A 57,671-nucleotide genomic window follows, 5' to 3' on the forward strand; every position below is an offset into this window, starting at 1 on the left:
TGAACCCGCCGAGCAGGGCGAGCGGCCGGTGCCGCCGCCCGCTACCGATCCGTGGAAGGGCTTCCGCGGGGTGATGGCGGGCACTCTGGTGCTCGAAGCGATCGTCGTGCTGCTCGCGCTGCCGGTGGTGGCCGATGTCGGAGGCGGGGTGACCTGGCTGTCCGGCACTTACCTCGTGGTCCTCGCGGTGGTGATGTTCCTGGGCGCCGGGTTGCAGCGGCGGCCGTGGGCGCTGCCGTTCAACCTCGCGCTGCAAGTCTTCGTTCTGCTCGGCGCGTTGATACACCTGTCCATCGGCATCATCGGCGTGGTGTTCGCCGTGGTCTGGGGCTTCATCCTGGTGCTGCGCGCCGACGTGCGGGGGCGGATGGAGAAGGGCTTGCTGCCGAGTCAGCGCATCCGGCGCGACTAGCTGTCATCGCGGCGATCGGCTCGGCGCGCCAAGGTGCCTACTGCGGGCCGCTCGGCTGCGTGCCGTACTGCGGTGCCGTGCGGGTCTGTTACAGGGCCGGGAAGGGCACACCCGTGCGAGGCAGCGTCGTAGGGTGGCAGGGCCGTGCAAGGACAGGTCCGGACCCGGCCAGCGCGACCGCTGGTGTGGCGCCCGGAAGGTTGCCCGTTAGGCGTACCTCCGCCTTCGCTCCGGCCGTGCGCGGGCTGAGGACGGACTGCGTCCGACTGCGTCCTTTATGCTGTGCGCCGTGACTGAGCAGACGTTGGTACTCATCAAGCCGGACGGTGTGGCCCGTGGCCTTGTCGGCGAGGTGCTGGCACGTATCGAGCGCAAGGGGCTGAAGATCGTCGCCCTCGAGCTGAAGCAGGTGTCCGAGGAACTGGCCAAGGGCCACTACGCCGAGCACGCCGAGAAGCCGTTCTTCGGTTCCCTGATCGAGTTCATCACCTCGGGTCCGGTGGTCGCGGCCATTCTGGAGGGCCCGCGCGCCATCGCGGCGTTCCGGCAGATCGCCGGAGGTACCGATCCGGTCGAGAAGGCCGCGCCCGGCAGCATTCGCGGAGACTTCGCTCTGGAGACGCAGGAGAACCTGGTGCACGGGTCCGATTCGCCCGAATCGGCCAAGCGTGAGATCGCCCTCTGGTTCCCGGAACTGCCCGCCTGATCGGGTCTCGACCGTCGTGCCCGCGCCCTGCCGGCGCGGGGCGAACGCGTCGCGGGCGCGGCGGTGCCGAGCGCCGATGGCGAACGCCCGGCGCGCGATGTGGGATACTGGCATCGGCTGCATTCGACGCCGACTGTTCGTGCAGGTGCGCGAACAAGACGTGACGAGCGCAGCCGGATGACACCGCGGTTCGATGCCGATCATCGCTGCCACGGACAAACGGCCTGGTAATCGGGGCTCGCTGTTCGCGTCGGCACGCTGGATGAGCGCTCGACCCACGGAGTTCAGCCATACTGCCAGGCGCCGCGTGACCAGTTAGCCCGAACGACGAACGACCGAGGAGATAACCGGGCACGCGGGGCGAGACCACTTGACCTCGCGCCCACCGGGTGCGAGTCGAACGAACAGCGCCCCCGCGTCGGCCGCGTCACTCCCGCCGGGAGGGACGCGCCCGGGGGCCCCGAGGAGACTTCGTGGCCGATCAAGAGCCGCTGGAAACAACATCACAGGATGCCGAACAATTGCCGGAGCGAATCCGAGTTCACGCACTTGCCAAGCTGCTGGGGGTAACGAGCAAGCGCATCCTGGCCAAGCTGACCGAGATGGGGGCGGACGCGCGCAGCGCGCAATCGAACGTCGACCGAGCCGTCGCGGAGTCCGTCCGCGACGCCTTGGCGCCGGTCGAGACGGACGCCGCGCCCGAACAGGAAGAGTCCCCGCCGCAGGGGACGGCCGCACCGGCGGACGCGGGCACCGCGCGGGCCGCCGAGAGTGCGCCCGCGACCGGCGAACCACCGGTAGCCGCGTCGCAACCGGAAGTCGCGACGCCGTTCGGGGCCGGGAGTGTCATCTTCTCCGCGCCGGACGCGCCGAACCCCGTACAGCACACGCCGACCGGCGACGCGGCACACCAGCCGACGCAGTTGTTCACCCACGTGGTGCGACAGGAGCCGGAGCCGGTCGCCCCGGTGGTGTTCGAATCGGCCGCCGTCGTGCAGGCGCCGCTGTTCCTGCCGCCGGACGCCTCGGCCGCCGAGGAGGCGCGCAGGCGGCGTCGCGCGGAACGAGAGGCCAGGCGCGCCGAGGAGCGTGTCGAGGAGACGGCGCCGAAGCCCGCCCCCGCCGAAGACGAGACCGAGGTCGCCGAGGACGAGCGCGAGTCGTCCGATCAGCAGGGTGACGAGGGCCAGCCGCGGCGCAGGCGTCGTGGCCGCCGAGGCCGTGGACGCGGACGCGGCGAACAGCAGTCCGACGCCGACAACGAGGGCGAGGACACCGAGTCCGACACCGAGGACGAGTCGGCCGCCGAGACCACCGAGTCCGCCGAAGCGGCGGAGCCCGCCGAGACCACCACCGCCGCCGAGGCCGAGGACGAGGAGGGCGTGCCGGAGGGTTCCAGCCGTCGCCGCCGTCGTCGCCGTCGCCGCAAGGTGGCCGGCGAATCCGGTGAGGCCGAGTCCGCCGACGACGATCCGCCGAACACGGTCGTGCACGAGCGCGAGCCGCGCAACAAGAGCCGCGCCCGCGTCACGGTGGACGAGGTCCAGGGCATCACCGGCTCCACCCGGCTGGAAGCCAAGCGGCAGCGCCGCCGGGACGGCCGGGAAGCGGGCCGCCGCCGTCCGCCGATCCTGACCGAGTCGGAGTTCCTGGCCCGGCGCGAGGCGGTGGACCGGGTCATGGTGGTGCGCGAGAAGTCCTTCCCGGACCATCCGACCGCGACGCAGGTCGCGGTGCTGGAAGACAACGTCCTGGTCGAGCACTTCGTCACCAGCACCGGTTCCGCGTCCATGGTGGGCAACGTCTACCTGGGCAAGGTGCAGAACGTGCTGCCCAGCATGGAGGCGGCGTTCGTCGACATCGGCCGCGGCCGCAACGGCGTGCTCTACGCCGGTGAGGTGAACTGGGAGGCCGCCGGGCTCGGCGGCAAGGAGCGCAAGATCGAGCAGGCGCTCAAGCCGGGCGACCAGGTGCTCGTCCAGGTGAGCAAGGACCCGGTCGGTCACAAGGGCGCCCGCCTGACCACCCAGATCAGCCTGGCCGGTCGCTTCCTGGTGTACGTGCCGGGCGGCACCTCCACCGGGATCAGTCGCAAGCTGCCCGACACCGAGCGCAAGCGCCTGAAGGAGATCCTGCGCGAGATCGTGCCCGCCGACGCCGGTGTGATCATCCGCACGGCCTCCGAGGGCGTCAGCGAGGCCGAGCTGGCCCGGGACGTGGAACGGCTGCAGGCCACCTGGCGCACCATCCAGGAGCAGACCGGCAAGGACAACAACGCGCCCAAGACGCTGTACGAGGAGCCCGACCTCCTGGTCAAGGTCATCCGTGACCTGTTCAACGAGGACTTCTCCAAACTGGTCATCGAAGGCGACCGGGCCTGGAGCACGGTGGAGAAGTACATCGGCACCGTCGCGCCGGACCTGCTCGCCCGGGTCGCCCGGCACGAGAACAACGGCGTCGACGTGTTCGAGGCCTACCGGATCGACGAGCAGCTGGCCAAGGCGCTGGATCGCAAGGTGTGGCTGCCCTCCGGCGGCACCCTGGTGATCGACCGCACCGAGGCCATGACGGTGATCGACGTGAACACCGGCAAGTTCACCGGCTCCGGCGGCAGCAACCTGGAGGAGACGGTCACCAGGAACAACCTGGAGGCGGCCGAGGAGATCGTGCGCCAGATGCGGCTGCGCGATATCGGCGGCATGATCGTCGTCGACTTCATCGACATGGTCCTCGAGTCCAACCGCGACCTGGTGCTGCGCCGCCTCACCGAGGCGCTGGGCCGGGACCGCACCCGGCACCAGGTCTCCGAGGTCACCTCGCTCGGCCTGGTCCAGATGACCCGCAAGAAGCTGGGTACGGGCCTGGTCGAGGCATTCTCCACCACCTGCGAGCACTGCCATGGCCGCGGCATCCTGGTGCACACCTACCCGGTGGAGCCCGGTTCGGGCGAGGAAGCCGCCGGGCGGACCAGGGAAGGCGGTTCGCGCAGGCGGCGCGGCCGGGACAAGGGCGCGGCCGCGCAGGCCCAGCCGGCCAACGGGGCCGGTCCCGCGACCGACCACACCGAGGAGGACGCCGCCGTCAAGCGGGCGCATCCGGTGGCGCTGGCGATGGCCGCGCACCACTCCGAGGACGCCGACCACGAGAAGCCCGGCGACAAAGTCGGTGCCGTGGCGTCGGCGGTCGGCACAGCGCAGGCCCGGACGGCCGAGGCTGTCGAGCCCGCGGTCGTCGACGAATCGGCCACGGCCGTCGAAGAAGGCGCCGCCGAGTCGCTGGCCGCGGAGACCGTGCACGCCGCCGTGGCGGTGCCCGCGGAGGAGCCCGAAACCGAGCCCGCCGAAATCGTCGAGGTCGTCGAGCAGGTCGAGACCGGCGAGCCCGTGGGCGCCGAACAAGCCGAAGCGGTTGCCGAGCCCGCGCAGGCCGCTGGCGTTGCCGAGGCTGTCGGCGCGGTGGCGGCTGTTCGCGGTGCTGAGCACGTGGAGGCCGCGGAGCCCGAGCAGGCTGCCGAGCCCGCTCCCGGCGCGGAGTCGGCGCAAGCCGCACAGGCGCAGCAGGCGCAGCAGCCCGCCCGGGCCGCAGAGCCCGAGCAGGCTGCGGCGCCCGCATCGGCGGTCGAGGCGGCCAGTGCCGCGGTGACCGCCAACGGTGTGGCCGAACCGGGGCAGGGCCGCCCGGCTCGGCGCCGGAGGGTCGCTCGTTCCGCCGCCGCACCGGCCGCGGACAGCTCGGGCGCGGTGTTCGTGCTGCCCACCGGTGAGCAGGCGCCCGCGCCCGCCATCGACTACTCCCAGCCGGAGCCGGTCGAATTGCCGCAGCGCAACCGGCCGCGCAGGCGGGCGGTCGGGCGACCGGCAGGCGCGCCGGAGTCGACGGACTGAGTCGTCTCGCACGTTCCGTGGCCCTCGTCGGTGCGACCGGCGGGGGCCACGTGCGTGTCGGCGGCGAACCGGTGGCGTAGGCGCGGTGTGCGCATGGACGCCGGTTTGGTCGTGGCGGTGGCCGTCCTGTAATCTTGGACAGTCGCTGCCCGGTGACAACATGTTTTGTCTTCGTGGCCCGGTTCTCGCCAGTTCGATACCGAGAGCCACCAGGCGCCGAGGCGGCGGCGATTACCAGACCAGTCGTGTGGCGGTTTCCGGTGGAATCAGACCCGGGGAGCGCCGCGTGAGCAAGTGCCGAGCACTATAGGAAGAAGGGCAGCCGACCGATGGCAACGTACGCGATCGTCAAGACCGGCGGAAAGCAGTACAAGGTCGCGGTCGGTGACCTGGTGAAGGTCGAGAAGATCGAGGGTGCGCCGGGCACCGCCGTGGCGCTGGATCCGGTCCTGGTCGTCGATGGCGCCGAGCTGACCACCGATGCCGCGAAGCTGGCCAAGGTCTCCGTGGCCGCCGAGGTGGTCGAGCAGACCAAGGGCCCGAAGATCCGCATCCACAAGTTCAAGAACAAGACCGGCTACCACAAGCGCCAGGGTCACCGTCAGCCGCTGACGGTCCTGAAGGTCACCGGCATCAAGTAAGACATCCCGAGGAGAATCAGCTATGGCACACAAGAAGGGCGCGTCCAGCTCCCGGAACGGACGCGATTCCAACGCCCAGCGACTCGGCGTCAAGCGCTTCGGCGGCCAGTCGGTCAAGGCGGGCGAGATCCTGGTGCGTCAGCGTGGCACCCACTTCCACCCCGGCGTGAACGTCGGCCGTGGTGGTGACGACACCCTGTTCGCCCTCGCGGCGGGCGCGGTCGAGTTCGGCACCAAGCGTGGACGCAAGACCGTCAACATCGTCGTCCCGGAGCCGGTTCAGGCCTGACCGCCGAACCACTTCCGGACATAGCGAGCGGGTCAGGGTCTCGAAACCCTGGCCCGTTTTTCGTGTTCCCACTCCGACCAGCCCTGAGTACGACCCGTCCAGAAGGAGGATGATTCGGCGTATGTCCAAGTTCATCGACCGTGTCGTACTGCATGTGCGTGCGGGAAAGGGTGGCCACGGTTGCGCCTCGGTGCACCGGGAGAAGTTCAAGCCGCTCGGCGGACCCGACGGCGGCAACGGCGGCAACGGCGGAGACGTGATCCTCGAGGTCGACTCCAATGTGCACACCCTGCTGGACTTCCACTTCCACCCGCACGCCAAGGCGGGCAACGGCAAGCCGGGCGAGGGCGGCCACCGCGACGGCAAGCAGGGCGCCGACCTGGTGCTGAAGGTGCCCGACGGCACCATGGTGCTCGACGACGACGGCAAGGTGCTCGTCGACCTGGTCGGTAGCGGCAACCGCTTCATCGTCGCCCGCGGCGGACGCGGCGGGCTGGGCAACGCCGCGCTGGCCTCGAAGGCGCGCAAGGCGCCCGGCTTCGCGCTGCTCGGCGAGGACGGCGAAGAGCTCGATCTGGTGCTGGAGCTGAAGTCGGTCGCCGACGTCGGACTCGTCGGCTTCCCGTCAGCGGGCAAATCGTCGCTGGTCTCGGTGCTGTCGGCGGCCAAGCCGAAGATCGCCGACTACCCGTTCACGACCCTTGTCCCCAACCTCGGTGTAGTCGCCAGCGGCGACACCACGTTCACCGTCGCGGACGTGCCCGGCCTGATTCCCGGCGCCAGCGAGGGCCGTGGCCTCGGCCTGGACTTCTTGCGGCATCTGGAGCGCTGCGCGGTGCTCGCGCACGTGGTGGATTGCGCCACGCTGGAGCCGGGACGCGACCCGGTGTCCGACGTGGACGCGCTCGAGGCCGAACTCGCCGCCTATCGACCGGCGCTGAGCGCCGACGCCGGGCTCGGCGATCTGGCCGACCGGCCGCGCGTGGTGATCCTGAACAAGATCGACGTGCCGGATGCCGCCGAGCTCGCGGACATGGTGACCCCGGAGTTCACCGAGCGGGGCTGGCCGGTGTTCGAGATCTCCGCGGTGAGCCGTGCGGGCCTGCGCCCCTTGACCTTCGCCCTCGCCGACCTGGTGCGCAAGTACCGCGAGGAGCATCCGAAGGCGGCGCCCAAGCGCCCGGTCATCCGGCCCATCGCGGTGGACGAGAGCGGGTTCAGCGTGGTCGCGGACCCGGAGGAGCCGGGCGGCTTCATCGTGCGCGGCACCCGGCCGGAGCGCTGGGTGCACCAAACCCAGTTCGACAACGACGAGGCCGTGGGCTACCTGGCCGACCGCCTCGCCCGCCTCGGCGTCGAGGACGAGCTGGTGCGCTTGGGCGCCGAGCCGGGGGCGCCGGTGACCATCGGCGACGTGACCTTCGAGTGGGAGCCGCAGATCTCGGCGGGCATCGACATGGTGCCCACCGGCCGCGGCACCGATATCCGGTTGGAGCAGACCGACCGGGTGAGCGCGGCCGAGCGCAAGCACGCGTCCCGGGTGCGGCGCGGGTTGGTGCGAGAAGACGAGGAGTAGGACGTGGACGGTCGAGTCGCGGTGTCGTCGCGGTGCGCGACCGGCTCGATCCTTCACGGGTGGGGGCGAACCGTGGCCCCCGCCAGGACTACCGTGGATTCGATTGTGGCGCAGGGAGTTCGGTGGCGATGCAGGTGACTTCGGTGACCGCCGAGACGGATTCGTCGGGCCTGAGCGAGGTTCGGCTGGCGATCGCGTCGGCGCGGCGCGTGGTGGTGAAGATCGGTTCGTCCGCGCTGACCAGCCTGAAAGGCGGTCTGGACACCGCGCGGCTGGATCGGCTCGCGGACGCGGTCGAGGCCAGGATGCGCGCGGGATCCGACGTGGTCGTGGTGTCCTCCGGCGCGATCGGCGCCGGTATCGCGCCGCTCGGGCTGACCAGTCGTCCGCGTGATCTGGCCACCAAGCAGGCGGCCGCGAGCGTCGGACAGCTCGCGCTCGCCCACGCGTGGGGCACGTCGTTCGCCCGCTACGGCCGCACGGTCGGCCAGGTGCTGTTGAGCGCCGACGACTTCGCCCGCCGCGAGCACCATCGCAACGCGCAGCGCACCCTGGATCGTCTGCGTTCGCTCGGTGCGGTCGCGGTGGTGAACGAAAACGACACCGTCGCCACCGAAGAGATCCGTTTCGGCGACAACGACCGGCTTGCCGCGTTGGTCGCGCACCTGGTCGGCGCGGACGCGCTCGTGCTGCTGTCCGACGTGGAGGGCCTGTACGACGGCGACCCCCGCAAGGGCGCGGCCACTTTCATCCCCGAGGTCCGCAGCAGCGCCGACCTGGACGGCGTCATCGCGGGCAGCGGGGGCGCGCTCGGCACCGGCGGCATGGCCTCCAAGCTGTCCGCGGCCCGGCTGGCCGCCGACGCGGGCGTGCCCGTCCTGCTGGCCGCCGCTTCCTCCGCCGCGACCGCGCTCACCACCGGCACCGTCGGCACCGCGTTCGCCGCCCGCCCGGTGCGCTTGTCCGCGCGCAAGTTCTGGGTCCGGCACGCCGCCGACAGCCGCGGCGCGCTGCTCATCGACGACGGCGCGGTCCAAGCGGTGGCGTTCCGCCGTCGATCACTGCTCGCCGCGGGCATCGTCGGCGTCCGCGGCCGCTTCTACGGCGGCGACGTGGTCGACCTGGTGGCCCCCGACAACCGCGTCGTCGCCCGCGGCGTCGTCGCATACGACAGCACCGAACTGACCGGCATGCTCGGCCGCTCCACCGACGAACTCCCCGACACCATGCAACGCCCCGTCATCCACGCCGACGACCTGGTGAAGGTGTAATCCGCGGGCATCAACCAGCCGTGGCCGCGCACTACTCGAGCAACGCAGCGGTGCACCGTTCGGAGGCCCTCTTCATCCCAGCACTCCTCGACGGCGACCTGTCGTTGGAGCCGTTGACCAGGCCGCTTACCCCGACCTGCCACTCGGTGCCGTGGGTGCATCGGTCATCGCTGTTGCAGAACGTCGCGGGGCGCGAGCCGTCGCGACCTTGGACGTAGAGCACTTCCTCGTCGTAAAACCGAGGCGTACCGGCATTCGATCTGCTGCCGACGCGTTGGCGCGGAGGCGCGCTGGCGGCGATCAGGACGGGACGACGCCGGGTTGGTTGGTGGTGGGTATGTGTCCTTGGTTGCCCTCCACCGGGCCGGTGACGCCGGGCTGGCCGCCTGGGTCGGGCAGCTCGACCTGGGGCCTGGCCGGGCCGGGAACCGCGGGCTGCGCGGGTGGCGGCGGTGCCTGGGGTGGGCTCGGTGGTTGGGCGGGTTCCGGGGTCTGCGGCGGGGGCGGGGGTGCTGACGAGCTCGGCGGCTGCGCCGGTTCCGGGACTTGTTGCGGGGGAGGGGGAGTCGGCAGCGGCGGCTGGGTCGGCGGTGCCGACGAGCTGGGTGGTTGCGTGGGCTCCGGGGTTTGCGGTGCGGGACTCGGCGGTGCCTGAGTTGTGGGTGGCGTCTGCGGCGCTGGCTCGGGTGACGGTGCCTGCGGTGGGGACGGGGGTGCTGACGAGCTGGGTGGCTGTGTGGGCTCCGGGGTTTGCGGTGCGGGACTCGGCGGTGCCTGAGTTGTGGGTGGCGTCTGCGGCGCTGGCTCGGGTGACGGTGTCGGTGCCTGGGTGGACGGGGATTGCTGCGGCGGAGCCTGCTGAGTGGGCGGCGCGGAAGGAATCTGCTCCGGTTTCGGCGGCACCGGATTGTGCGATGGCTCGGACGATTCCGGTGCGGAAGGCGCGGATTGCGTTGCGCCCTGCGGTGATCGGTTGTCCTGCGGCACCTGCTCGGGCGTCGCGTATCTCGGCGTGCCGGGGGAGCCCGCCCGCGGTGTGGACGGTGCGGCGGGGATGGCGGGTGGTTCGGGCAGCGCGGGCACGGCGGTACCCGCCGCGGAGTAGGCGGGCTTGTACACCATGTTCATCGCGAGCACGGCCTCCTGGCGCAGTGCTTCCTGCGCCATCTGCGCGTCGATGACGCGAGCCGCCTCCAGAGCTCTCGCGATCGCGCCGACCGGTCCGGATTCGCCGGGCGGCACCACCGCGAGCTTCACCGCCTCGGCGGCGGCGGCGACCCCGCCGAGTCGGGCGCCGACCTGTCCCAGCACCGCCGCCAGTTCGTCGGCGGACGCCGCGAAACTACGTGCGCTGGCCTGGGCCGCGTCCGCGGCGGCGCCTTTCCACTCGACGGAGTCCATCACGCGGTCCACGCCGCCGTGCGTGAGCGGGAACGACGTGCTGAGCGCGCCGGCCACCTCCAGCCAGGTGGTCGAGGCGCGCAGCACCTGCGCGGCATCGATCTGCTGGGCCTTGGCGTAGATCTCCTCGTGCCGCATCGACTCGAAATGCTCCATCGAGTTGATGTAGGTGGGATCGGAGCCGCTCATCGCGGGAGCCTCGGCTCGATGGCGCGCAGCGCGGCGGCGTGCGCGGCGTCGGCCTCCTCGAACAGACCGCCGCTGATCAGAAACGCTTCCTTCATCCGGTAGGCCGCCTCGATGTAGTGGTCGAGCAGGGCCGCGGCGTCCCGCGCCTTGTGGCTGAAACCGGCCTGCAACTGCTGCGCGGAGACGAAACCACCGAATCCGCCGAGTTCCGCGGCGGATTCGAGGCGCTGCTGTAGGTGGAGCAGCCGATCGGCCTGCCGGTCGTACATCTCGGCGCACTGCCGCGCCGCCGCCGGATCGAACTGAACGGTCCCGGCCTGTGCCGCCTCCTTGAATCGGGCGATATCGGCTCGGCTGGTCTCGATCGTCATCGCTCACCCCTGAGATCGGTCGTCCGCCCCAGATTAACCGGAAGCCGGTCCCGGGTCAGCAAAGTCGTCGGCCTCGGCCGCCGAAACGAGCTATGCCGGAATGCGTTTCTGCAGTTGCGCGGCGATCTGCTCGGATGACGCCGGGGTGATGCGCACCTCGTCGCCCGCCTTGATCAGGTACCGCCCGTCGTTCCGCACGTCGATCCAGGTGTAGTGGGTCGGCGGCGGCGGAGCCGGACGATCCAGCCGCGGTTCGATTCTGATGTGCCCCTCGGCGGTGTGCGGCTCGAGCAGCAGCTTGCGGATCCGCGGCGCGGCCGATCGGCGCGCTGGCACGGTCTCCTGATCCCGCACCGCGTCGCCGGACGCGACGCGAGGAGGTTCCTTGCCCGGCGGCGTCTTCGGCAGCAGCGCCGCGATCCGCTGGCCCAGCTTCGAGCTGTGTCCGATCGAAACCCGCACCCGGCCGCCGAAATCCGGACTCGACCCGGGTTCCTGCACCGCCAGCACGGCGCGGTCGTAGATCGCGGCGGCCAGTAGCCGCAGTTCGCTGCCCGGCCGGTGCGCGCCGCCGATCGCGACGATCCTGGTGTGCGGTTCGGCCAGAATGCGCAGGCACGCCGACAGATCGGGGTTCGAGCCGAGCGGCAGCCGTTCGGCGATGGCGCTGCGCAGCTTCTCCGCCTCGTCCTCGGTACGCGGCGTTTCCAGGATGCGCAGCGGATACGGGTGGCGATCCAGATCGGTTTCCCGCCAGATATGGGCGAACTCGTCCGGAGTGAAGGTCCAATCCACGGCCGAATCACATCCTCACTCGAACCCGTCGACGCTGTCCGTAGCCTAGCGGTCCCATTCCGGACCGGAGTGTCATGTGCGCGACCAGGACTCGCGGCACGACGCCTCGTCGCATTCCCGGAGCATGACTCCAGGCGGTTCGGCACGTTCTGTTCCGGGTGTCGCAGCGCTGGGCCCCGGGATGGCGTTCGAGAGAAGCGCTCTGTGCAGGTCTCGCCGCGACACCACGGAGATTCCGCTTCGGCCACCCGGAGCCGCGTCGGCGTCGGCAGTGTCGGTATCGAGTCCCCGGATCGAGCCTCCGACGGTCTCGACAACTTCGTCCGCTGCCGAATCGGTGGTGACGGATCTCACATCGACAACGATGCCCGAGGCCTTTCATCCAGGCGGTATGGATTCCTTTGCGGCGGCGCGGATTGTCGGCGCGGCGGCCCGGGCGGCCCTTCGGGAACCAGCGTACGTCCGCCGCCGTATACCGCGATTTCGCCGCGATCGTTCCGCACTGGTGTCGCACTCGACCGGTCCGCCCGATTCTGCTGAAATTAGCGGGGAAGAGCAGGCATGCGAGGCGATGGGGCAGCCCCGCGCAGCAAAACCAGGATTGGCCGAGATCTGCCGAGGAGGTATTGCGGGTGCACACCATGATGCGGCGAGCAGGCGGGGCAATCGGTCTGCTGGCCTTCGGGGTTGGTTTCGTCGTCATCGGCGCCGGGTCGGCCGGGGCCGAGCCGACCGGCTGCTATGTCGACCGCGGCGTCACCGACGCGGCCGCCCTGTGCCACAGCGGTGAGGGGGCGGCGGTCTTGGAGGCCGAGTGCCTCGGTTTCCACGTGCCGCCAGGGCATTCCGGTCCGGTCTTCGGCTACTACAGCGGCTTCGAGTCGCAGCAGACGAACGTCGGCAAGCCGATGCGCGCCACGTGCGTGTCGGATGACTCCATCGGCGTCGCGACCCTCGCGTTCGTCGTTCCCGCGACGCGGTAGCGGAACGCTCCGGTTTTCAGCTCGGCCGCGCTTCCAGCACATTGTCGGGCGAGACGGTCGGCACGCACCGGACGAGCGTGAACCCGTGGCGGGCAAGGAATTCCCGGTACTCGGCCTCGGTCCGTTCCCGGCCGCCCGCGTTGACCAGCATCTCCAGGTCGATGAACTTGCTCGGGTGCGGGCCGGTGTGTTCCGGAACCACGAGTTCGATGATCAGCAGCCGCGCATCGGGCTCCATCGCCGCCCGCAGTGCGCCCAGGATGCGGCCGGCGTCCGGCTCGGCCCAGTCGTGCAGGATGTGTTTGAGGATGTAGGCGTCGCCACCCTTGGGGACGCTGTCGAAGAACGATCCGCTCTCGACGGCGCAGCGTTCGGCCAAGCCGAGTTCGGCGAGCCGGGCGGGCGCGGCGGCCACCACCTCGGGGAGATCGAACAGGATGCCGCGCGACCGCGGCGAGCGACGCAGGATTTCGGTGAGCAGTGTTCCTTCGCCACCGCCGACGTCGACGAGGGTTTCGTAGCGGCCGAAGTCGTAGGCCGCCAGCAGCGGTTCCATCGCCAGGGTGCTGATGCTGGTCATCGCGCGGTCGAACAGCTCGCCGAGTTCGCGATCGCGCTGCACGTAGTCGAAGAACGGCATCCCGTTCAGTTGCTCGCCGACGGGCCGTCCGGTCCGCACGGCGTCGACGAGGTGCGACCAGTGGTTGCGGTGGGTGGCGGAACCGAAGAACAGCACCGCGTCGCGCAATGACACGTCCGCGTCGCGGCGCAGCGCCCGTGCCATCGACGTGAGCGCGTAGCGTCCGTCGCGGTGCTGCGTGAAGATGCCGTAGCTGATCAGCAGCCGCAGCAGGCGCCGCAACGCGTCCTCGTCGGCGCCGACCGCCGCGGCGAGCTCCGCGCTCGAGCGCGGCCCTTTCGCGAGCTCGTCGGCCACCCCGAGCGCCGCGGCGGCGTGGATGGCCTGCGTGATCCATCCGGCGGCGATGAGTTCCATCAGCGCGATGTGTCCCGGCACCAGCTTGCGAAACGCCGCGGCCAGTCCGGTGCGGATCGATTCGACGGCCCGCACCAGCCGCTGCGGAGGGATTCTGGGTCGGTCGGACGCCACGGCGACTCCATCCGTCGAAGGTCGGCACTCTGCGCTTGCCTAGGAGGGTACGTCGTGACGGTGGGGTGCAGGGGGCGCACGGGCGAATGCGGCACCGGCCCACCGCCGCCTCAGATATCGGGTCGGGATTCGCTGCGCCTGCGCTCGCGGTCGGCGGCCGTGGCGAGATAGTCGCCGAGTTCGCGTCGCAGCGTGACGTCCAGCGAACGGGCGAGGGTGGCGTGCACCGAGGCGACCGCCAGCTCCCGCATCTTGTTGAGCATTGTTGTGGTGTCGGCGATCTCGCTGCTGGTGTCCGGCAGCCAGCCGGGGCCGTGCTCGTCGATGATGTGCTGTTTGGCGGCGGTGATCATGATGTGGGTGATGTCATCGATCCGGTCGGCCACCTTGGCGTAGATCTCGATGAGCGTGCGCAGTTCGAGACCGTACTCGTGCAGCTCGGCGAACGAGGTGAGCAGCTGGGTGTCGGTGAACACCACCGTCTCGCCCTCCAGCCGGACCAGTTTCATCTCGCGCAACCGGTCGACCAGCTCGTCGGCCTCGGCGCCGAGGATGGTGCCGATCAGCTCGCGCGGCACCTCGAAGGTCTCGTCCTTGGCCCAGGACGCCGTCACGGCGTGTTGCAGCCCGAGCACCTCGGTGAGGTCCTTGCCGGTTTCCCAGCTGGTGATGAAGTCGGCGATGTGCGCGGTGGTGAAGCCGCGCTGCAGCAGCGCGTCGATCAGGCGCAGCCGCTCCAGGTGCGAGTCGTCGTAGATGCTGGCCCGCCCGTCCTTGCCGACCGGCGGCGGCAGCAGTCCGCGTTCCTGGTAGGCACGCACATTCCGGGTGGTGGTGCCCGCGGCGCGCGCGAGATCGTCGATCCGGTACTCCGGCGTCGACCTCACCTCCCTCGCTGACCACGGCGCCGAGCAGAGCGGCGGCGCGCTGCGGAAACCCTGCCGACCGAGTCTATCGCCCGGCCCACCGCCGACTCGGCACCTAGGAAACCGGCGCGACCCGGCGCCGCGCGGCGCTCGCCTCGACCACCAGATAGTCGTCGAGATCGACCGTGCGCAGCTGATGCGCGTACTGGGTGGCGAAGCCCGGATACATGGTCGCGTTGAAGCCGTCCTCGGTGAGATACCAGCTGCGGCAGCCCGAGCTCCAGGTGGTGGCCGCGAGTCTGCGCTGGATGGCCGCGTTGTAGCGGTCCTGCCGGTCGCGCCGGACGTCGAGGAACAGCAGATCCCGGTCCAGAATCGTGCCGATCGCGCTGACCAGGTAGTCGATCTGGGCTTCCATATAGACCAGCGCCGAGTTGTGCCCAGGTCCGGAGTTGGGTCCGAACGTCAGGAACAGGTTGGGATATCCGGCGACCGCGACGCTCTTGTAGGCGTAGGCGCCGCGCGACCACTCCTCGGCGAGAACGCGCCCGTCGAGCCCGACCACCGGAATGGGCGTTCCGGTCTTGGACACATCGAACCCGGTCGCGAAGACAATGCAGTCCGCTTGGTGCTCGACGCCTTCCGCGGTGCGGATGCCCTGCTCGGAGAGCCGGGCGATGGGCCAGGTGATCAGCTTGCAGTTGTCGCGTTGCAGCGCGGGGTAGTAGTCGTCGGTCATCAGCAAGCGCTTGCAGCCCGCCCGGAAGTCCGGTGTGAGCTGACGACGCAGCCAGGGGTCCTTGACCTGTCTGCGCAGCTGCGCCTTGCCGACCAGCTCGACCACCCTGGTCAGCGGCGTATTCCAGACCACGCCGAGCGCGACCGACTCGTGCCCGTAGTACCAGGCGCGCCGCGCCAGCTGCTCGGCGGCGGGCACCCGGCGGTAGACCTCCTTGGTGAGGACGGTGGTCCGCCGGTTGACCCGCGGCAGCACCCAGCCGGGCGTGCGCTGGAACACCTTCACCGAGGCGGCCTGCTCAACCAGTTCCGGAATGATCTGGACCGCGCTGGCCCCGGTGCCGATCACCGCGACCCGCTTGCCCGTGAAGTCGTAGTCGTGATCCCAGCGGGCGCTGTGGATCTTGTGACCCCGGTAGGTCTCGATGCCGCGAATATCCGGGAAACTGGCGTTGGCCAGCGGCCCCGATGCCAGCACCACCGTGCGCGCCAGGATCGGGTGCGGCTGTCCCTCGACGGCGATCTCCCAGGTCCCGGCCTGCTCGTCGAACACGATGCCGGAGACGTGGTGCCCGAAGCGGATATGCGGCTCGAGCCGGAACTCGGCGACCATCGCCTCGATATAGCCGAGAATCTCCGCGCTGCCGGAGTAGGTCTGCGACCAGTCCGGATTCGGCGCGAAACTGTAGGAATACAGCCGCGACGGAATGTCGCATGCCGCCCCTGGATAGGTGTTGTCGCGCCAAGTTCCACCGACCGCGGTGCCCCGCTCGAAGATCGCGAAATCGTGGATTCCGTGCTGCTTCAGGCGGATGGCCGTGCCGATCCCGGCGAACCCGCCGCCGATCACGGCGACGTCGAGGGTGTGCGTGCTCATCGGTTCCCCTGTCATGCGGCGGGCTCGTAGGTCAGTTCCTTCGACCAGGTGGGGTCCTTGCGCAGCAGGGCCTTCGGCACCAAGCCGGTGATCTTCACCAGCGCGTCGGCCACCAGGTGGTAGGGGTGATCGCGGTTGATCACCCAGCCGCCGTGCATCTTGACGATCTGGTACATCGGCAGTCTGCGCGCGAATTCGCTGCGCTCGCCGACGTTCGCGTACCGCTTCAGCGCGCCGTAGAGCCTCTCCTCGTCGACGCCCATCGCGACGATGTTGTCGCGCATCTTGTTCAGCAGCGGCACGTAACTGAGCACTCCGATGATCAGCGAGGGCTTGGCCCAGCCGCCGACCAGGTCGATGAGCAACGTGCGCATCTGCGCGTGCCCGAGCAGATCCATCACCGCGAAATCGACCGCCAGATGCCGGGATTCGTCGGAGTTGATCTTCTTGAAGACTTCCTGGCAGATCGGGTCCTCGATCTCGTCCATGACGAATTTGATCAGCGCGCCGTCCAGCGCCACCTCCAGCATCGGGATCACGGTGCCGAGGAACGACAGCGACATGTCGTCGGAGTACTTGTCCAGGAAATCGATCACCAGCTTGACGTTCACGTTCGGCTGCGGGATCTCGTCACCGTCGAGCATGCCCCACCGGCGCATCAGCGCCAGCTCGGCGTTGGCGTGCTTCTGCTCCTCGGCGTGGAAGTAGCGGTAGATCTCGCGCAGCGTCTCGTTCGGCGCCTTCTTGACCATCGCCGCGAAGCCGCGGGCGCCGACGTTCTCGATCCACATCAGGTCGGCCATGAACGGCTTCAGCCTGGCGTGCAGTTCGGGCGTGATCGTCTCGGCGCCGGGTGCGTCCCAGTCGATGTCGGCCAGCGCCCACTGGCGGTCCTTTATCTTGCGGAGCATGTCGTCGAAGTCCATCGTGATGGCCATGTCAGACTCCTGTCTTGTCGGTGACCGGCGTGCCGCCGGTGGTGGTCGAGTCGTCCTGGGGCAGTAGCCGATCCAGGAGCCCGAGGACGTAGGTGTACCGGGCGGGGAAGTACCGCTTGAGCAGCCAGACGATGTGCGCGTCCAGCTGGGGCAGGACGTAGAGCTGCCCGCGGTCGTGCGCGTCCAGCGCGGTGCGCGCGACGCGCTCGGGGGAGAACCCGGTCCAGCGCATCAGGAACTCGGCCAGCTGCGCGGATTCCCTGGTGATCCGGCCGTCGCGTGCGACGTTCGTCCGCACGAACGTCGGGCACAGGACGGTGACCGCGACGCCGGTGCCGCCCAGTTCGGCGGCCATGGTCTCCGAGAGCGACAGCACGCCCGCCTTCGACACGTTGTAGGCGGCCATCGAGGGGGCCGCGGCGAATCCGGCGGCCGAAGCGACGTTGATGATGCCGCCGCGTCCGGTGGCGCGCAGCCGCGGCGCGAAGACCTCGCAACCGTGCACGACGCCCCACAGATTGATGTCCAGTGTCCACCGCCAGTCGTCTAATCCGATGCGGCCCACCGGTTTCCCGCCGATGCCGACGCCGGCGTTGTTGATCACCAAGCTCACCGGGCGTTCGAACAGCGTGTCGGCGAAGCGGGCGAGCAGCTCCACGTCCTCGCGCCGCGCCACGTCGCAGCGGAAGGCGTGCGCGGCGCCGGGGTAGGTGCGTTCGATCAGGGCGACCGTCTCGTCGGCACGCGCCTCGTCGATGTCGGCGCAGATCACCTGGCCTCCGCGGGCCGCGATCTCCAGGGCGAACGCGCGGCCGATGCCGCTGCCCGCGCCGGTGACCACGGCTCGCGCGCCGTGCGTGCGGCGGGGTCTGCCGATCCCCGCCCATCGATCCAGTCCGAACATCTCAACTCACCTTCTCCGTGGAGGCCGCGATCAGCGCCGCGCGCAGGAAGTCGGCGGCGCGGGCGAGGGCGTGGTCGGCCTCGGGCACCACCATCGGGAGGGCCTGGAAGACGTGCAGCTGCCCGGGCCAGACCTCCAGGTCGCAGCTGCCGCCCGCGCGACGGACCATGGCGCACAGGGCGCGCGCGTCGGCGCGGAGCATCTCGGTGCCGCCGACCTGCACCAGGATCGGTGGCAGGGCGATGCCGGGCGGAATGGTCAGCCGCAGGCGCGGTGCGTCCGCGGGCAGACCGCTGGTATAGGACGCGGGCAGCCGCCGCGCCGCGGCCGCGGAGATCAGCGGGTCAGTGCGGACGCGCTCCTGCTCGGCAGCCATACCGAGCGTGAGGTCGAGTAATGGGGAGAACATCGCGACCGCGGCGGGCTGCGGCCTGCCGCGGCGCGCGTTCTCCACCAGCAGGTCGAGCGCGAGGTGTCCGCCCGCGGAATCGCAGGCGATCACCAGGTCTTCCGCGGCGATGCCCCGGTCGAGTAGCCAGCGGTAGCCTGCCTCGACGTCGTCGGCCGCGGCGGGGAACCGGTGCTCTGGCGCGAGGCGGTAGTCGGTGAGGAAGACCGGAAGCCCGGTCTGCTTCGACAGCCGGGCTGCGAGACCACGGTGTGTGCGGGCCGAGCAGATGACGTAGCCGCTGCCGTGGATGTAGTAGATCGCCTGGGAGCCGAACGGCACACCGGCCGCCCTGACCCATTCGCCGCGCACAGCTCCGGACCGGACCCGCGTCACGGAAGTACCCGGCGGAACGGGACCGCCGAGGGCCATCAGCGTGGCGATCAGCTTGCGGGCGAACCAGACGCCCGCTGTGTTCATCGGAATCGCGCAGTTCAGCGGCCGCAAACCGATTCGGGTCGCCGCCGCGGCCACGGTGGCGCGCGGGGAGGGCGCGGCGGGAACGCCGGGGACCGAGGTCCTCGTTGACCTTGTCATGCGTTCAGAATCAGGCATGAATGTGCCAGTTGTCAATGGCACATTATGAGAAGGCGATTAATGGATCGTTGTCAGTGCCCGCACGACGACCGGAGTGCTACGAGCGGATCAATGGGCACTGGCCGCCGTGACTGGAAGTTCGTCCAGCACTACGCGAACAAGAGCGAGCAATTCTCAGCCGCACTCTGCTCGGCTGAGCACCGAGCCCGGCGGCTTATCGGAAGTTCGGACGTCGCCTGGTTTGCCCGTGAGACCCGCTGGCTGACCAGGCTTTTCGCGCTCAGTATCCGCGTCCGCGATCGATCGGCGCCAGCAGTTGCCGTCCGGTGACGAACCGCAGGACATTGGCGCCCACGTGATCGGCGAATGCCGCCAACCGCAGCTGCGGAGGATTCGAATCATGCGGTGTGACAATGGCATTCGGCAGCACCCAGAGCGGATGACCATCCGGCAGCGGTTCGGGGTCGGTGACGTCCAGCCCGGCGCCGCCGATCGCGCCAGAGGCCAGCGCGGCCACCAGCGCGTCGGTGTCGATCAGGCTGCCGCGCGCGACGTTGATGATCCAGGACGTCGGCTTGAGCCGGGCGAGTTCGTCCGCGCCGATGAGATGCCTGGTGGCGGGCGTGGCGGGCGCGGCGATGATCACGTGATCGGTGCGCGGCCAGATCCGGCCGATATGGTCGGCGGAAATCGTCTCGACGGTCTCCGGAATACCGGGACCGGTCACCGGATACCCGCTGCGGTTCACCGCGATGACGTGCGCGCCGAGCGGGATCAGCATCGGAATCAGCGCACGGCCGATGCCGCCCGCGCCCACGATGGTCACCGTCTTGCCGCGCAGCGTAGCGACGTGCGGAAAGAAGTCCTGCTGACGCCAGCCCGCCGCGCGCAGGTGCTCGGGGAGATAGCGGACGCCCGCCAGCAGCAGCATGAGCGCGTGCTCGGCCACGCTCGCCGCGAAAGCGCCTGCGGCGGATGTGAATCGGATGTGCGGATGCTTGGCGAAGATGCCCGCAGTGAACCAGTCCTCGATACCGGCGGCGGGCAGCTGCACCCATTCCAGGCCCGCGGGCAACTCGTCCGGGAACTCGCCGGGTCCGCCCACCCAGATCAGTCCGCGCGCCTCGTCGAGGTCGGAGATCGCGGCGCCCGCCTCCAGCACCGCCTTCTCCACCAGCGTGGGAGGAGGGTCCGCCGGGCCGATGGCGATCGGTACTGCCGGTCCACTCACGGATAGACCTCCTTCAGTGCGGTACGACGTGGTCGTGCGGGACGAACGGCGGTCGGACTCGCCGCTGCGACCGTAGCACCGCCGCATGGACGGCGGCGTACGGTGTCCGCCGACGCGGCGCTAGTTCTGGTCCTGATCCGGCTGCTCGTCCAGCTCCGCGTCCACCTTGTCCCGGTCCGCCCACTCCAGCAGCCGATCCAGGTGGAACACCGCGTCGTCGATGCCCGCGTGCAGGTCGCCGAGCTCGGCGAAGCGGGCGGGGACGGTGGCGATGGTGAAGTCGCGCGGATCGATGTCGGGAATCTCGTCCCAGCGCACCGGCGTGGAGACCGTGGCGGCGGGGACGCCGCGCACCGAGTAGGCGGCGGCGATCGTGTGGTCGCGCGCGTTCTGGTTGTAGTCGACGAACAGCATCGCCGGGTCGCGGTCGCGACGCCACCACGTGGTGGTCACGTCATCCGGGGCGCGACGCTCCACCTCGCGGGCGAACGCGAGCGCCGCCCGGCGCACCTCCTGGAATCCCCAATTCGGCGCGATCCGGACGTACACGTGCAGTCCCTTGCCGCCGGAGGTCTTCGGCCAGCCGACGGCGCCGAGCTCGTCGAGCAGTTCCTGCACGATGCCCGCCACGCGCTGCACCCGTGGCCACGGGCAGTCCGGCATCGGGTCGAGGTCGATGCGCCACTCGTCGGGACGCTCGGTGTCGGCGGCCCTGGAGTTCCACGGATGGAACTCGACCGTCGACATCTGCACCGCCCAGACGACATCCGCGAGCTTCTCGACGCAGAGTTCGTCGGCATGCCTGCCGTAGCGCGGGAAGTACACCCGCACAGTCGGAATCCAGTCCGGCGCGCCCGCGGGCAGCCGCTTCTGATGCACCTTGGCACCGGACAGCCCCTTGGGAAATCGGTGCAGCATGCACGGCCGGTCACGCAGCGCGTTGACGATGCCGTCCCCGACGCTCAGGTAGTACTGCACCAAGTCGAGCTTGGTCGCGCCGGTTTCCGGGAAGTAGATCCGGTCCGGGTTGGAGATGCGAATCGTGTGGTCGCCGACCTCGAGTTCGATCGCCGACGCAGCGGATTTGCGGGCCACGTGGTCGACCCTAACGGGCGCGGCCGCAGGTAGTGGGTCCATAACCCACGAACGGAACGAATGCGAGGCAGCGGCATGCATCTGTGCGTCGAACGGGGCACGGTCGTTGCACCGTTCTGGTATGCATACCGGTATGAGCAAGGCGACGCGCGTGACCGTCACGCTGGACCCTCAGGTGGCGGAATGGGCCAGGGAGGCCGCCGACCGCCAGAACCGCAGCCTGTCCTCGGTGATCAATGCCGCGGTGCGCACCACGCTCGTACACGACAGCCTGACCGCCCTGATCATCGACGAGGAGGCCGAGCTGGCCGCCGCATATGACGACGTGACGCTCACCCAGGCCGCCGAAGAAGATGCCGGCGGCGCGGCATGAGAACGCGCAGACCCGCTCACGCCGAAGGCGACAGAGCATGAGACGCGGGGAAATCTGGCGTTATGCCCCGACGCTCAGTGACGGCACGCCCTTCCCGCGGCGCATGACGGTCGTGCTGGTGTCCGATTCGGCGGTGATCACCTCGCGCTATCCCTGGCTGCACGTCGTCCCGTTGCGCGACGCCGACCCGGGTCACGTGCTGGCGACCAAGACCGAGCACGGCTGGGCCGACACCCTCGAACTGCACCGCGCTTACCGCCCGTGGCTCAGCGAATACCTCGACGTGCTGACACCGTCCGAGACGGAATCCCTCGACGCGCGACTGCGGGCGACCCTCAGCCTCTGATCGCACCGGGACCGCGACTCGCCCTCGGCCGCTACGTCAGCGTGGCCAGCGCGAACGGCAGGACCGCGTCGGCTCCGGCCGCGCGCAGCGCGTGGGCGGCGACGGTGAACGTCCAGCCGGTGTCGGTGAGGGCGTCCACCAGCAGGATCGGGCCCGATACGGCGGTGAGGTCGGGGACTTCCCATGACCCGAACAGTCCCGCGACGCGATGGGCGGAGTTCGCGGCGGAGACCGGCGGCCGGTCCGGGCGGGTGCGCAGGGTGCCGAGGTCACGCAGGCGGCCCACCTCGGCGAGCCGGGCGGCGAGGCTGGCGGTGAGCACGGGATGGCGTGCGGATTCCAGCGCGAGTACCGACGTGGGGCGGGTCGCCCAATCCCATTCGCGCAGAACGGCGATGCAGGCATCGAAGACCGTGTCGGGGACGGGGGCGTCCGGTCCGTCGAGCAGCGTTCGCAGGCGCTGCCCCCAGCCGAGGTCGGTCAGCCTGCCGAGCACGCGACCTGTCTCGGCGCCATCGGAGATCTTGCCGGACAACGGGATTCCGAGTTTCGCCATCCCGGTGGGCCACTGTTTGCGCGGCGCGAGGTCGATGCCGGGACGGTCGAGCCGAGCCCTGGTCGCCGCGACGGCATCGGCGGCGACAGTGCGATCGGGCCGGGCGCCGGTGCAGTTGTCGCAGCGGCCGCAGCCGGGCGAAGCTCCGGGGTCGGCGGGTAGTCCCGGGTCGTCGAGTTGGCGGCGCAGGAATTCCATCCGGCAGTCGGAGGTGGACTGGTAGTCGATCATGGCTTGCTGCTCCGCCTCGCGCGCGACGGACAAGCGTTCGTAGCGTTCGGCGTCATAAGTCCAGGGCTGACCGGTGGCGATCCAGCCGCCGCGCACCCGGCGCACCGCGCCGTCCACGTCGAGCACCTTCAGCACCATCTCCAACCGGGAGCGGTTCAGCTCCACCAGCGGCTCCAGCGCCGCGGTGGACAGCGCCCGCTCGGAGTGCAGCGCGTCGAGCACCGCCCGCACGATGTGCTCGCGCGGGAAGGCGACGGAGGCGAAATAACTCCAGATCCGCGCGTCTTCGGGGCCCGGTAGCAGGACCACCTCCGCGCGATCGGTGCCGCGCCCGGCGCGACCCACCTGCTGGTAGTAGGCGATGGGCGAGGACGGCGCCCCGACGTGCACCACGAATCCGAGGTCGGGTTTGTCGAAACCCATGCCCAGTGCGGAGGTGGCGATGAGCGCCTTCACCTCGTTGTTCAGCAGCGCGGCCTCCAGGGCCTCGCGTTCGGCGGGGTCGGTCTGGCCGGTGTAGGCGGCGACGTTGTGGCCGTGGGAGTTCAATACGTCGGCCAGATCCTGCGCGGCGGCGACGGTGAGGGTGTAGACGATGCCGGAGCCGGGCAGCCGGTGCAGGTGACCGCTGAGCCAGGCGGTGCGCTCCACGGCGTCGTCGAAGCGGACCACCGACAGATGCAGCGACTCGCGGTCCAACGTGCCGCGCAGCACCAGGGTGTCGGTGCCGATCTGGGTGGCGACATCGGTGACCACCCGGTCGTTGGCGGTCGCGGTGGTCGCGAGCACCGGCACGTCGGTGCCCAGATCGGCGATCAGGGTCCGGATGCGGCGATAGTCCGGCCGGAAGTCATGGCCCCAGTCCGAGACGCAGTGCGCCTCATCGATGACCACCAGTCCCGCGTCCGCCGCGAGCTCCGGCAGCACCTGATCTCGGAAATCCGGGTTGTTCAGCCGCTCCGGGCTGACCAGCAGCACATCGACCGCGCCAGCGGCGACTTGCGCGTGGATCTCGTCCCATTCGGTCACATTGCCCGAATTGATGGTGGCGGCGACCACCCCGGCGCGCTGCGCGGCGGCCACCTGGTTGCGCATCAGCGCCAGCAGCGGCGACACGATCACCGTCGGCCCGCGCCCGCCGCCGCGCAGCAATTTCGCGGCGATGAAGTACACCGCCGATTTGCCCCAGCCGGTGCGCTGCACCACCAGCGCCCTGCGCCGCCGCACCACCAGCGCCTCGATGGCGGTCCACTGATCCTCCCGCAGCCGCGCACCCGGCCCGGCCAGCTCGCGCAGCAGCTGCTCGGCATGCTCGCGCAGGCCGGGGGCGGTGAGGTCGATCGAGGAGACATCGGTCGCCGTGGTCATGCGGACCATCGTGCCCGAGGGCACCGACACGTGATGTCGCGCCCGGCCGTCGCCCCTGCCGTTCTGGCGTGACTACTCGTTGTGACCCGTGGTGGGTCCGTTCCGGGCTCGGGTGGACCGCGTGGTCGCCGCCGCCAGTTCGACCAGTCGGGCCCGGACCAGGTCCGGTCGCTCCTCCGCGATGAAGTGGCCGCAGTCGCGGACCAGTTCGAGATGGTAGTCGTCGGCTCGCGCGGTCTCTTCGGCGGCGAGCGAGGGATGGATCGCGGCGTCGGCGACGCCGAACAGCGCGCGGATCGGCACGGTTGCCCGGCGTTGTTCGCGCCGTACGGCGGACCGTGGGGCTTCCCGCAGGAGGAAAGTCCGGTAGGTGTCGGTCGCGGCGTGAGCGCAGACGGAGTCGCGGAAGCGGTCGGCGTATGCGCGGATCACCTCGGGTCCGAACTCGTCGCGATTGCGTACCGCACCGGCGAAGATCAGCTTTTCCAGGAAGCGGGTGCGTCGATGCAGGTACGTGCCGAACGCCGCGATCGGCGGCTGATAGACCAGGAACCTCCACGCGTGCGGGAGGAAACCGCGCAGTGTCTGCCAGGGGTGGGCGATGTTCAGCGCCAGCAGCGCGTCGAATCGTTCCGGTGCACGCAGCACGAGCAGGTGGGCGATGTAGCCGCCCCAGTCGTGCCCGACCAGCAGGACGCGGTCGAGGCCGAGCGCGTCCAGCAGGGCGAGCAGATCGGAGGCGACCTCCTCCTTGGCCCACCGGTGTGGCGCGGGGCCGGACCAGCCGTACCCGGGCAGGTCCGGCGCGATGATCCGCAGTCCGTCCGGTGGGTCGGCGAGCAGGTGACGGTACGCGTAGTGATGCTGTGGCCAGCCGTGCAGCGCGAGCACGGGGCGTCCGTCCGGGGCACCCGCCTCGGTGACGTGGAAACGGATGCCGCGCGCGGTGACGAACGAGCGCCGTACACCGGCGATGTCCGGCGGACCGGCCGCCGGGTCCGATTCCGGAGCGGGTGCGAAGAACGAGGGCCGCCAGGGCATATCCGATCGTAACGAGAAGATCGGCACCGAAGCTACGCGGCCGTCACCCCTTCACGCACAGCACCTGGTGCAGCGTCGCGACGACGTCGACCAGGTCGCGCTGCGCCGCGATGACCTCGTCGATGTCTTTGTACGCGGCGGGGATCTCGTCCACCACGCCCGCGTCCTTGCGCGACTCGACGCCCTCGGTCTGGGCGATGAGGTCGGCGACGGTGAACTGCTTCTTGGCCGCATTGCGGCTCATCCGCCGTCCCGCGCCGTGCGAGGCCGACTGGAACGACGCCGGATTCCCCTTACCGCGCACCACATACGACCGGGTGCCCATCGAGCCGGGGATCAGCGCGAGATCGCCCTCGCCCGCACGCACGGCGCCCTTGCGGGTAACCAGCATCGGCACACCGTCGATGATCTCCTCCGCCACATAGTTGTGGTGGCAGCTGATCGGCTGCTCGAAACGCACTCCGCGACCGGCGAATTCGGCGCTGACCGCGCGGCACACCAGGGCGAGCATGACCGCGCGGTTGCGTGCGGCGTACTCCTGCGCCCAGGTGAGGTCGCGCCGGTACGCCTCCATCTCCGGCGTGCCGGAGACGAAGACCGCCAGGTCGCGGTCGGGCAGGTCGGCGTTGTGCGGCAGGGTTCGCGCGATCGTCATGTGCCGCTCGGCGAGTTCCTTGCCGATGTTCCGGCTGCCGGAGTGCAGCAGGATCCACACCCGGTCGTCCTGGTCCAGGCAGACCTCGATGAAGTGGTTGCCGCCGCCGAGCGTGCCCATCTGCTTGTGCGCCTTGGACTCGCGGGCCTGCACGTGATCGTCGAGAGCGCCGAAGGAACCCCAGAAGCGGTCCCAACCCGCGCGCAGCGTCGGGGTGCTCACGCCGAGCCAGGCGACCTGGGTGCCGAGCCTGGTGACGTCGACCGGGTCGTGGTGGGCCTGGAACCCCACCGGCACCGCCGCCTCGATCCGCGAGCGCAGCGAGTGCAGGTTGTCGGGCAGATCGGCCGCGGTGAGGTCGGTGCGCACGCTCTCCATGCCGCAGCCGATGTCCACCCCGACCGCGGCGGGCGACACCGCGTCCTTCATCGCGATCACCGAGCCGACCGTGGCCCCCTTGCCGAGGTGCACGTCCGGCATGACGCGGACGCCGTGGACCCATTTCAGCGCGGCGATATTGCGCAGCTGCCGGAGCGCGGCCTGCTCGACCTCGTGCTCGTGGGCCCACATCAGCGTCTGCGCCTTGGTGCCGCGCAGCTCGACGGGAAACATGGTCTCGATCCTCTCGTTGCTTCTCACTATCAACGGTAGGGACCGAGAGCCCCGGATGCACCCGAATATCGACCGACCGGACGGTCCGATTTTTAGCCGGTGACCCGACCGAGCCCCGCGCGGTAGACGCGCTCGGCATTTCCGTGCGCGATCGCCGTGACCAGGGCTTCCGCGTCGGCGGTGGTGATCGCGTCGGCGGCGAGCCACTCGTCCATCAGCGTGCCGAGTCCGCGCCGCCAGAGCAGTGCGCCCAGGTAGTGCAGTTCCGGCAGCCCGTAGCCGTCCGAGGAGTAACACAGCGCACGGAACGGGGCGAGCTCGAGTGTCTCCGCGAGCAGCGCCGCGGCGCGGTGCCCCACATACGGGATGGTGAGGCCGAGATCCACGTGGACGTGGTCGAAGAGGTGAGCGAGGTAGGCGGCGTTGCGATGGAACGGCCAGCAGTGCAGCAACATCACCGAGAGCCCTTTGCCCGCGGTGCGGCGCAGGAAGTCGGTGAGCAGCAGCGGATCGCTGTGCCGCAGGTGGAGGTCGGGGTCGCCGAACCCGGTGTGGAATTGCAGGGGGAGGCCGAGCTCGGCCCCGATTCGCGCGCCGAGCCCGACCAGCCAGCCGAGCACATGCGGATCGGTGAGCCGGTGTTCGGGAGCGAAACTGGTCGGCGGGTGATCCTGCGCCGGAAAATCCAAGCCGCAGCGGTAGGCGACGATCGTCTTGAAACCGACGGCGGTGGCGGCGCGAGCGCGCAGCTCGGCTTCGATCCGGTCGTAGACGCCCGACACCGCCCCGACCTGCGCGATGACCTGTTCGGCGACCTCTTCCAGGCGTACGACCTCGTGCACGTCTGCGTCCACCAGCGCGGCGAAATCCGCTGCGCCACCGCCGATGCCGGTGTCCAGGAACCATCGGGTCACGCCCGACGCGCGCAGCAGCCGCGCGGCGGCTTCGCCTGCCCCGAGCTGGGCGCGATGGCGCAGATAGACGTCCGGGCCGACGTGCGCGGGCAGGTCGAGCGCGGGCGCGCACCAGCGGCGCACCGCCAGCCCGATCGCGGAATCGAAACTGCCCCGCGCCCCTTCGCCGAGCAAGCGCTCGAAACCGGGACGATCCAGCGTGCCGCGGTCGACGCCGTGACAGTGGTGGTCGGTCAGCGGCACGTCGTCGGTGAGCACGTCAGAACCGCCAGCGCGTCAGGGCGATGAGTTCTTCGGCGCTCGCGTCGGCGTATCGTTCGGCTTCCGCGCGGCGCACGGTGAGCAGCGCGTCGTGCAGCTCGGCGCCCATCGCGGTGGCGAGCACCCGGGACGCGGCGAGGTGGTCGGCGGCTTCGGCCGGGGTGGTCGGCAGTCGGCGGACGTCCGAGATCTTGCGGGCCTCGGCATCGAAAGTGACCGGGTCGCCGCTGATTTCGGCGGGCAAGCGCAACTCTTCGGCGATACCGGCGAGCCCGGCCGCGATCACCGAGCCGACGATCAGGTACGGATTGCCGGTCGCGTCGAAGCACTTGATCTCGGCGTTGGCCGCCCACCCTTCGGTGCCGCGCACCCCGGTGATGAAGCGCAGGGCCGCCTCTCTGGTCTCGCGACCCCAGCACTGCCACACCCCGGCCCAGCGCGAGGGCTCCAGACGCAGGAAGCTCGCCGGATTGCCCGCGCCGACCGCGACCAGCGCGGGCAATTCACGCAGCACCCCCGCCAAGAACGCCTCGCCGGTGCGCCGCATACCGTGCGGACCGTCACCGCCCGCGAACAAGGGGCCCTCGTCGTCGTGCACGGACAGATGCAGGTGCGCTCCGGAACCGGCGCCGCCCGGCTCGATGGACGGGGCAAGCAGCGCCCGCCACCCGTGCCGCGCGCTCACCTGACGGATCGTGTGCCGGACCAGGACGGCCTCGTCCGCCGCGGTGACCGGCTCGGACGGCTCCACCGACAATTCCAATTGGCCGAGCGCGTATTCGGGGTGGAACTGGGCCACCGCGACACCCTGCCGGTCCAGTGCCGCGACCAGCTCGGCGGCGTAGTCGGCGACCTGCCCGAGCCGCACGATGCCGTAGGCGGGGCCGTGCACGGCGGGTGTGAAGCCCTCCGTGTCGTCGGCCCGGCCCACGGACCATTCGGTCTCGAAGGCCATGGACAACCCCAGTCCCGCCGCGCGCGCCGTCTCCGCCTGGCGGGCCGCGAAGTGACGCTGGCAGGCGACGAAGCGGGCGCCGTCCTGGGTGTACTTGTCGGCGGGCGCCCAAGCCCAGCCGGGCTGGCAGGCCAGTTCGGTCAGCTTGGACAGATCCGGGACCAGCCGCAGATCCCCGTCGGGACCGCCGAGATAGCGCCCGACCGTCATCAGGTCGTCGAAGGCGAAGGTCTCGAAGCACGGGGACACACCGACCCCGTACCAGGACGCGAGGTCGAGCCGCTGTTTCGGCACCGCTTTCACCCGCGTGATGCCCGCGTTGTCGACGAAGCTCAGCGCGATCATGGACGCGTCCAGCTGGTCGATCAGCGCGGTGTCGCCGTCGGCGGGAATGCGATCCGGCGTGGCCATGCGTACACGATATCGGTTCGGGCCCACCGGGAACCGAGGCGCGGTGATCAGCGCGGTGTCGCCGTCGGCGGGGATGCGATTCGGCGTGGCGGCTTGTTCACCACGCTTTCGGCGCAGGTGCGCTGGGAGCCGAGGCGCGCGGTAATGAGGTTAGGCCCGGCGAGCTCACTTGCTCGGGCGCAGGGGGAGTAAGGACACGCGCGTCCTTACTCGGCGACCAGCGCGGCGGTGATCTCTTCCCGGGTGGGGAGCGAGCTGCTCGCGCCCAGTGTGGTCGTCGCCAGCGCACCGGCCGCGCAGGCCCAGGTCAGCGCCCATTCCGGGCCGCGGTGCCAGGCGGCGGCCAGCGCGCCGGTGAACGCGTCGCCCGCCCCTGTGGTGTCGACGACCTCCACTCGCGGGCTGGGGCACGACACCCGCGTATCGCCCGGGCCGCGGTAGTCCGCGCCTGCCGCCCCACGGGTCACCACAACGTGCGGAACCTGCTCGAGGTAGTCGTGCAGCTGCTCGGCTTCACCCGAATTGACCACCGCGACATCCACATCTGCCCACAGCTCGGCGGGCAGGCGGCGGACCGGCGAGGGATTCAGCAGGACGGTCGTGGCGTGCGCGCGGGCGTGGCGCGCGGCGGCGGCCACCGTGTCGATCGGAATCTCCAACTGGCACAACAGGATATCGGCGGCCGCGATGGCCGTCAGGTCGTCCTCGGTGAGCTCGGTCATCCGCGCGTTGGCGCCGCCGACGACGATGATGCTGTTCTCTCCGTCGCTGTCGACGACGATCGTGGCGATGCCGCTCGGTCCGGCCACAGTGCGCAGCCCGTCGACGGCCACCGCGGAATCCGTGAGCGTCGCGCCCAGTTCGGTGGCGAACACGTCTTCGCCGACCGCCCCGAGGAATCGCACCGCCGCACCGGCTCGCCGCGCCGCGATGGCCTGATTGGCGCCTTTCCCGCCCGGCACCATGGCGAAGCTCGTGCCGAGCACCGTCTCCCCGGGAGCGGGTCGCCGCGCGGTCGTGGTCACCAGGTCCATGTTGATGCTGCCGAGCACCACGATCGCCGGAGCGTCCTGTTCGGGCGTCATATGGCCGGACGGTAGTCGCCGAACCCGCGCCGTGCACGTAGCCGCGTGCCCGACGGCAGCGTTCTCGCCCCACTCCGCGTAACGAGGTGCCGCGGGAGCACCGGGTCACGCGACGCACCGTGATCACCGGCCTCGGCCCAGCTGCCGACGACCGCACCGCGGAGCCGGGAAATCCTTGGTCACGTCGACTGTGGCCTGTCCGACGGCGAACGTTCTCGCGACCGGATGCTGGTGTGGCCGAGCAGGTGGAATCGGCAGTGCCGCCGGTGCGTAGGCTGTACCCATGACGGTAGGAACGACGACCCAGCCGGATGTCCGCGAGGTGGTGCACGAGGCCGCGCGCAAGGCCAGAGTCGCGTCGCGGACGCTGGCGCGGCTGACGACCGCGCGGAAGAACGAGGCGCTGCACGCCGCCGCCGACGCGCTGCTGGCCGCCGCCGACCGGGCGCTCGCCGCCAACGCCGAGGACATCGCCGCCGCACAGGCCGCGGGCACCGAGGAGTCGCTGCTCGACCGGTTGCGGCTGACCAAGCCGCGGATCGATGGCATCGCCTCCGGACTGCGTCAGGTGGCCGGGCTGCCCGATCCGGTCGGCGTTGTCGTCCGCGGCTCCACGCTGCCGAACGGCCTGGAGATCAAGCAGGTGCGCGTGCCGCTCGGTGTGGTCGGCATGGTGTACGAGGCCAGGCCGAACGTCACGGTCGACGCGTTCGGGCTCGCGCTCAAGTCCGGCAACGCCGCCCTGCTGCGCGGGTCGTCCTCGGCCGCCCGCTCCAACGCCGCGCTCGTCACCGTGCTGCGCGAATCGCTTGTCGCGCAGGATATCCCGGCCGACGCGGTGCAACTGCTGCCGAGCGAGGACCGCTCCAGCGTCACCCATCTGATCCAGGCCCGCGGCTTGGTCGACGTCGTCATTCCGCGCGGCGGCGCCGGGCTGATCAACGCGGTCGTCCGCGACGCGCAGGTGCCCACCATCGAGACCGGTACCGGCAATTGCCACGTGTACGTGCACGCCGCCGCCGATCTGGACATGGCCGAGCAGATCCTGATCAACGCCAAGACCCGCCGTCCCAGCGTGTGCAACGCGGCCGAGACCGTTCTGATCGACGCGGCGATCGCCGACACCGCGCTGCCGAAGCTCACCGAGGCGCTCGAGCGGCACAACGTCACCATCCACGGCGACCTGCCCGGCCAGGTTCCGGCGACCGATGCCGACTGGGGCGAGGAATACCTCACCCTGGACATCGCGCTCAAGGTCGTCGACGACCTGGACGCGGCGGTGGAGCACATCAACACCTGGGGCACCGGCCACACCGAGGCCATCGTCACCGGCGACCTGTCGGCCGCGCGCGAGTTCACCAGCCGCGTCGACGCCGCCGCCGTCATGGTGAACGCTTCCACCGCGTTCACCGACGGCGAGCAGTTCGGCTTCGGCGCCGAGATCGGCATCTCGACCCAGAAGCTGCACGCCCGCGGCCCGATGGCGCTGCCGGAACTGACCTCGACGAAGTGGATTGTCTGGGGCGACGGCCAGATCCGTCCCGTCTGACTCGCACTGGTCGCGGACGACGGCACATCGGTACTGCCGTACCGTGAGGGTGGGTACGGAAGAAAGGTACGCGTCGGTGTCGGACACTACGGGTCAGGAACCGGTCTTCGCATCGGTGGACGATGTGATCGAGCGGTTGGCCAGCACGGGGTACCTGGCGGACAAGGCCACCGCCACGTCGGTGTTCCTCGCCGATCGGCTGGGCAAGCCGCTGCTGATCGAGGGACCGGCGGGCGTCGGCAAGACCGAGTTGGCGCGCGCGGTCGCGCAGACCTCGGGCGCCGAGCTGGTCCGGTTGCAGTGCTACGAGGGCGTCGACGAGGCTCGCGCGCTGTACGAATGGAACCACGCCAAGCAGATCCTGCGGATTCAGGCCTCCAGCGAGAACGACTGGCAGGAGACGAAGGCCGACGTCTTCACCGAGGAGTTCCTGCTGTCGCGGCCGCTGCTCACCGCGATCCGGCGCACCGAACCGACGGTGCTGCTGATCGATGAGACCGACAAGGCCGACGTCGAAATCGAGGGCCTCCTGCTCGAGGTGCTCAGCGACTTCGCGGTGACGGTGCCGGAGCTGGGCACCATCACCGCCAGCCGCAAGCCGTTCGTCGTGCTCACCTCGAACGCCACCCGCGACCTGTCCGAAGCCCTCAAGCGCCGCTGCCTCTACCTGCACCTGGACTTCCCGGACGAGGAACTGGAGCGGCGCATCCTGGCCAGCCGGGTGCCCGAGCTGTCGGCCGCGGTCGCCGCGCAGTTGGTGCGGATCGTGCACGTGCTGCGCGGCATGCAGTTGAAGAAGCTGCCCTCGGTCGCCGAGTCGATCGACTGGGGCCGCACGCTGCTGGCGCTCGGCCTGCGCGATCTGGACGACACGACCGTCCGCGCCACTCTCGGTGTCGTGCTGAAGCACCAGAGCGATCACCAGCGCGCGCTGGCCGAACTGAAGCTGGCCTGAGCCATGGCGGCGGGATCGGTCCCTGCGGATGTCGCGTCGCTGAGCGCGCCGCACGGGCTGCCCGGCCACCTGGTCGGCTTCGTTGAGGCGCTGCGGGCGCGCGGTATCCCGGTCGGCCCGTCCGAGACCGTGGACGCGGGCCGCGTGGTGACCGTGCTCGACTTGATGGACCGCGAGGTCCTGCGCGAGGGCTTGGCCTGCGCGCTGCTGCGGCGCACTACGCACCGAGCGACCTTCGACGGACTGTTCGACCTGTGGTTCCCCGCCGCGTTGGGGGAACGCGTCGGGGCGGCGGACGAGGTCGAGATTCCCCGCACGCCCTCCGGTGACGTGGACATCCCGGCGTTGCGCGAGCTGCTCGCCGACCTGCTCACCCAGGACGCGACCGCGCGGCTGGAGGCACTGGCCGCGCAGTTGGTCGAGCAGCTGGGTCAGTATCAGGCCGCGAGCCAGTCGTCGTTCTCGGCGTACAAGGCGCTGAAAGAGGTGCAGCCGCAGACCTTGCTGGCCAAGATTCTCGCGGGACTGGCCGCGGGACCCGACACCAGCGAGTTCGACATGGAGATCGCCCGCCGCGCGGCCCGCCAGCGCATCGCCGGATTCCGCGCGACCGTCGAGGCGGAGACCAGGCGCCGCGTCGCCGAACGGATCGGCCGGGAGCGGGTGGCCGGATACGGCGTCGCCCGCCAAGCCGAGGAGGTCGATTTCCTGCGCGCCTCGGAGGCCGAACTCGCCGAACTCAAGCGCGGCACCCAGCGTCTGGCCCGCATCCTGGCCTCCCGTCTGGCCGCCCGGCGCAGGCACGCCCGCCGCGGCGAGATCGATCTGCGCCGGACCTTGCGCAGATCCATGTCGACCGGCGGCGTGCCGATCGATCTGGTGAACCGCAAGCCGCGTCCCGGCCGTCCGGAACTGGTGCTGCTGTGTGATGTCTCCGGCTCGGTGGCAGGTTTCAGCAACTTCACGCTGCTGCTGGTGAGCGCGTTGCGCGAACAGTTCTCCCGGGTGCGGATCTTCGCGTTCGTCGACCAAGTAGACGAGGTCACCCGGTTCTTCGACCCGCGCACCCAACTGGACCAGGCGATGACCAGGATCTTCAGCGAGGCGAACGTGGCGGGCTTCGACGGGCACTCCGACTACGGCCAGGCGCTGACCGGGTTCGCGAGGGACTACCCGGACGCCGTCACCAGTCGCAGTTCGCTGCTCATCCTCGGCGACGCCCGCACGAACTACCGCGACCCGGAGCTGGCCACGCTGCGGTCGCTGGTCGCGGTCGCCAAGCACGCGCACTGGCTCAATCCGGAACGACGCGACCAGTGGGGCACCGGTGATTCCGCCGCGGACAAGTACCGCGAGGTGATCGAGATGCACGAATGCCGCTCGGCCAAGCAGCTCACCGCGGTCGTGTCCCGGCTGCTGCCGGTGTAGGAGACGAGCATGGACGACGCCTCGCTCCTGGCATATTGCCTGGCGAAGCCGGGTGCCTGGCAGGAAGGCCGAGAGCCCCACGGCCTGGGCCAACGGCAGCCGGAAGGCCGTCCGGCCCGTCGCCGGGTTGCGACAGGCCGGACCGGACCCTACGGACTCAGTGCACGCAGCCTGCGGCGTGGAGGTCGGCGTACACCTCGTCGGAGACGGTGATGAGGCCGAGGCCGACATTCGCCCCCAGGTCCACATCCGCTTCGAGCGCGCAGGTCAGCAGTTGCGCGGTGACGACGATGGTCTGGTCGGCCTGCGCGGCGCCCGCGCCCGCGATGGTCGAACAGGCCAGTGCCACGGCGATGGCACCTGCTTTGACGAATCGCACGATGTCCTCCTTCGAATCGAAGTGTGCACAGCTTGGATTGGTCATTCGTCCGGGGTGATCGAGCTGTGTCCGGTGGACATCGGTCGCCCCGGGCAGACGCCTTGCCGTCTGCAGTTGCAGACCCTAACAACGGGCGTCGGCTGTGGCCGCTCGCGTCGGCAACACCGGCGATTCGCCTATCCGCCTCAGTGCGGTGTGGTTTGAATGTTCAACGCTTCCATGAGGAACGATATCGGCGGGTATGGTCTCGGCCGACGGAACTGCGAGCCGGGTCGCCCTGTCGGTCGAGGTGATCGCGCGGCCCCGGCGGAGAGCAGATCACCCAAAAGCGTTCGTTAAGCGAACTTTTGGCGCACGCCGACAAGATCGGCGCCCATGGTGAACACAACGCCGCGAGATCCGGCGGCGGTACACAACAGTCATTCGTTCCAGGTCGATCTGCGCGGGATCGTTGACCTGCTCTCCCATCACCTCTACTCCGGTCCACGGGTCTATCTGCGCGAGCTGTTGCAGAACGCCGTCGACGCGGTGACCGCACGCATCAGTCTGGAACCCGTGGCCCGCACGGTGATCCGGCTCGTAGTGGACGAGTCGGGCCTGCGGATCAGCGATCCCGGCGTCGGCCTGACCGAGGCCGACGTGCACCGGTTCCTGGCCACTATCGGTCGCTCGTCCAAGCGTGACGACATCGAAGGCGCGCGCCGAGAGTTCCTCGGGCAGTTCGGAATCGGGCTGCTGGCCTGCTTCACGGTCGCCGACACCATCCGCGTGGTCACCCGATCCGCCACCGACACCACGGCCCCACCGGTCGAGTGGCTGGCCGCCGCCGACGGCACGTACGCGGTGCGTGCGCTCGATCCCGATGACTATCCGGAGCCGGGCACCACGGTGTGGCTCAGCCCGCGCGGCGGGGCGCGAGCGTGGTTCCAGCCGCGGCGGGTGATCGATCTGGCGCGCGAATTCGGGTCGCTGCTGCCCTACGAGGTGACAGTGGAATCCGACGGTGTCGTCGAGTCGGTCACCGACGGCCTTCCGGTATGGCGGCGTGCATATGCCACCGCGGAGGACCGCAAAGCCGCATTGCTCGAGTACGGTCACCGGACGCTGGGTTTCCCGCCGCTCGACGCGATCGAACTCGATGCCGGTCCGGCCGGGGTGAGCGGTGTGGCCTACGTGCTCTCCCAGCCGGGGAACCCCACCGAGGGCAGTGCCCACCGGGTGTACCTGAAAGGGATGCTGCTGGGTGACGCGGTGCGCGGCGTGCTGCCGGACTGGGCGTTCTTCGTGCGCTGTGTGATCGACACCGATACGCTGCGGCCCACCGCGTCGCGGGAGGCGCTCTACGAGGACGAGCGGCTGGCCGTCGTCCGGGAAGTACTCGGCGACCAGATCCGGGACTGGCTCACCGAGATCGCCGTCGAGCAGCCGCGGCGGCTGGCCGCGTTCCTGTCGGTGCACGCGCTCGGGGTGAAGGCGATGGCCAGGCATTCCCTCGATCTGTTGCGGATCATGCTGCCGCACTTGACTTTCGAGACCACCGACGGACGCGTGCCGCTGACCGAGTTCGCCCGCGACCATCGCACGGTGCGGGTGACCTCGACGGTCGAGGAATTCCGCCAGGTGGCCTCGACCGCCGCCGCGCAGGGGATCGGAGTCGTCAACGGCGGCTACGCCTACGACCGCGACCTGGTCGCGCTGTTGCCGCGGCTGGTGCGCGGCGTCGAGGTGGTCGAACTCGACGCCGAGGCGATCACGGCGGCCCTGGATATGGTCGACCCGGCCGAGGAATTGGTTCTCGCGCCGGTGCTCACACTGGCGCGCACCGTGCTGGACCCGCTGACCTGCGACGTGATCGTCCGGGCCTTCCATCCGGTCTCGGTGCCCGCGCTCTATCTGGACGGACGCGCCGCCCGCACGGAACGAGCCAGGGCGCAGACCGCCGAAGGCGCGGACGAATTGTGGTCCGAGATCCTCGGCGCTCTGGCGGCCGCGGTGCCGCGTGCCCAGCTCGTCCTGAACTACCACAGCCCGATCGTGCGCAGACTGACCCGCATCGGCGACCCGGGATTGCTGAAGACGGCGGTGGAATCGCTGTACGGCCAAGCCCTGCTGATGACCCATCGCCCGCTCAGCGCGGCGGACACGGCACTGCTCAACCGCGCTTTCGGCGAATTCCTGGGCTGGGCAACGCATCGCGGCGAAGGGACCGAGTGACCATGGACACCGCCACGATCACGACGGAGTTGGCGCAGGTCTGCGCCCTCCCGCACGGCCGCATCCGCAACGAGCGACTCGAAACGCTGGCCGCCGCCGCGAAAGCCGGACCGGACCGCGCGCTCGAAGGCCGTGTGCTGCTGGAACTGGCCAAGTCCTACACCTTGGCCGGGGAACGGGATCTGGTGCCGGTCGCCTATGGCAGGCTGCTGCGCGTCTACGACGATCACCCCGTCGAGCTGGGACCGATGACCCATTCGGTGCACTGGCATCTGAAGTGGATGACCTGGGGGATGATCGACAACCCATCGATACCCTTGCCCACGGTTCACCGTTGGTTCGACGAGCTCGACAACCGTTTTCGTCAGCGTGGATACAGCCTGCGCCCGGTGCTGGCGTTGCGCGCCGAACTCGCGCGCAAGACCGGTGACAGCGCGTCGGCCACCGAGTTTCTGGAGGCGGCGATGGCCGCCCCACGCGACGGCATGTCCGACTGCGACGCCTGTGAGCGCAACGAATGGGGCACCGCCAGCGTGTCATTCGGCGACGACGACGCGGGCCTCGCGCACTGGCAACCCGTGCTCGACGGCGACCGGACCTGTGCCGAAGAACCGCACCGGGTGCTGGCCGCGGCCTTGCTTCCGCTGGTGCGCACCGGTCGCGTCGCCGCCGCGCGCAGCGCGCATCTGACCGGGTACCCCTTGGTCCGGCACACCGAGGACCTGCGAGCCTCGGTGGCGCTGCACGCCGAGTTCTGCGCCCTGACCGGAAACGAGGCGCGCGGGCTGGAGATCCTCGCCGAACACGCGAGCTGGCTCACCGATCCGGGTGCCGACGCCGCCGCCCGGCTGGCGTTCGCGACCGGCGTGTGCGTGCTGCTGCGCAGGCTGGTCGCGCTGCGGCTCGGCGATCTTCCGCTCGCGTCCGGGACCGTGGAATCGATCCGCGCGGATCTCGAAGTCGAGATCGGTGCGCTGTGCACCCGCTACGACGTCCGCAACGGCAACAGCGTGGTCAGCCTGCGCACCGCCGCACGGCTCGCGGCCCGGCCCCTGCTGGACGGGCTGCCGCTCGGCCTGCGCAGCCGGTTGCCCCGCGCGAGCGCCCTGTCCGCGGCTCCCGCGGAACTCTCCGGTGATCCGACCGCCGAGGTGCGGCGGCTCGCCGAACTCGGCGCCGCCCGGCTCGGCGACGCGCCCGAGCAGGCGGAAGCCCACCTGCGCGAGGCCCTGGCACTCGGCACGCCGGTGTTGCCGCCAGAGGAGGCCGCCCGGCTGGGTGCGCAGCTGGTCATCGCCATCGCCAGCCAACCAGGCCGCGCGCTGGACCTCGCCGACGCCGCCGTGCGTGCCGCCGCTCGCTGGGAAGGGCTCTCTGAACCGGACGTGTTGCACCACACCCTGGTCGCCGCGCGCGCATTCCACCGCGCCGAACGCCACGGCGAGGCGGTCGCCCTGTTCGACCAGGCGCTCACCGGCGCCGAGATACCCTATCCGCCAGCCGAACTGGCCCTGGTGCGCAAGCAGTTCGGCCTGTCCCTGACCGCGTTGAACCGGCACCGCGAGGCCGTGCATCACTTCCTCGACGGGGCCCGCCTCGTCGAGCACGATCCGGAGCGGTCCACGCTGCACGCGGAACTCGCGTGGTCGGCGGCCACCGCGTTGGAGCACTGCGGGCAGGACGAGGAGGCCGTGGCGGCCTACCACCGCGCGGCCGAAGTGTGGGCACGGCTGGGCGAGGTGGCGGCGCGGGCGCGCTGCCTGCGCTCGGCGGCCTGGCTCCAGGTGTCCGGCGGCGCGGGTGCCGGACCCTGGCTGCACTCCATGCGGGCCTTGATCGCCGAGCTGGCGCCGCTGGCCGGGCAGTCGGCGCAGGCGGCCGACGAACTCGCGCGCACTCGTGCCCACCTGGCTCGCATGCTGGAGTTGGGCGGCGTCCGCGAGTCCAGCGCCTAGCGCTGCCGTTCGGTGTGCGGGCGGGCGTCCCCAGTTGGCGTCCGCCCTGCTGACCGGCCCGAGGCGACCCGTTAAGCTCGGCAGTCATGCACGAGACAGGTCGGCGCGGCCGCAAGCTCGGGGTGATGGGCGGCACGTTCGACCCCATCCACCACGGGCATCTGGTCGCCGCCAGCGAGGTCGCCCATCGCTTCGAGCTGGACGAAGTGATCTTCGTCCCGACCGGACAGCCGTGGCAGAAGTCACACAAGCGGGTCAGTCCGGCCGAGGACCGCTACCTGATGACCGTGATCGCCACCGCGTCCAACCCGCGGTTTTCGGTCAGCCGCGCGGACATCGACCGCGGCAAGGTCACCTACACCGTCGACACACTGCGCGAGATGCAAGCGCAGTATCCCGACGCCCAGCTGTACTTCATCACCGGTGCGGACGCGCTGGCCAGCATCCTGACATGGCAGGATTGGGCGGAACTGTTCGAACTGGCGAAGTTCGTCGGGGTGAGCCGTCCGGGGTACGAGCTGAACACCGATCATCTCGAGGACCATCTGCGAGATCTTCCGGCCGATGCGGTGACCATGATCGAAATCCCCGCGTTGGCGATCTCGTCGAGCGAATGCCGTCGCCGCGCCGCCGAGAACCGGCCGGTGTGGTACCTCGTCCCCGACGGGGTGGTGCAGTACATATCGAAGCGGCACCTGTATGTGCCCGGAGCAGCGGAAGGTAGCTGAGCGTGAGCGAGCGCAAAGGTGCGGGCACGAGTGCGCGGACCATCGAGACAGCCGTGAACGCGGTCGTGCCGGAATCGAGCGCCAGCGGGGTGCGGGCATGAGTGCCTCGGTGGAATCGGTCGAGATCGCCCAGGTCGCCGCACGGGCCGCCGACGAGAAGCTGGCGTCCGACGTGGTGGTGCTGGACGTGTCCGAGCAGCTGGTGATCACGGACTGCTTCGTGATCGCGTCCGCGCCCAACGAGCGTCAGGTGAACGCCATCGTCGACAACGTGGAAGAGAAGCTGCGCGCCGCCGGGCACAAGCCGGTTCGGCGCGAGGGCACCCGCGAAGGTCGCTGGGCGCTGCTGGACTACGTCGACGTCGTAGTGCACATCCAGCACAATGACGAGCGCAATTTCTATGCGCTGGAACGCCTCTGGAAGGACTGTCCGGTCGTGCCGGTCGAAGGCGTCACCGGGTCCGGGCCCCAGGCTCGGGACGCGGCGGCGGAGGACGAGGCCCGATCGTGAGCAGACATGCCGGCGTGCGCACTCTGATTCTGTTGCGCCACGGGCAAACCGAATGGAACGCCGCCGACCGGATGCAGGGCCAGATCGACACCGATCTCACCGAACTCGGTCGCAGACAGGCCAAAGAAGCCGCCCGCGAACTGGTTTCGCGCAATGCCATCGCGATCCACTCGTCGGATCTGCGCCGTGCGTTCGACACCGCGACCGCGCTGGCCGACCACACCGGCCTCGCCGTCGTGCCGGACACCAGGCTGCGGGAGACCAATCTCGGCGACTGGGAGGGACTCACCCACCTCGAGGTGGACGCGGATTACCCGGGCGCGCGCATCGCGTGGCGGCTGGACGCGAGCTACACACCCCCGAACGGGGAGAGCAAGCTCCAGGTCGGCGCGCGGTCGCTGCCGGTTGTCCAGGAGTTGCTCGCCGAGCGGCAGGACTGGCCCGGCCGGACTATCATCCTGGTGGCGCACGGCGGGCTGATCGCCGCCCTCACGGCCGCGCTGCTCGACCTCCCGCCGCAGAACTGGCCGATCCTCGGCGGATTGGCCAACACCAGTTGGGTGCAGCTGAGCAGTCACGGCCCGAGCATCGAACAGCCCGGCTGGCGCCTGGATGTGTGGAACGCAGCGGCGAAGGTAGCACCAGATGTCCTCTGAAGATCCGATCAGATCGGTCCCGGACGAACTGTTCCGTAAGGTGTCGGCGAAGCCCGAGCGGCAGCTGCCGGACGCGTTGTTCGGCGGCCCGCCACCGGCAGCGCGTGAACCCGAAGCGCAAGTCGAGGCATCGTCCTCGGGCACGGCGGAATCCGGCGGCTCCGCCGAGGAATCCGACGGAGGGGACGCGGACGACGATCGATCGGTGGCGGCGGTATCCGCGGAAGTCGCCACCGGGGTGCAGCCGGGTGCCCGTGCCGGTGACGAGCCCGTCGTCGCGCGATCCGGCGATGTCGAGTCCGCGGTCGGCGACGGCGACGGGCCCGCCGATGTGGCCGAGGACAACGGCTCCGCGTCGGTCGGAACGGCCGAGCACGACTCCGAATCCGCCGATTCCATGGCCGCCCAGACCTCGGAGGGATCCGCACCCGGCGTAGCTGCCGACTCTGCCCCTCCCACCGCGGAACCGGCGGCCGACGAGTCCGACAAGTCGAATGCGACCGCGCGGCCGGTGCTCCTGGTGCTCGCCGACTCGCTGGCCTATTTCGGGCCGAAGGGTGGCCTGCCCGCCGACCATCCGCGGATCTGGCCGAACCTGGTCGCCGCCGAATTGGATTGGGATGTCGAGCTGGTCGCGCGGATCGGCTGGACCTGCCGCGACGCCTACTGGGCGCTGATCGGCGATCCCCGGGTGTGGGCCGCGGTACCGCGCGCCGGTGCGGTGGTGTTCGCCGTCGGCGGCATGGACACCTTGCCGTCGCCGCTGCCGACCGCGCTGCGCGAGCTGATCCGGTACGTGCGCCCGCCCGCCCTGCGCCGCGCCATCCGCGCCACCTACAACTGGTTGCAGCCGAAACTGTCGAAACTCGGCCGCCCGGTAGCGCTTCCACCGAAGGTGAGCGTCGACTACCTGGAACAGTCCCGCACCGCGCTGGCGCAGTTGCGTCCCGAGCTGCCGGTCGTCGCGGTGCTGCCCTCGGTGCACAACTGCGACGCCTACGGACGCGTGCACTCCGGTCGGCCGCGCGCTGTCGCGGCGCTGCAAGCCTGGTCGGAGCGGACCTCGGTGCCGCTGGTCGACTTGGCCGACGCCGTGCGCGACAACATCTTCTCCGGCGAGGCGAACCCGGACGGCATCCATTGGGGCTGGGCGGGCCACACGGCGGTGGCGAACGCGATGGTCAAGACCCTGCAGGAGGTTCGGTAGTCCGTGGCCGTCGTGGTCGTCACCGATTCGTCCGCCAGCCTCCCTGCCGAACACCTCCACGAGCTGGATATCGCCGTCGCCCCCCTGCACGTGCTGATCGGGGACCGGGCGATCAGGGAGGGTGTCGACCCGGTCGTCATCGATTACGCCGCCGACACCGTCACCACCTCGGCCGCCTCACCCGGCGAGCTGTGCACGGTGTACGAGCGGGCGTTGGAGCGCAGCGGCGGCGACGGCGTTGTGGCGGTGCACCTTTCGCGGCAGTTGTCCGGGACGTGGGAGGCGGGTCGGCAGGCCGTTCGCGACATGGATGCCGCCGATCGCGTCCGCTTGGTCGACTCGCTGGGTGCCGGGCTCGCTACCGGACTGCCCGCGCTGGCCGCCGCCCGGCGGGCGCGGGCCGGGGCGCCGCTGGACGTCGTCTACGACGCGGCGGTCGCCGCCTCCGTGCGTGCCCGGACGTTCATCCTGGTCAATCGCACCGAGCAGCTGCGCCGCGGCGGCAGGCTGTCGTCGGCGGCGGCGTTCTTCGCGACCGAGCTGGTCACCAAGCCGCTGCTGCACATCGTCGAGGGGCGGCTCGAACTGCGCGAGAAGGTCCGCACCCGCTCCAAGGCGTACACGAAACTGGTGGCCGCGGCCGTCGACGCGGCCGGTGACGACGGCGCCGCGGTGGGCGTGCAGCACCTGGGCGCCGAGGACGCCGCGCACACCATCGCGGGGCAACTGCGCGAGCGCATTCCGGGTATCCGCGAACTCATCGTCGCCGAATTCGGTCCCGCGCTGGCGGTGCATCTCGGGCTCGGCGCTATCGGCGTGCTCGTCGTCCCAGGTGGTTGCGCCTGATCTGCGGGGCGCCGCGCGATCGTGGCTCCTACGAAGCCTGCACGCGCGCAAACAATCTCGATGATCGGAATGCGAGCGCGTCGCCGCACGCACGGTTAGCGTCGGCGGAATGACGAGTTCCGCGAAGCCGCAGGTCCGTCCACCACTGACCGTGTCGTCGGTCGACTGGGAACATCCGGACGCGGTGACCTTACGCGCGGAGATGGCCGCGGAAGTCGGACCACGCTACGCCTACTTGGCGAAGACCCTGCGCACCAGCCCGAATGCCGTCGATCCCGCCACCGTGCACCGCACGTTCGTCGCGTACTCGGACCAGCCGGTCGGCCACGCCGCGGTCCGCTGGAACGCGCGGGAACTCGAGCTCAAGCGGATGTTCGTCCGTCCCGCGCACCGCGGTTCGGGAGCCGCGGCGCTGCTGCTCGCCGCCGCCGAGGACGCCGCCCGCGCCGCCGGAAGCCCCCGACTGATCCTGCAGACCGGCCACCTGCAACCCGAAGCCGTCCGCTTCTACGAACGCAGCGGCTACCACCGCATCCCGATCTTCTCCCCGTACGAGGTTCTGCCGCTGTCGAACTGCTTCGCCAAGGATCTGCGCTGAAGAGCGGATTTCGCCGCCTGACCGGCGCATAGCGTCGGGAAGGAGCTCACATCGCGTCCTTCGATGGAGTTCGGCGACGACGCGGCAAGCTGACCAGGACGAGGGACCATCGCCGAGTTGTGCACAACGCGGCGGTTATCAACAGATTCCCTGAATGCGCTGGTCGGCCGGGTTCTCTCGGCACACGGCGGCACTAGCGTCGCCGCCATGTCACGACAGGACGAACGCGAGCGGGTGCGGCGGCGACTCGGCGACCTGACCGCCCGAGTCGGCGCGAATGCGATCGCGCCGGGCGGAGGCGGACAGCGATCGGCGCGGCATCGGGGCTTCTCCGACGATGCCGCGGGGACGAGTGAACCTCGGTCGGACGGCCGAGCGGACGGGGCGGGTAAGTGGGATCTCGAGCGGCTGCCCGCCGATCCGTCTCCCGGCCGAGCGGATGAGGATGATGTCGGCCGCGTGCGGTCGCCCGGTTGGCTGGAGGAACCGGCGGCCGGGCCGCGCTGGCGGGCTCGTCTTGTCCCGGAACGATTCCGGGTCATTCGGTTCGACCCGGGGCGTCGTGGTGTGCGCGTGCTCGCCTTGGCCGGGCTGGTCGCGATGGTGGTCGCCGGGGCGATCGTGTTCCGGGAGCGGCCCATCACCCAGCCGGTGCCACCGGTGCCGGTGATGCGGCAGACGGTCGCCGCGGGACCGTCCGGTCCGTCCGCCTCGGTAAGTGTGGTGGCGCCACCGGGTGCGCTGCCCGCCGACCCGGGCGGTTCCACAACCGAACTGGTCGTCAGCGTCGTCGGCCTCGTCCACCGCACCGGCCTGGTCCGGCTTCCGGTGGGATCGCGCGTCGCCGACGCCCTCGCCGCGGCGGGCGGGCCGAGCGACGGCGCCGACACCAGCGGCCTGAACCTGGCCCAGCGGCTGTCGGACGGCGACCAGGTGCTGGTCGGTCCGGTCGCGGCGAACCCGGGCCCGCAGCCGGGCAGCACCACGATCAGCGGAGGTGGTCGTCCCTCGTCCGGTTCCGCGGCCACGCCGGGCCGTCCATCGACCCGGGCGGGCAAGGTCGACCTCAACACGGCATCCGAATCCGAACTCGACGCCCTTCCCGGCGTCGGGCCCGTCACCGCGCGCGCCATCGTCGCCTGGCGTACGGCCAACGGGCGCTTCACTTCCGTCGAGCAACTCGGTGAGGTCGACGGGATCGGTCCGGCCCGCCTGGCCCGGTTGCGTGATCTGGTAACGGTATGAACGCCGGGCGCCGGGAGGAGGTAGCCCGAGAGGTAGAGGACACTGGAGCGGACGGCGAGGCTGGTGCGTTCCAGGTGCTCGACGCCCGGCTGCTGCCCGCCGCGCTGTGCTGTTGGGGCGCAACCATTGTGGCGCTGACGGCGGGCTGGGCGGCCGGGATCGCGGTGAGCGCGGCATCGGCGGTGTCGGCGATCGGGCTGTGGGGCCTGCTGTTGTGGGCCGTCGCGCACCGCAGTGAACGGTGGCGGGCCGTGGCGATGGTGGCGCTCGCCGCCGTGGTTCTCGGCGCGGGATTCGCGGCCGCGGCGGCGTGGCGGGAACATCGTGCTGCGACGCATCCGTTGCGCGCGGCATCGGGACAGTCTCTGCGCGTGGTGGTGACGCCGACAGGCGATCCGAAACGGTTGCGTGGCAAGCAATTGGACGACAATCAGCAGTGGGTCGTCCGGGCGGCTCTGCGGGAGTACCGGCGCGGCGGCACGACAGTGCGCGCCGGTGGTGCGGTGGTGGTCCTGGCCTCCGGGCCCGAGTGGGCGAAGGTAGCACCGGGCAGGCCGGTCGAGTTCCGGGCCCGGGTGGATCTGCCGAGTCGATCCGACCTCACCATCGTGGCGCTGAACGCGCAGGGTCGGCCGATCGTCGCCGGGCCGCTGCCCTGGTGGCAGCGGAGCGCGAACTCGGTGCGCGCCGACCTCGCGGCGTCGGCCGCCCGAGCGTTGTCGCCCGACGCCGCCGGTCTGTTGCCCGCGCTGGTCGTCGGCGATACCTCGGCACTGCCCGACCACGTTCGTGAGGACTTCGAGATCGCCGGCCTGCAACATCTCACAGTCGTCAGCGGCGCGAACTTCACGATCTTGCTTTCCGTCGTGTTGTTCGCCGTGCGCATGCTCACGCTCGGTCCCCGCGCGGCGGTGGCCGTGGCCGGTGCGGCGCTGCTCATGTTCGTGGTGATCGCGCGACCGGACCCGAGCGTGCTGCGCGCCGGTGCGATGGGCGCGATCACGCTACTCGCCGTACTCACCGGTCGTCGGAAACAAGCCTTACCCGCGCTGTGCGCGGCAATTATCGCGCTACTCGCCCTCTGGCCCGCCCTCGCCGTCAACGCAGGTTTCGCGCTGTCGGTGGTCGCGACCGGTGGTCTGATCCTGCTGGCACCCAGCTGGGCCGACTGGTTGCGCGCCGAAGGATGGTGGCGGATGCCCGCCGAGATCGTCGCGGTGTCGGCCGCGGCGTTCGTGGTCACGACGCCGATCATGATCGCGCTCACCGGAAAGCTCAGTCTGGTAGCGGTGCTGGCGAATGTGCTCGTGGCACCGGTCATCGCGCCGATCACCGTGATCGGCGCGAGTGGGGCGGCGCTGTCCTGCCTGTGGTCGCCGCTGGCCGACCTCTTCCTGCGCGGTGCGGCACCGCCGCTGTGGTGGTTGCTGTCGGTCGCCCGGCACGCGGCGGCCCTCCCCGGCGCTACCGCCACAGTGCCGGGCGGTCTCGCGGGCGGGCTGCTCGCGGCTGCTGCCGTCACGGTCGCTGTCGCGGCGGCGCGGGCACAGGCCGTGCGCCGGATCGCCGCCGCGGTCCTGTTCGGCATCGCGGCGGTCCTGATCCCGGTCCGACTCTGGCACCCCGGCTGGCCGCCGAACGGCTGGGTCATCGCGGCATGCGACGTCGGCCAAGGCGACGGCCTCGCCCTCGCGGTCGGTCCCGGCGCCGCAATCGTCATCGACGTGGGACCCGACCCACGCCCGCTCCGAACCTGCCTCGATCGCCTGCGCATCTCACGTATTCCGCTGCTGATCCTCACCCATCCCCACGCCGACCACATCGGCGGACTGAACGGCGCGCTCCACGACCGCACAGTCGACGCGATAGCCGTAGGCATCCACGAACTCGACGGCCTTCCCCAGCCCACCGCGCTCTCCCCACCGATTCCCGCGACAGCTGCCGGATGTGCGCCGATGAGTCCCCAGCCGAACGCAAACGCCTTGTCCCCCTGCGGCATACAGGCACGTGGCAGTGGGGGCCGATCCGGCGGGGAAGATCCGCGTGTCCCCGTCACCGGGCTGGCGCAGGTCGCCACCGTCGCGGGGCGCGCAGGAGTACCTCTACTGGAGTTGTCGGCCGGACACCTCTTGACTTTCGGGGCAGTCGAACTCGAGGTGCTGGCGCCTGCGGAGAACGGTCCACGGCCGATCCGGGGTGCCGAAACCGAGGACGCCAACGATCGTTCGGTGGTCGTGTCCGCTCGCACGCCCGCAGGCCGAATCCTGCTCACCGGGGACATCGAAGTCCCAGCGCAACGCGCCCTGATGCGCGCCGGAACCCCCATTCAAGCCGACATCCTCAAACTTCCACACCACGGATCCCGCACCACCACAAAAGAATTCCTCGAATCCGTGCGTCCCCGGCTCGTGCTGGTCAGCGTTGGCGCCGACAACACGTTCGGGCACCCCAACCCCGCCGTCCTCGCAGACCTCATCGCTCTCGGCGCGACGGTGGCCCGAACCGACCAGCACGGCGACATCGCGGTCCTGGGCGAGGGCGGGCGGCTGCGCATGACGAGTGCACGCGCGCGACCGGGGTAGGACGCGGGCGCGAGGAGCCGACGGCCGTGTCGGTAGGGGATCGTAGGATCAGGCCGTGAGCGAGCGCGAGGAGTGGACCGATACGGCAGTGCCCTCGGGCACGGCGGAGCCCGGCGCTGGGCGAGCGAACCGGAAACACAGTGCGCCCTCGCGCACGACGGGGCCGAGCGCCAGCGAGGCGCAGTCGTGAGCGAGCGTCCCGCGCCCGTGCACTTGGTGCTGGGGGAAGAAGAGCTGCTGATCGAGCGGGCGTTGGGTGCGGTGACGGCGCAGGTGCGTGCGTTGGCGCCGGATCCGGACGCGGTGCCGGTGGATCGATTGCGCGCGGGTGACGCGAGCACCGCGGAGCTGGCGGAACTGCTGAGTCCGTCGCTGTTCGCCGAGGATCGGGTGATCATTCTCGAGGCGGCGGCCGAGGCGGGGAAGGACGCGGTCGCGGTGATCACCGAGGCGGCGCAGACTCCGGCCGAGGGCGTGGTGCTGGTGGTGCTGCACTCCGGTGGCGGGCGAGCGAAGGCGCTCGCGCCCGCCCTGCAGAAGGCCGGAGCTGTGACGCACAACTGCGCCAAGCTGACCAAGGCCGCCGAGCGAGTCGAGTTCGTGCGCGGAGAGTTCCGCGCCGCCGGGGTGCGGGTGCCCGGTGAGGTGGTACAAGTCGTGCTGGAGGCCATTGGCTCGGATCTCCGCGAGCTGGCGGCGGCGTGCGCGCAGCTGGCGGCCGACACGGGTGGGAAGGTCGATGTCGCGGCTGTGCGCCGCTATTACTCGGGCAAGGCCGAAGTCTCCGGGTTCGACGTGGCCGAACTCGCCGTCGCGGGGGACCGCCCCGGTGCGATGGAGGCACTGCGCTGGGCGAACGATCGCGGCGTGCCGCATGTGCTGCTCGCCGACGCGCTCGCCGATTCGGTGCACACCATCGCGCGCGTCGGCTCCGCCGGGCGCGGCGACCCCTTCAAACTCGCCCAGCAGCTCGGCATGCCACCGTGGAAAGTGAAGAAAGCCCAAGCCCAGGCCCGTAGCTGGACCCCGGCCACCATCGGCTCGGCCCTTCAGGTGGTCGCCACCCTCAACGCCGACGTCAAGGGCGGCGCCGCCGACTCCGGCTACGCCTTGGAACACGCCCTCGGCCAGATCCTCGACCTGCACGGCGCTGGTTGAGTGCCGACACGACAAGGCGACCGCGTTGAAGCGCGCCTCGCCGAGGGTCGCCGGAGTCCAGTACTCGATATCGGCTCGGTCGAGGCAGGGCCACGTCGCGGCGTCGAACGGACCATCGAGTTCTGCCACGGTAAGCCCCGGCATCCTGGCTGATCGGCCAGTGCTGTCACCAGCTGGGGAGCATCTACGAAGGTCAGCGGACCCGACTCTCTGATGCCTTCGGCAGAATCGAATACTCGTGGCTCGGCAACCGCGAGCAATGTCGAGTCGCGTCGCCAGGTCATCGTCACACGATCGGCACCGTAGCCGATGACACCTCGAGGAAAATTCGATGTCACTTCGCCGGGTGAACGGAACTCGATCAGCCTGCCACGGGTTGCGCGCGCGGCTTCATAGCCCGCCTGGCGAAAGGCACGGAGTTCGGTCATTGCGGCGCTTGCACCAGCGCGGCGGTGATACGCCGCACCACCGGCAGCACCAAGAGCAGCGTCGGGAAGGCGATAGGCCACGACACGGCCCAGGAACGCAACCACATCCCGATCGCGAGGCCGTCGCTCATCAAGGTGCTGATCAAAGAGACGATGCAGGTCATCAAGATCGACAGCAGCATCGGCATGAGCACGCTGGTGTAGCGGGCGGGCAGTTTGCCGAAACTGGTGCGGGACTGGGGATTCGCGGAATTCATCGGTCGCTCCGTAAGTGTCTCGTCAGTCGACGACGCCGCCTGGTGGCGGGCCGGCGCGTTGGTTGACGTGAACGCTTACGGCGACGCGAGGTCGCGGCACCGAGCTTAAGCAGCCGCGTGCGGCGGTGCAAGTCCGGCTCGCACCGCCGCACGGGATCGAAGCTCAGTCGCGCCCTTCGATTTTCAGGTCGCCGAATGTGACGCTCTGGGTCATCGGGCGGGCCAGGAACTCGTGCGGGAAGCCGAGATCCACCGCACTCGCCTGCTCCAGGCGGGCGAGCTGAGCCGCGTCGAACTCGACGTCGAGCGCGCCGAGATTGTCCTCCAGCTGCGCCACGGTGCGGGCCCCGACGATCGGTGAGGTGACCGCGGGGTTGCGCAGCGTCCAGGCCAGCGCGACCCGAGAAGGCGTGGTGCCGATCTCGGCCGCGACCTGCTCGACCACATCGGCGATATCGAGTCCGCGTTCGGTGAGGGAGCCGTTGGCGGCGGCCACGTTCTTGCGGCTGCCCTCGGGCGAACCCTCCGCCGCGTGGCCCAGATCGGCACGGCTGTACTTGCCGGTGAGCACGCCGCTGCCCAGCGGCGACCACGGGATCACGCCGAGGCCCAATTCGCGGGCCATCGGGATGAGGTCGCGTTCGACGGTTCGTTCGATCAAGCTGTACTCGATCTGCAGCGCGATCAGTGGCGACCAGCCGCGCAGGTCGGCGATGGTCTGCATGCGGGCGACCTGCCAGGCGGGCGCATCGGAGATGCCGACGTAGAGCACCTTGCCGGAACGCACCAAATCGTCCATGCCGCGCAGGATTTCCTCGACGGGCGTCAGGAAGTCCCAGGCGTGCAGGTAGAGCAGGTCGATGTAGTCGGTGTTCAACCTGCGCAAGCTGGCCTCGACCGAGGCGACCATGCTCTTGCGGTGGTTGCCGCCGGAATTCGGGTCGCCGGGTCGGCGCAGCATGGTGTACTTGGTTGCCAGCACCAGGCTTTCGCGGTTGTCGGCGGTGAATTCGCCGAGCAGTTGCTCGGACGTGCCGTTGGTGTACTGATTGGCCGTGTCGATGAAGTTGCCACCCCGCTCGACGTAGGTGTCGAAGATCTTGCGGGCCTCGTCCCGGTCTGCGCCCCATCCCCAATCGGCGCCGAAGGTCATGGTCCCCAGGGACAGTGGAGATACCCGAAGACCCGAGCGGCCGAGCAGCCGATAGGTGTCGAGGGTGCGGGCTCCGGACATGTCGAGCTCCTTGTCGTTCGCGATGCCATGTTCGTCGAAAGACAGTCTTCCGCCGCGAACGGGGACGGATAAGGGAAGCTTCTTCCTGGGAAGGCCAGTCCTAGGCAGCCGTAGGATCGATGATGATGACTGGCACGGTGAACGCGACCCAGCACCGCGACCTCAGGCCCGGAGGCGGTAGCTTGCGTGACCACGCAGGGCCGGGGAGCGGTGCGGATTCGGCAGAGCACCGCGACCTCAGGCCCGGAGGCGGTAGCTTGCGTGACCACGCAGGGCCCGGGAGCGGTGCGGATTCGGCAGAGCACCGCGACCTCAGGCCCGGAGGCGGCAATGGCGCGGATCGGGTCCAGGAAATGGCGGCCTTTCTTCGGGCTCGGCGCGAGCGTCTTACCCCGGCCGATCTCGGATTGCCGCAGCGCAGGCAGGCGCGGCGGACGCCGGGGCTGCGCCGTGAAGAGGTCGCCGAACTGGCGGGTGTGAGCACCGACTACATCGTGCGACTGGAGCAGGGGCGTGGGCTGCGGCCGTCGCCGGAGGTGCTGAACGCGCTGGCGCAGGCGTTGCGGTTGACCGGTGACGAGCGCGCCTACCTGTTCGACCTGGCGCGACAGCGGCAGCCGGACAGCGGGAAGCCGAGCACGGTGCCCGCGCCCGCGCTGGCCATGCTGGTGCGGGATCTGTCGCCGCTGCCGGCGATGCTGGTGAACCACCGCTACGACATCCTGGCCTGGAACCGGGAGATGGCGCTGTTGATCACCGACTTCGCCGCTTTGCCGCCGCGGCAGCGCAACTCCATGTGGTTGTGCCTGATGGACCCGGGCATGCGGGAGTTCTACGTCGAGCGTGAGCGCATCATCCGCGAGGGCATCGCGGATCTGCGCGCGGCCTGGGCGGCGCACCCCGACGACGAGGCGCTGGCCGATCTGATCGCCGAGTTCACCGCACAGAGCGCCGAGTTCGCGCAGGCGTGGGCGCGCCACGACGTCCGGGTGCAGGGACGCGGGAAGAAACCGTTGCGGCACCCGGTGGTGGGTCCGCTGGTGGTCACCTACGAGGTGCTGATGCCCGTGCAGGATCCCGACCAGCGGATCATCATCTACCGTGCCGCGGACGAGGATTCCCAGGCGGCGCTGGATCGGCTCGCGGCCGCGGCGCACGAGGCATGACCGGATCTACTCCGCGGAGCTGAGCACCAGTTCCCCGTCGTCGTCCGCGTCCTCGTAGCGCCCCTCCCATTCCTCGTAGTCGGGGACGTCCTCGTCCCGCGTGACGATCCAGGCCAACGAGTAACCGCCTTCGTCGTCGGGAACGAGCACATTCTCGATCTTCAATCCGAATCCGAGCACCTCGGCCGCGCGGATCACGTCCGGCAGATCCTCGGCGCGGACGACCGTCTGATTGGCATACACGGTTACCATGCGCCGAATGGTAGCTGGAACCTCTGACATGGCGGGGGCCGATCCCGAAACCCCGGGAAGAAGGCCGGTGGGGCGGGGTGCGGGCACGACAAAAGCCGCCGTGGTCATCGGGGCCACGGCGGCTGCGTCTCAGCGTGGGGCGGTACCGGCGGGCGGTACCGGGTGAATCAGAGCTTGTTGAAGGCCAGCGCCAGCGCCGACTTCTTGTTGGCGGCCTGGTTGGCGTGGATGACGCCCTTCGAGGCGGCCTTGTCCAGCTTGCGGCTGGCGAACTGCAGGCGCTCGGCGGCCTGGTCCTTGTCGCCGGCGGCCGCGGCCTCGCGGAAGCTCCGGATGGCGGTGCGCAGCGCGGACTTGACCGACTGGTTGCGCTTGCGCGCCGCCTCGTTGGTGCGGATCCGCTTCATCTGGGACTTGATGTTGGCCACGCCTGTTTCCTCGTGTTCCTGTCTGGTGGTCTGTCCTGGGAAAAGTTCGTAAGCGCGCGAAACACCCGAACTGAACGGGTAACGCAGCGCCGAAGATCGAGAGTACCAGTCGCCGTCTGGCACACGAAATCGACACCAGGGAGGCCGGGTCGAATCATCGACAGAGGTGGCTCGACCCTTGCGAAATCGTTGTGCATATCGCGGCTCGCATTCAGACACCGCGCGAAGATCGCCGTGCGAGACACGCGGGTCGCGTAGCGTGTCGGAAGACCGGTACGGCTCGGGGCCGCACAATCACGCACCGAAGGTGCCGCGACCGGGACAACTGATTTCGTAAGCACATGGGTAACCGGGTACGCCCAGAACTCGAGCGGCACCCAACGCAGGACCTGTACGTAGGTCTCGTGCCACCTGACTTGTACGGCCTGAAGGTCCGGAGAGGCGGACGAGCACCCAACGCAGGACCTGAACGCAAATCCCCACGCACCCGACTGGTACGGCCTGAATACCCGGAGAGGCGGACGAGCACATGTCTCCAACGGCCCAGGAAGTCGTCGAAGAGGCTGTCGAGAACGAACCGATTCCCAACAGCAAGAAATGGGGCGCCGAAGCGCTCGGCACCTTCGTCCTGGTGACCGGCGGTGTCGGCACGGCGGTGCTGGCGGGGGAGAAGGTCGGTCCGCTGGGCGTCGCGCTGGCGTTCGGCTTGACGCTGATGTTCCTGGTCTACTCGATCGGGCCGATTTCGGGTTGTCACGTCAATCCGGCGGTCACGATCGGGCAGTTGCTGCTCGGCCGGATCGGCGCGGTGGTCGCGGGCGGCTACGTGATCGCGCAGCTGATCGGCGGCTTCCTGGCCGGTCTCGTGTTGTTCGCGCTGGCCAAGAACCTGCCGTCGTACGACCGCTCGATCGACGGCCTCGGCGCGAACGGGTGGGGCCGGCACAGCCCGGCGGCGGCGAGGGGGCCGCTCGGCGAGGTGGTCGTGCAGAACGGCTACGGGATGGCGGCCATGATCATCGTCGAGGTGATGTTGACCGCGTTGCTGGTCTTCGTGGTGCTGTCCTCGACCGACCAGATCTCCGACGTGCCGCTGGCCGGCCTGTCCATCGGTGTGACGCTGGCGGTCATCCACCTCGTGTCGATCCCGGTGGACAACACCTCGGTCAACCCGGCCCGCAGCCTGGCCGTGGCGCCCTACCAGGACGGCGCGATGGGACAGGTCTGGGCGTTCGTGGTGTTCCCCCTGATCGGCGGCGCGCTCGGCGCCCTGCTGTACGGCCTGCTGTACGGCCGGTCCCGCGAAATGATCTCCTGACCACCGCTGAAACCGGTCGCCGGATTGCCTTCAGCTCCAGTTGTATTCGGCGACGAGCCGGTGGGCGACCAGGTCGAAGGTCTTGCGTTCCAGGATCGCTCCCTCGCGGCGGATGCCCGCCTCGGGCACGTCGAGCACCCGGTCGAGCCGGACCCAGCTGGGGCGTCCATCGTGATCCCAGGACCCGCTGCCGATGCCGACCCAGTCGCGGTCGAACGCGCGTTCCGGATTCGACGACAGCATCAGGCCCAGCAGCGTGCGGCGGTCGCGACCCACCACGAGCACCGGCCGGTCCTTGCCGTTGCTCGGGTCCTCCTCGAACGGCACCCAGGTCCAGACGATCTCGCCGGGATCGGCACGCCCGTCCAACTGCGGTGAGTACACGATCTGCCGGGCCCGCTCGGCCGTCGGTACCGGAATCGACGCGGCGGGCCGCACCGAGACGCCAGCGGCCGTCCGCCGCGGCCCCAGCGTCCCCACCAGGCGCTCGACCAGCCTGGGGCCCTGCCGCTTGACGATCTTGGGCCCCTGCTCCGACGCGAGAAGGCCGATCTGCTTGCCGAGGGAGTTCCAACTTCGGGCCATCTCTGGAGGATAACGGCGCACCCCCGCGTTCTCACCCGCGCACGCAACACACTTGCCGTGTCGTTCGGACTCGACGGGCACCACGCCTCAGCCTTATTGCAGGCAACTGTCCAGCATCGAGAGCCATCGGTCGAGGTGCGGGCACTGGGCCCGCAGTGCGTCCACCCCGAGGTCGGCTATCGCGAGCGGGCCGTCGGTCGTCTTCGAATACTGCGGGCAATAGTTCAGAATCCGTTTGGACGGCGCGGTTTCAGGACCGTCGTTGACCAGTTCTGGCCCGCCTGCCGCCTGTACATCTTCCACCAGCCGTTCAGTGAGTCCGGGCAGAAGGTGACCGACCTGCTCGGCGGCGGCGAAGACCCAGGTTTCCATCTCATGCAGGATCAAGTGGGGCAGGAAGCGTGGGTCGGCGGAGCCGATGGCCAGGGACCGCTCCACATGCTGGACGCGATCATGCGGTGACAGCCCGGGAGGAATGTCGGCCATGCCCGGACTATCCGGTGGGAAGGCATAGAAATCGAACAGCGTGGAGAGCACCCGAAGACTCGAATCCCGCAGCAGCAGCTTGATCTCTCGTTCGATTTTGCTCCAACTACTCACGCCGCCACGGTGGTTGGGACCACCTGCGGGTCGTTTCGTCGTGACGATCGAGTGGGTGACCGTCCAGCCGCGTTCGGCGAGGTAGGGACCCAGGACATTGCTGACGACGATTTCTTCGCTTTGACCTTCCACGAGCAGGTGGAGGCGGTGATAGGTGGCCGTCATACTGGGCCGGATTCCTCCCTGACCGGTCGCCCGCCGAGCAGGTTCTTCTCCCACAGCTCGCCCAGTGAGTACTCCGCCAGCCATGCTTCCAAGATGGTGGCGTCGGGACGGGAGAAGGCCGATCCGCCGTCCTTGCGCTCCACCACGATCAAGTCATCGACGTCGAATCTGTTCATCAGCGTGACGGACTGGGTAGCGATCAGGACCTGGCTGCGGGTGGACGCTTGTCGGAGCAGATTCGCCAATTGCACGATGGCGAAAGGGTGCAGCCCCAGCTCGGGCTCGTCCAAGACGACGAGAGCGGGCAGATCCGGTTGCAGGAGGAGCGTCGCCAGACACACGAAGCGAAGCGTTCCGTCCGACATCTGGTTGGCCGAGAAAACCGTGTCCAGGCCTTGTTGCTGCCAGCGGAGGCGGATGCGATCGTGACTTTCCGGCTTCAGGACGAAATCCCGGAAGAAAGGCGCCACCAGCTGAATCGCGCCCACGATGCGGCGGTATGCGGCTTGGTCGGAGATTTCGCCGCTGGTCTGCAACCGGTACAGGTACGCGGCAAGGTTGCCTGCGTCCGGTCGTAGGCTCACGTTGTCTCCAGTTGGGACCATCCGTTTGACCGGAGCGTCGGCGCTCGTGTCGTGAAAGTGGTAGACCTTGCAGCCCTCCAGCAGTTCGAAGACGGACTTGGCGATACCAGCCTGCGGCCCGCCGGTTTCCGTAGAGAGCCGCGACTCGCGGTGTCCTCGGCCGAGGGACTTGCTGTAGGGCCGGTCGTATCCCTGCCCTCGGTAGTAGATGTTCTCGCGGTCGAAGATCAGTTCGTCATTCGCAGCCGGTACCAGGACGGCCTCGTAGGAGTTCGGTTCCGCGTCCAGCTCCAAACGAATCCGCGAGGACCCGTCTCCATCGGTGAGGAGCGCGGAAGCGCCGCCGTTCAGGCCGACGAAAAGATTCAGCTCGCCGTCGATGATGCGTCCGAGAAGGGCCAGCGCTTGGACGAAGTTGCTCTTTCCCGCGCCGTTTGCGCCGACCAGGATGTTGAGCTGCCCGAGTTCGACCGTCGCCGATCGGATCGACGTGAATCCCTCGATCTGAATTTTTTTCAGCGGTTGGCCGGGCATGGGCTCACTCTACGGTGCACCGCTGACATACCCGGGATCTGCTGAGCGGACCGTGCGGGGTGGCCATGGTCTGGGCCCGCAGACCACGATTCGGTGCACCGGCGGCGGAAGCTTCGCACTGCTCATGGGACGATGGGGGCAGTTTGCCGATACCCATGAGGAGTGGAGTGCCCGCCAGCTTCGCCGACACGACGTTCACCGATCCCGCCCGGATCCGGAACTTCTGCATCATCGCGCACATCGACCACGGCAAGTCGACGCTGGCCGACCGGATGCTGCAGCTGACCGGTGTGGTCGAGGAACGGCAGATGCGTGCGCAGTATCTGGACCGGATGGATATCGAGCGCGAACGCGGCATCACGATCAAGGCGCAGAACGTGCGGCTGCCGTGGACGCCGCGGACGGGCGAGCACGCGGGCACCGACTTCGTGCTGCACCTCATCGACACGCCTGGTCACGTCGACTTCACCTATGAGGTCTCGCGGGCGCTGGAGGCGTGTGAGGGCGCGATCCTGCTGGTCGACGCCGCGCAGGGCATCGAGGCGCAGACGCTGGCCAATCTGTACTTGGCGCTGGACAAGGATCTGACCATCATCCCGGTGCTGAACAAGATCGACCTGCCCGCCGCGGACCCGGAGCGTTACGCCGCCGAGCTGGCGCACATCGTCGGCTGCGAGCCCTCCGACGTGCTGCGCGTCTCCGGCAAGACCGGCGAGGGCGTGGCCGATCTGCTCGACCAGGTGATCACCCAGGTGCCGCCGCCGGTGGGCGACGCCGACGCGCCCGCCCGCGCGATGATCTTCGACTCGGTCTACGACACCTACCGCGGCGTGGTCACCTACGTCCGCGTGGTGGACGGCAAGCTGACCCCGCGCGAGAAGATCAAGATGATGTCCACCGGCGCCACCCACGAGCTGCTGGAGATCGGCATCGTGTCGCCGGAGCCGAAACCGACCCAGGGCCTCGGCGTCGGCGAGGTCGGCTATCTGATCACGGGCGTGAAGGACGTGCGCCAGTCCAAGGTGGGCGACACGGTGACGGGCGCGCGCGGTGGCGCCAGCGAGCCGCTCACCGGCTACCGCGAGCCGCGTCCGATGGTCTACTCCGGCCTGTACCCGGTGGACGGCTCCGATTACCCCGACCTCCGTGACGCGCTGGAGAAGCTGCAGCTCAACGACGCGGCGCTGACCTACACCCCGGAGACCTCGGTGGCGCTGGGGTTCGGCTTCCGCTGCGGCTTCCTCGGCCTGCTGCACATGGAGATCACCCGTGAGCGCCTGCAGCGCGAGTTCGACCTGGACCTGATCTCGACCGCGCCGAACGTGGTGTACCGGGTGGAGATGGAAGACGGCGCCGAGCACGTCGTGACCAATCCCTCGTACTGGCCGGAAGGCAAGGTGCGCAAGGTCTACGAACCGGTCGTGAAGTGCACCATCATCTCGCCGAGCGAGTTCATCGGCTCGATCATGGAACTGTGCCAGTCCCGCCGCGGCGAACTCGGCGGCATGGACTATCTGTCCGAGACCCGCGTCGAGCTGCGCTACACCATGCCGATGGCGGAGATCATCTTCGACTTCTTCGACTCGCTGAAGTCGCGCACCCGCGGCTACGCCAGCCTGGATTACGAGGAGGCGGGCGAGCAGGAATCGCAGCTGGTGAAGGTGGACATCCTGTTGCAGGGTGAGGCGGTGGACGCGTTCAGCGCGATCGTGCACAAGGATGCCGCCCAGGCCTACGGCCACAAGATGACCACCAAACTGCGCGAGCTGATTCCCCGCCAGCAGTTCGAGGTGCCGATCCAGGCCGCGATCGGCTCGAAGATCATCGCGCGGGAGAACATCAGGGCCATCCGCAAGGACGTGCTCGCGAAGTGCTACGGCGGTGACATCAGCCGCAAGCGCAAGCTGCTGGAGAAGCAGAAGGAAGGCAAGAAGCGGATGAAGACGATCGGCCGGGTCGACGTCCCGCAGGAAGCCTTCGTGGCCGCGCTGTCCTCCGACGCCGCCTCGGACAAGCCGAAGGACAAGAAGTAGGCGCG

The 57,671-nt window shown here is 69.6% G+C and carries 52 protein-coding genes; 27 read left to right on the forward strand and 25 right to left on the reverse strand.

Features of this window, described 5'->3' with window-relative positions; all coding sequences use genetic code 11:
• The first annotated feature begins 28 nt into the window (after positions 1-28).
• From ON34_RS06880 to proB, 7 genes are all read left to right on the forward strand, one after another.
• Complete coding sequence (locus ON34_RS06880) at positions 29-412, forward strand: DUF4233 domain-containing protein (protein WP_063821643.1); 384 nt, start codon at positions 29-31, stop codon at positions 410-412.
• A 289-nt stretch (positions 413-701) separates the two neighbouring features.
• On the forward strand, positions 702-1,118 hold the full coding sequence (gene ndk, locus ON34_RS06885) for a nucleoside-diphosphate kinase (RefSeq protein WP_040775911.1): 417 nt from the start codon (positions 702-704) through the stop codon (positions 1,116-1,118).
• A gap of 473 nt (positions 1,119-1,591) precedes the next feature.
• Positions 1,592-5,002, forward strand: coding sequence for a translation initiation factor IF-2 N-terminal domain-containing protein (locus ON34_RS06890; RefSeq protein WP_040775803.1), 3,411 nt, complete (start codon positions 1,592-1,594; stop codon positions 5,000-5,002).
• Between the two features lie 329 nt (positions 5,003-5,331).
• Positions 5,332-5,643 (forward strand): 50S ribosomal protein L21, encoded by a 312-nt coding sequence (gene rplU / locus ON34_RS06895; protein ID WP_040775804.1) that lies wholly within the window; start codon positions 5,332-5,334, stop codon positions 5,641-5,643.
• 22 nt (positions 5,644-5,665) lie between these two features.
• Entirely contained in the window at positions 5,666-5,932 is a 267-nt protein-coding gene (rpmA, locus tag ON34_RS06900; protein ID WP_040775807.1) for a 50S ribosomal protein L27, read from the forward strand.
• 121 nt (positions 5,933-6,053) lie between these two features.
• Positions 6,054-7,508, forward strand: a complete 1,455-nt coding sequence (obgE, locus tag ON34_RS06905; RefSeq protein WP_040775809.1) for a GTPase ObgE — start codon at positions 6,054-6,056, stop codon at positions 7,506-7,508.
• 170 nt (positions 7,509-7,678) lie between these two features.
• Positions 7,679-8,779 (forward strand): glutamate 5-kinase, encoded by a 1,101-nt coding sequence (proB, locus tag ON34_RS06910; protein WP_051022230.1) that lies wholly within the window; start codon positions 7,679-7,681, stop codon positions 8,777-8,779.
• A gap of 300 nt (positions 8,780-9,079) precedes the next feature.
• On the opposite strand, the gene ON34_RS06920 is transcribed toward proB, so the two are convergent.
• From ON34_RS06920 to ON34_RS06930, 3 genes are all read right to left on the reverse strand, one after another.
• On the reverse strand, positions 9,080-10,369 hold the full coding sequence (locus ON34_RS06920) for a hypothetical protein (RefSeq protein ID WP_040775813.1): 1,290 nt from the start codon (positions 10,367-10,369) through the stop codon (positions 9,080-9,082).
• Entirely contained in the window at positions 10,366-10,740 is a 375-nt protein-coding gene (locus tag ON34_RS06925; protein ID WP_040775816.1) for a hypothetical protein, read from the reverse strand. The genes ON34_RS06920 and ON34_RS06925 overlap by 4 nt, the downstream gene beginning before the upstream one ends.
• A gap of 90 nt (positions 10,741-10,830) precedes the next feature.
• On the reverse strand, positions 10,831-11,535 hold the full coding sequence (locus tag ON34_RS06930; protein WP_040775818.1) for an ESX secretion-associated protein EspG: 705 nt from the start codon (positions 11,533-11,535) through the stop codon (positions 10,831-10,833).
• A gap of 632 nt (positions 11,536-12,167) precedes the next feature.
• Between ON34_RS06930 and ON34_RS06935 the strand changes: the two genes are divergently transcribed.
• Positions 12,168-12,518 carry a hypothetical protein gene (locus tag ON34_RS06935; RefSeq protein WP_040775821.1) on the forward strand — a complete coding sequence of 117 codons (351 nt, stop codon included), beginning with the start codon at positions 12,168-12,170 and terminating at the stop codon, positions 12,516-12,518.
• Between the two features lie 16 nt (positions 12,519-12,534).
• On the opposite strand, the gene ON34_RS06940 is transcribed toward ON34_RS06935, so the two are convergent.
• The 8 genes from ON34_RS06940 to ligD form a co-directional block, all read right to left on the reverse strand.
• Complete coding sequence (locus ON34_RS06940; protein ID WP_040775822.1) at positions 12,535-13,629, reverse strand: methyltransferase; 1,095 nt, start codon at positions 13,627-13,629, stop codon at positions 12,535-12,537.
• A gap of 110 nt (positions 13,630-13,739) precedes the next feature.
• On the reverse strand, positions 13,740-14,516 hold the full coding sequence (locus ON34_RS06945) for a MerR family transcriptional regulator (RefSeq protein WP_040775824.1): 777 nt from the start codon (positions 14,514-14,516) through the stop codon (positions 13,740-13,742).
• A gap of 94 nt (positions 14,517-14,610) precedes the next feature.
• Positions 14,611-16,110 (reverse strand): flavin-containing monooxygenase, encoded by a 1,500-nt coding sequence (locus ON34_RS06950; protein ID WP_040775915.1) that lies wholly within the window; start codon positions 16,108-16,110, stop codon positions 14,611-14,613.
• An 11-nt stretch (positions 16,111-16,121) separates the two neighbouring features.
• Complete coding sequence (locus ON34_RS06955) at positions 16,122-17,042, reverse strand: reductase (RefSeq protein ID WP_040775918.1); 921 nt, start codon at positions 17,040-17,042, stop codon at positions 16,122-16,124.
• Positions 17,043-17,049: 7 nt separating this feature from the next.
• Positions 17,050-17,952: an SDR family NAD(P)-dependent oxidoreductase gene (locus ON34_RS06960; protein WP_051022220.1), complete on the reverse strand. Its 903-nt coding sequence runs from the start codon at positions 17,950-17,952 to the stop codon at positions 17,050-17,052.
• A gap of 1 nt (position 17,953) precedes the next feature.
• Entirely contained in the window at positions 17,954-18,937 is a 984-nt protein-coding gene (locus tag ON34_RS06965) for an alpha/beta hydrolase (protein ID WP_040775826.1), read from the reverse strand.
• Between the two features lie 280 nt (positions 18,938-19,217).
• On the reverse strand, positions 19,218-20,168 hold the full coding sequence (locus ON34_RS06970) for a D-isomer specific 2-hydroxyacid dehydrogenase family protein (protein ID WP_040775828.1): 951 nt from the start codon (positions 20,166-20,168) through the stop codon (positions 19,218-19,220).
• A 120-nt stretch (positions 20,169-20,288) separates the two neighbouring features.
• On the reverse strand, positions 20,289-21,263 hold the full coding sequence (ligD, locus tag ON34_RS06975) for a non-homologous end-joining DNA ligase (protein WP_040775830.1): 975 nt from the start codon (positions 21,261-21,263) through the stop codon (positions 20,289-20,291).
• Between the two features lie 133 nt (positions 21,264-21,396).
• Here ligD and ON34_RS06980 point away from each other — a divergent pair, with 133 nt between their 5' ends.
• Both ON34_RS06980 and ON34_RS06985 read left to right on the forward strand, forming a co-directional pair.
• On the forward strand, positions 21,397-21,636 hold the full coding sequence (locus tag ON34_RS06980) for a hypothetical protein (protein WP_040775922.1): 240 nt from the start codon (positions 21,397-21,399) through the stop codon (positions 21,634-21,636).
• 37 nt (positions 21,637-21,673) lie between these two features.
• On the forward strand, positions 21,674-21,982 hold the full coding sequence (locus tag ON34_RS06985) for a hypothetical protein (RefSeq protein ID WP_040775832.1): 309 nt from the start codon (positions 21,674-21,676) through the stop codon (positions 21,980-21,982).
• A 31-nt stretch (positions 21,983-22,013) separates the two neighbouring features.
• On the opposite strand, the gene ON34_RS06990 is transcribed toward ON34_RS06985, so the two are convergent.
• From ON34_RS06990 to ON34_RS07015, 6 genes are all read right to left on the reverse strand, one after another.
• Positions 22,014-24,137: a RecQ family ATP-dependent DNA helicase gene (locus ON34_RS06990; RefSeq protein WP_040775924.1), complete on the reverse strand. Its 2,124-nt coding sequence runs from the start codon at positions 24,135-24,137 to the stop codon at positions 22,014-22,016.
• Positions 24,138-24,209: 72 nt separating this feature from the next.
• Positions 24,210-25,178 carry an alpha/beta fold hydrolase gene (locus ON34_RS06995; protein WP_051022222.1) on the reverse strand — a complete coding sequence of 323 codons (969 nt, stop codon included), beginning with the start codon at positions 25,176-25,178 and terminating at the stop codon, positions 24,210-24,212.
• 43 nt (positions 25,179-25,221) lie between these two features.
• Positions 25,222-26,445, reverse strand: a complete 1,224-nt coding sequence (locus ON34_RS07000) for an RtcB family protein (protein ID WP_040775834.1) — start codon at positions 26,443-26,445, stop codon at positions 25,222-25,224.
• 92 nt (positions 26,446-26,537) lie between these two features.
• The gene (locus tag ON34_RS07005) at positions 26,538-27,617 is read right to left on the reverse strand and encodes an amidohydrolase family protein (RefSeq protein WP_040775836.1); all 1,080 of its coding nucleotides are present in this window, start codon (positions 27,615-27,617) and stop codon (positions 26,538-26,540) included.
• A gap of 1 nt (position 27,618) precedes the next feature.
• A complete protein-coding gene (locus ON34_RS07010; protein ID WP_040775838.1) occupies positions 27,619-28,986 on the reverse strand; it encodes a type I glutamate--ammonia ligase in 1,368 nt (455 codons plus the stop codon).
• Between the two features lie 206 nt (positions 28,987-29,192).
• On the reverse strand, positions 29,193-30,071 hold the full coding sequence (locus ON34_RS07015; RefSeq protein ID WP_040775840.1) for a ribokinase: 879 nt from the start codon (positions 30,069-30,071) through the stop codon (positions 29,193-29,195).
• Between the two features lie 283 nt (positions 30,072-30,354).
• Between ON34_RS07015 and ON34_RS07020 the strand changes: the two genes are divergently transcribed.
• The 3 genes from ON34_RS07020 (at position 30,355) to ON34_RS07030 (ending at position 34,003) form a co-directional block, all read left to right on the forward strand.
• The gene (locus ON34_RS07020) at positions 30,355-31,620 is read left to right on the forward strand and encodes a glutamate-5-semialdehyde dehydrogenase (protein WP_040775842.1); all 1,266 of its coding nucleotides are present in this window, start codon (positions 30,355-30,357) and stop codon (positions 31,618-31,620) included.
• Positions 31,621-31,696: 76 nt separating this feature from the next.
• Positions 31,697-32,575 carry an AAA family ATPase gene (locus ON34_RS07025; protein WP_040775928.1) on the forward strand — a complete coding sequence of 293 codons (879 nt, stop codon included), beginning with the start codon at positions 31,697-31,699 and terminating at the stop codon, positions 32,573-32,575.
• A gap of 3 nt (positions 32,576-32,578) precedes the next feature.
• Entirely contained in the window at positions 32,579-34,003 is a 1,425-nt protein-coding gene (locus ON34_RS07030) for a vWA domain-containing protein (protein ID WP_040775844.1), read from the forward strand.
• A gap of 157 nt (positions 34,004-34,160) precedes the next feature.
• Here the strand turns inward: ON34_RS07030 and ON34_RS07035 are convergent, their stop codons facing one another.
• The gene (locus ON34_RS07035; protein WP_157172197.1) at positions 34,161-34,382 is read right to left on the reverse strand and encodes a hypothetical protein; all 222 of its coding nucleotides are present in this window, start codon (positions 34,380-34,382) and stop codon (positions 34,161-34,163) included.
• A gap of 375 nt (positions 34,383-34,757) precedes the next feature.
• Here ON34_RS07035 and ON34_RS07040 point away from each other — a divergent pair, with 375 nt between their 5' ends.
• The 11 genes from ON34_RS07040 to holA all read left to right on the forward strand — a co-directional run bounded on the left by ON34_RS07040 (position 34,758) and on the right by holA (position 48,082).
• Positions 34,758-36,596, forward strand: a complete 1,839-nt coding sequence (locus ON34_RS07040) for an HSP90 family protein (RefSeq protein ID WP_040775848.1) — start codon at positions 34,758-34,760, stop codon at positions 36,594-36,596.
• A gap of 2 nt (positions 36,597-36,598) precedes the next feature.
• A complete protein-coding gene (locus ON34_RS07045) occupies positions 36,599-38,551 on the forward strand; it encodes a tetratricopeptide repeat protein (RefSeq protein ID WP_040775850.1) in 1,953 nt (650 codons plus the stop codon).
• 86 nt (positions 38,552-38,637) lie between these two features.
• On the forward strand, positions 38,638-39,279 hold the full coding sequence (gene nadD, locus ON34_RS07050; RefSeq protein ID WP_051022224.1) for a nicotinate-nucleotide adenylyltransferase: 642 nt from the start codon (positions 38,638-38,640) through the stop codon (positions 39,277-39,279).
• Positions 39,280-39,376: 97 nt separating this feature from the next.
• Positions 39,377-39,790, forward strand: a complete 414-nt coding sequence (gene rsfS, locus ON34_RS07055) for a ribosome silencing factor (protein WP_040775852.1) — start codon at positions 39,377-39,379, stop codon at positions 39,788-39,790.
• Complete coding sequence (locus tag ON34_RS07060; RefSeq protein ID WP_040775854.1) at positions 39,784-40,446, forward strand: histidine phosphatase family protein; 663 nt, start codon at positions 39,784-39,786, stop codon at positions 40,444-40,446. The genes rsfS and ON34_RS07060 overlap by 7 nt, the downstream gene beginning before the upstream one ends.
• Before the next feature lie 397 nt (positions 40,447-40,843).
• Positions 40,844-41,653, forward strand: a complete 810-nt coding sequence (gene octT / locus ON34_RS07065; protein WP_157172199.1) for a diglucosylglycerate octanoyltransferase — start codon at positions 40,844-40,846, stop codon at positions 41,651-41,653.
• Between the two features lie 3 nt (positions 41,654-41,656).
• Positions 41,657-42,499: a DegV family protein gene (locus ON34_RS07070; protein WP_040775856.1), complete on the forward strand. Its 843-nt coding sequence runs from the start codon at positions 41,657-41,659 to the stop codon at positions 42,497-42,499.
• A gap of 109 nt (positions 42,500-42,608) precedes the next feature.
• On the forward strand, positions 42,609-43,097 hold the full coding sequence (locus ON34_RS07075) for a GNAT family N-acetyltransferase (protein WP_051022225.1): 489 nt from the start codon (positions 42,609-42,611) through the stop codon (positions 43,095-43,097).
• A gap of 207 nt (positions 43,098-43,304) precedes the next feature.
• The gene (locus tag ON34_RS07080; protein ID WP_040775858.1) at positions 43,305-44,342 is read left to right on the forward strand and encodes a ComEA family DNA-binding protein; all 1,038 of its coding nucleotides are present in this window, start codon (positions 43,305-43,307) and stop codon (positions 44,340-44,342) included.
• The gene (locus ON34_RS07085) at positions 44,339-46,924 is read left to right on the forward strand and encodes a ComEC/Rec2 family competence protein (RefSeq protein ID WP_051022226.1); all 2,586 of its coding nucleotides are present in this window, start codon (positions 44,339-44,341) and stop codon (positions 46,922-46,924) included. Before ON34_RS07080 ends, ON34_RS07085 begins: the two co-directional genes overlap by 4 nt.
• A gap of 186 nt (positions 46,925-47,110) precedes the next feature.
• Positions 47,111-48,082: a DNA polymerase III subunit delta gene (holA, locus tag ON34_RS07090; RefSeq protein ID WP_040775940.1), complete on the forward strand. Its 972-nt coding sequence runs from the start codon at positions 47,111-47,113 to the stop codon at positions 48,080-48,082.
• A 424-nt stretch (positions 48,083-48,506) separates the two neighbouring features.
• Here the strand turns inward: holA and ON34_RS07095 are convergent, their stop codons facing one another.
• On the reverse strand, positions 48,507-48,767 hold the full coding sequence (locus ON34_RS07095) for a DUF2798 domain-containing protein (RefSeq protein WP_040775860.1): 261 nt from the start codon (positions 48,765-48,767) through the stop codon (positions 48,507-48,509).
• Between the two features lie 163 nt (positions 48,768-48,930).
• Positions 48,931-50,001: an aldo/keto reductase gene (locus ON34_RS07100; protein ID WP_040775862.1), complete on the reverse strand. Its 1,071-nt coding sequence runs from the start codon at positions 49,999-50,001 to the stop codon at positions 48,931-48,933.
• A 353-nt stretch (positions 50,002-50,354) separates the two neighbouring features.
• Here ON34_RS07100 and ON34_RS07105 point away from each other — a divergent pair, with 353 nt between their 5' ends.
• Positions 50,355-51,167: a helix-turn-helix transcriptional regulator gene (locus ON34_RS07105; RefSeq protein ID WP_040775864.1), complete on the forward strand. Its 813-nt coding sequence runs from the start codon at positions 50,355-50,357 to the stop codon at positions 51,165-51,167.
• A 6-nt stretch (positions 51,168-51,173) separates the two neighbouring features.
• On the opposite strand, the gene ON34_RS07110 is transcribed toward ON34_RS07105, so the two are convergent.
• Positions 51,174-51,419, reverse strand: a complete 246-nt coding sequence (locus ON34_RS07110; RefSeq protein WP_040775866.1) for a hypothetical protein — start codon at positions 51,417-51,419, stop codon at positions 51,174-51,176.
• A 167-nt stretch (positions 51,420-51,586) separates the two neighbouring features.
• Positions 51,587-51,847, reverse strand: coding sequence for a 30S ribosomal protein S20 (rpsT, locus tag ON34_RS07115; protein ID WP_040775943.1), 261 nt, complete (start codon positions 51,845-51,847; stop codon positions 51,587-51,589).
• Between the two features lie 529 nt (positions 51,848-52,376).
• Between rpsT and ON34_RS07120 the strand changes: the two genes are divergently transcribed.
• Positions 52,377-53,165: an aquaporin gene (locus tag ON34_RS07120; protein ID WP_040775868.1), complete on the forward strand. Its 789-nt coding sequence runs from the start codon at positions 52,377-52,379 to the stop codon at positions 53,163-53,165.
• Between the two features lie 30 nt (positions 53,166-53,195).
• Here ON34_RS07120 and ON34_RS07125 read toward each other — a convergent pair whose 3' ends face one another.
• From ON34_RS07125 to ON34_RS07135, 3 genes are all read right to left on the reverse strand, one after another.
• The gene (locus ON34_RS07125; RefSeq protein ID WP_040775870.1) at positions 53,196-53,750 is read right to left on the reverse strand and encodes a type II toxin-antitoxin system PemK/MazF family toxin; all 555 of its coding nucleotides are present in this window, start codon (positions 53,748-53,750) and stop codon (positions 53,196-53,198) included.
• 93 nt (positions 53,751-53,843) lie between these two features.
• On the reverse strand, positions 53,844-54,515 hold the full coding sequence (locus tag ON34_RS07130) for a DUF4276 family protein (protein WP_040775871.1): 672 nt from the start codon (positions 54,513-54,515) through the stop codon (positions 53,844-53,846).
• Entirely contained in the window at positions 54,512-55,633 is a 1,122-nt protein-coding gene (locus tag ON34_RS07135; protein WP_040775874.1) for an AAA family ATPase, read from the reverse strand. The genes ON34_RS07130 and ON34_RS07135 overlap by 4 nt, the downstream gene beginning before the upstream one ends.
• Before the next feature lie 155 nt (positions 55,634-55,788).
• On the opposite strand from ON34_RS07135, the gene lepA reads away from it, so the two are divergent.
• Complete coding sequence (gene lepA, locus ON34_RS07140) at positions 55,789-57,666, forward strand: translation elongation factor 4 (RefSeq protein ID WP_040775876.1); 1,878 nt, start codon at positions 55,789-55,791, stop codon at positions 57,664-57,666.
• Positions 57,667-57,671: the final 5 nt, after the last annotated feature.

The sequence above is a fragment of the Nocardia pneumoniae NBRC 100136 genome, from assembly GCF_000308755.1.
GTDB lineage: Bacteria > Actinomycetota > Actinomycetes > Mycobacteriales > Mycobacteriaceae > Nocardia > Nocardia pneumoniae.

Coding starts and splice junctions, on each gene's coding strand:
- ON34_RS06960 (WP_051022220.1), bottom strand. CDS start 17,952: ATGTTCGGACTGGATCGATGGGCGGGGATCGGCAGACCCCGCCGCACG.
- ON34_RS06925 (WP_040775816.1), bottom strand. CDS start 10,740: ATGACGATCGAGACCAGCCGAGCCGATATCGCCCGATTCAAGGAGGCG.
- ON34_RS07045 (WP_040775850.1), top strand. CDS start 36,599: ATGGACACCGCCACGATCACGACGGAGTTGGCGCAGGTCTGCGCCCTC.
- ON34_RS07030 (WP_040775844.1), top strand. CDS start 32,579: ATGGCGGCGGGATCGGTCCCTGCGGATGTCGCGTCGCTGAGCGCGCCG.
- ON34_RS07125 (WP_040775870.1), bottom strand. CDS start 53,750: ATGGCCCGAAGTTGGAACTCCCTCGGCAAGCAGATCGGCCTTCTCGCG.
- rpmA (WP_040775807.1), top strand. CDS start 5,666: ATGGCACACAAGAAGGGCGCGTCCAGCTCCCGGAACGGACGCGATTCC.
- ON34_RS07105 (WP_040775864.1), top strand. CDS start 50,355: ATGGCGGCCTTTCTTCGGGCTCGGCGCGAGCGTCTTACCCCGGCCGAT.
- nadD (WP_051022224.1), top strand. CDS start 38,638: ATGCACGAGACAGGTCGGCGCGGCCGCAAGCTCGGGGTGATGGGCGGC.
- ON34_RS07120 (WP_040775868.1), top strand. CDS start 52,377: ATGTCTCCAACGGCCCAGGAAGTCGTCGAAGAGGCTGTCGAGAACGAA.
- ON34_RS07080 (WP_040775858.1), top strand. CDS start 43,305: ATGTCACGACAGGACGAACGCGAGCGGGTGCGGCGGCGACTCGGCGAC.
- ON34_RS07010 (WP_040775838.1), bottom strand. CDS start 28,986: ATGGCCACGCCGGATCGCATTCCCGCCGACGGCGACACCGCGCTGATC.
- ON34_RS07135 (WP_040775874.1), bottom strand. CDS start 55,633: ATGCCCGGCCAACCGCTGAAAAAAATTCAGATCGAGGGATTCACGTCG.
- ON34_RS07130 (WP_040775871.1), bottom strand. CDS start 54,515: ATGACGGCCACCTATCACCGCCTCCACCTGCTCGTGGAAGGTCAAAGC.
- ON34_RS06995 (WP_051022222.1), bottom strand. CDS start 25,178: ATGCCCTGGCGGCCCTCGTTCTTCGCACCCGCTCCGGAATCGGACCCG.
- rplU (WP_040775804.1), top strand. CDS start 5,332: ATGGCAACGTACGCGATCGTCAAGACCGGCGGAAAGCAGTACAAGGTC.
- lepA (WP_040775876.1), top strand. CDS start 55,789: ATGAGGAGTGGAGTGCCCGCCAGCTTCGCCGACACGACGTTCACCGAT.
- ON34_RS07095 (WP_040775860.1), bottom strand. CDS start 48,767: ATGAATTCCGCGAATCCCCAGTCCCGCACCAGTTTCGGCAAACTGCCC.
- obgE (WP_040775809.1), top strand. CDS start 6,054: ATGTCCAAGTTCATCGACCGTGTCGTACTGCATGTGCGTGCGGGAAAG.
- ON34_RS07100 (WP_040775862.1), bottom strand. CDS start 50,001: ATGTCCGGAGCCCGCACCCTCGACACCTATCGGCTGCTCGGCCGCTCG.
- ON34_RS07000 (WP_040775834.1), bottom strand. CDS start 26,445: ATGTTTCCCGTCGAGCTGCGCGGCACCAAGGCGCAGACGCTGATGTGG.
- ON34_RS06985 (WP_040775832.1), top strand. CDS start 21,674: ATGAGACGCGGGGAAATCTGGCGTTATGCCCCGACGCTCAGTGACGGC.
- ON34_RS06920 (WP_040775813.1), bottom strand. CDS start 10,369: ATGAGCGGCTCCGATCCCACCTACATCAACTCGATGGAGCATTTCGAG.
- ON34_RS07075 (WP_051022225.1), top strand. CDS start 42,609: ATGACGAGTTCCGCGAAGCCGCAGGTCCGTCCACCACTGACCGTGTCG.
- ON34_RS06980 (WP_040775922.1), top strand. CDS start 21,397: ATGAGCAAGGCGACGCGCGTGACCGTCACGCTGGACCCTCAGGTGGCG.
- ON34_RS06965 (WP_040775826.1), bottom strand. CDS start 18,937: ATGACAAGGTCAACGAGGACCTCGGTCCCCGGCGTTCCCGCCGCGCCC.
- ON34_RS06990 (WP_040775924.1), bottom strand. CDS start 24,137: ATGACCACGGCGACCGATGTCTCCTCGATCGACCTCACCGCCCCCGGC.
- rsfS (WP_040775852.1), top strand. CDS start 39,377: ATGAGTGCCTCGGTGGAATCGGTCGAGATCGCCCAGGTCGCCGCACGG.
- ON34_RS07015 (WP_040775840.1), bottom strand. CDS start 30,071: ATGACGCCCGAACAGGACGCTCCGGCGATCGTGGTGCTCGGCAGCATC.
- ON34_RS07020 (WP_040775842.1), top strand. CDS start 30,355: ATGACGGTAGGAACGACGACCCAGCCGGATGTCCGCGAGGTGGTGCAC.
- octT (WP_157172199.1), top strand. CDS start 40,844: ATGGCCGCCCAGACCTCGGAGGGATCCGCACCCGGCGTAGCTGCCGAC.
- ON34_RS06950 (WP_040775915.1), bottom strand. CDS start 16,110: ATGAGCACGCACACCCTCGACGTCGCCGTGATCGGCGGCGGGTTCGCC.
- ON34_RS07110 (WP_040775866.1), bottom strand. CDS start 51,419: ATGGTAACCGTGTATGCCAATCAGACGGTCGTCCGCGCCGAGGATCTG.
- ON34_RS07085 (WP_051022226.1), top strand. CDS start 44,339: ATGAACGCCGGGCGCCGGGAGGAGGTAGCCCGAGAGGTAGAGGACACT.
- ON34_RS07040 (WP_040775848.1), top strand. CDS start 34,758: ATGGTGAACACAACGCCGCGAGATCCGGCGGCGGTACACAACAGTCAT.